Consider the following 57,295-nt stretch of genomic DNA (forward strand, 5'->3'; position numbering starts at 1 on the left):
CTGCAGGTTTATTTTTTTGATGCTCACTCATGAGTTTTATCCAGCTTTGGCCCTTCTACCAGCAGACGGAACGGTGCGGCATCAGTGCGTAACACCAGACGGGTGCTGGAATTAACCACGCCGCTGAGCGCATCAAGCTGGCGTAACAGGCTGTATAGCTGAGGTGAACTGGCGTACGCCTTGCCATAAATTTCGGCGGCTTGCGCCTGAGATTGCGCTTCGATATCGGCAGCCTGGACCTGTGCTTGTGCTTCCACAATGCGGGCATCACGCTCGGCTGCCGAGCGGATTTCCGCTGCTGCGCGTTTGCCTTCAGCGGTGCGTTCGGTCGCAATGGTTTCGCGCTCGGCACGCATCCGGTCGACTGTAGCGTTAAGCGTTACCGCGGGCAGGGTCAGGCGTTCGGTTCCAACCTGCACCAACCGAATGCCATAGCTTTCCAATAAGGGCTGGCTGATTTGCGCCTGCAGATGCGATTCAAACTGGTTTAACTGCACTTGTTTGCTATCGGTATTCACCAGTTGAGAGAGCGTAAAGCCACTTGCGGTGGTTTCGAGTGCCGAGCCGAGATAAGCACGAATTTGCCGTGCCGCTTCATCGGGCTGGTTTTGTACCGCGCGCATAAAGCGCTGCACATGTTCAGGGGTACTATCAACCTGCCAGACCGCATATGACTGCACAATGATGCGCAGCCCGTCGCGCGTGCCTACATCCTGCAAGCCGCTCGAAGTCGTTCGCAGGCGCAGATCTACGGCGGTCGACATTTCAAAAGGTGCGGGCAGGCGCCAAGCAAGACCCGGATTGAGCAGCACGCGTACCGGATTACCGAACCGGGTAATAATCAGCGATTCGCCAGAGCGAACCTGCACAAGGCTTGCGGCGGCGGCAAGAATGAGCACCAGCACACCTGCGCCAACAATGCGCTTCCAGGCTTTAGTGACAGGAGCGTCAGAATGGTGGCTGTGGTGGCAACCGCTGCTGCAACCATGATGATGTGAATGGCTCAACGGGAAGACTCCTGTGTCGGTTTGGAAGGTGCATCGTTACGTGCTGCCTGGCTTAATGAGGGAAACTCGCGCAGGTCGATAGTGGGCTGCGAGGTCGCGCCAATACGGTGGTCGATAATTAACAACGGGCTTTTGCCTAAAGTTTGATGCAACTGGCTAAACCATAATTCATCGACAAACACCTGGCCGGATTGCGCTACCGCTTGTTTCTGCGCGGCAAAACGCACCGCCGTTGACTGCGCTTTGCTGGTCACATCGGTGGCGTTCATTTGTGCCTGGTTCTGGCGCGTGGTAGCGGTAGTTTGCGCGCTGGCGGCCAGCTCTGCCGCATGTCCACGTTCGCGAGAAACGAGCGCCTGAGCCGAAATTTGCGCGGCCTGTACGCCATGGAAGGCATCGGCAGCCCCTGCCGGAGGGTGGATAGCTTCGACGACGGTCGAGAGCAGCTCTACACCACTATGTAAGTTGTCGAGTTTTTGCTGCACCGCCTGTTTAATCTGGCTTGCTAATTCGATGCGCTGTTCCCCCAGAAGCTGCTCAAGTGTCAGTGAGGAAAACTGATGCACCAGTACCTGGTTTGCGGCGCTGCGAATCAGCTCTGGCAAATTGGCGCTGTTATAGGTTGCCGCCAGTGCTGCGTTATCGGTTAACCCAACGCGCCACATAAAACGCACGTCGCTATTAATAATTTGCAGACCCTGTTGGTTTCCGCTTTGGCTGGCAATAATCTGAGCTTTATCAAAGCTATGAATTGCATCCCAGAGACGATCGGCGCTTTGAGGTGCGTTTCCTTCCGCATTCGCCAGCGGTTCTGAAGGAGCATCAGCTTCTTCTCCGGCTGCTAATTCATGAACCTGACCATTTTCCGCCAGTATCACCTGGCCAAATGGCCACGGCAGCCCGTAATGCAGGCCTGATGGCAACACGGCAACCGGTTTGCCAAAGCGTTCATAAATACCGCGTTGGGTTGGGGAAACCTGCTGCATTCCGGTCAATAGCCAACCGCAAAACAGCATGACTGCCAACACAGGTAAAAATGCCCGACGCAAAACCGTGAATGCCCAAAGCTGGCGTAAATCAATGCCAAAATGTTGGTGCAGCTCGCGCTGTAAAAAAAGTAGCGGGCGCGGCGGCCAGACAAGCTGTGCTGCCAGTTGGCTTTGAGCAAGGAACCTGGGTTCGCTGTCTTCTTCGCCCGGTGGAGTGAATAGTGAGAACAGGCCGCGCAGCAAAAACTCAATGGCGACCAACCCCACAAGGATCGCTGGCAGATTGACCAACACTGAGAGGTTTATTGTCGGGAATATCAGTGCTGGCAAAGAGAGAAATTGTACCGCGAGAGTCAGGCGTAATATCGGCGCAATGAATTTGGCTTCCGGCCAGGCTTCATTTGAGGTTGCTACCAGATGGCGCTCAGCAACCAGTGTGATAAACATCGCCAATGCAATAATACCGACCGCCACCCAGCGCAGGCTGCCGTCTTCCAGCGGAACGTAATGGGTTCCCCATCCTGCCTGCACGATGAATAACACGAATCCCGCCATCGAGGCCAGCCAGACACCATCACTCTTAAGTAACGCATTGATGCGTTCAACGTTGATGGGAATGAGTGCGCCAAGTCGTTGATAAATGGTTGGAGGTGGCTCTGCTTCAAGGGGCGTGGTTTCGGGTTTTAGTGCAGGGGAGAATTTTTCTGCCCGCCACTGGCAAATTCGCTGTGCATTAAATACGGTGGTAGCGAGCAAGATGAGCAAGGCGGCCTGGCTGCTTAACAAGGCCGTCCAGCGTGAAGATGGCTCAATAATGCTGACAATCAGCGCCACCACAATCATCAAAAAAATTAGCGCACTTAATCCGAAGACTAATCTTGCAGTAAGCATCGACTGCGATGACGCTAAAGAGTAACGAGCCTGAGAAGTTAACGGTGAAGATTCCGTTGGTTCAGAAAATTGGGAGGGCTGCATGGAGTCATTACATTCGGGCGCACAATATCTGCGTCATTGGGTTTATTTGTTACCATATAACATATCACAGGCGTGATTTAACCGTAAACGCAGCGTGGGTAACCGTTTGTACAAATGGGGCGTGGAACGTGGTTTTGTCGGGTGGATAAGCACAAGTGTCATCCACCCTTTATGCGAGTTTTATCGAATGGCGCTGACGCTTATCCGACCTACTAAGGGATTTAGCCTTGCGGCGGCAGACACACACCAATCCCACCGATGCCACAATATCCATATGGATTTTTGTGCAGATACTGCTGGTGGTCATCCTCGGCATAATAGAATGGGCCGGCGTTGGCGATTTCAGTCGTGATATGACGGTCGTCTCCGGCGAGCGTCATTGCTTCCTGGAAGCGTGCAAAGCTTGCACGCGCGGCGGCATCCTGCTCTGGTGTGAGTGGGTAAATTGCGGAACGATATTGTGTGCCAACATCGCCACCCTGGCGCATTCCCTGGGCCGGGTCGTGATTTTCCCAGAATACTTGCAACAATTGCTCGTAACTCACTACTTGGGGGTCGTAAACCACGCGCACCGCTTCTGTATGCCCGGTCATTCCGCTACACACTTCGCGATAAGTTGGGTTAGGCGTAAAGCCCCCGGCATAACCTGCGGCGGTGCTGTAAACCCCTGGAATTCTCCAGAACATGCGTTCAACGCCCCAGAAACAACCCATCGCAAAATAAGCGATTTCCATCCCTTCTGGTACATTTGTCATGGAGTGCTCGTTTACCGCATGCAAAGTGGCGATCGGCATCGGGGTATTGCGACCAGGCAACGCTTCTGACTGTGTCACGGGATGGGTTTTCTCAAATAATTTCATCAGTCGTGCTCTCCCGATGTTGGCTAAATTTAACAACAACCGCCGTGCGGTTGTAACGAGGCGTGTTATTGCAGACAATAACTCCTCTGTATGAGACTACAGTACATATAAGAATTATTTGGGTTATTGTGCAGTTTTCAACCCCAATTGTTGGGGTTTTGTTAAAGCGTTTCCTTCCAGGGGTGGGAACAAGGATATTCAGGAGAAAACGTGCCACGATTTCGTATTATTTGCTCGGCTTGCCTATGCATGGTAAGCACGTGGGCCAGCGCTGCCAACGTGCGTTTACAGGTGGAAGGGCTAAGCGGTGAACTGCAAAAAAACGTTCGCGCTCAGCTTTCAACTATCCAGAGTGATGAAGTTACGCCCGACAGGCGTTTCCGTGCGCGTGTGGATGACGCTATACGAAATGGTTTGAAAGCGCTCGGCTATTACGAGCCAACCATTGATTTTGACCTGCGGCCACCACCAGCCAAAGGACGCCAGGTTTTGATTGCCAAAGTCGATCCCGGCCCGCCAGTATTGATAGGCGGTACCGACGTGATTCTGCGCGGCGGTGCGCGTGACGATAAAGACTACATCGCGTTGCTCAGTGAGCGCCCGAAGATTGGCACTATCCTCAATCACCACGATTACGACAGCTTCAAAAAAGATCTTTCCAACATTGCGGTGCGAAAGGGCTATTTCGACAGTGAATTCCTCAAAAGCCAGCTAGGCGTTTCGCTTGAGCGCCGCCAGGCGTTCTGGGACATCGATTACAACAGTGGCGAGCGTTATCGTTTTGGCGCCGTGACTTTCGAAGGCTCACAAATTCGCGAAGAGTATCTGCAAAACCTTGTGCCTTTTAAACAGGGTGATTACTACCAGTCGAAAGACCTTGCGGAACTGAACCGCCGTTTATCTGCGACAGGTTGGTTTAATTCGGTGGTAGTTGCGCCGGAATTCGACAAGTCTCGCGAAACTAAAGTATTGCCGTTGCATGGTGTTGTGTCACCACGTACGGAAAACACCATCGAAACCGGTGTGGGTTATTCCACCGATGTGGGGCCGCGCGTAAAAGCGACGTGGAAAAAGCCGTGGATGAACTCTTACGGCCACAGCCTGACCAGTAGCGCCAGTATTTCAGCGCCTGAGCAAATTCTTGATTTCAGCTATAAAATGCCGCTGCTTAAAAACCCGCTGGAACAATATTATTTGGTACAGGGCGGTTTCAAACGCACAGACCTGAACGACACTAAATCTGACTCCAGCACCCTCGCAGTCTCACGATACTGGGATTTATCCAGCGGTTGGCAGCACGCCATTAACCTACGCTGGAGCCTCGATCACTTTACCCAGGCTGACGTAACTAACACCACGATGCTGCTTTACCCAGGACTTAGCCTCAACCGTACTCGCTCGCGTGGCGGCCTGATGCCGACCTGGGGCGATTCACAGCGCTATTCCATTGACTGGTCTGATACCACCTGGGGTTCTGATGTCGACTTCGGGGTATTCCAGGCGCAGCAGGTCTGGATTCGAACGTTGCAGGAAAAGCACCGTTTTGTCGTGCGTGGCAATGTGGGTTGGATTGAAACCAATAACTTCGACAAAGTGCCGCCAGATTTGCGCTTCTTTGCCGGTGGCGACCGCAGTATTCGCGGCTATTCCTACAAATCCATCTCTCCTGAAAACGATAAAGGCGAACTGACCGGTGCGTCAAAAATGCTTACCGGATCGCTGGAGTATCAATACAACGTTACCGGGAAATGGTGGGGGGCGGTTTTCGTCGACTCTGGCGAAGCGGTCAACGATATCAAACAGAGTAACTATAAAACGGGTGCGGGCTTTGGCGTGCGTTGGCAGTCACCGGTTGGGCCAATCAAACTCGATTTAGCGGTCCCGGTGGCTGATAAAGATGAGCACGGTTTACAGTTTTACATCGGTCTGGGGCCTGAACTATGAGTCGTTGGAAGAAAATAAGCCTCGCGGTGTTGGTTTTTGTCGCGCTGCTGATTGGCGCGGTGGGTTTTCTGGTAGGCACCACTACCGGTCTGCACCTCTTATTTAATGCCGCAAACCGCTGGGTGCCGGGGCTGGATATTGCCAGCGTCACCGGCGGCTGGCGTAATCTGACTATCAAAGGCTTGCGCTATCAACAGCCGGGCGTGGACGTAACGGCGGGTGAAGTTAATCTCGCGGTGAAATTAGGTTGCCTGCGTGATAGCAGCTTGTGCGTGAATAATCTCTCGCTTAAAGACGTCGACGTCGTTGTTGATAGCAAGAAAATGCCACCGGCAGCGAAGGTTGAGGAAGAGGACACTGGCCCGCTCAATCTCACCACGCCATACCCGATTACGTTAAGCCGCGTGGCGCTTAATAATGTCAATATCAAAATCGATAACACCACCGTTTCGGTGATGGAATTTACCTCCGGCCTGAACTGGCAAGAGCGCAATCTGACGGTTACCCCAACCAATCTCGAAGGTCTGCTGATTGCGCTGCCAAAAGTTGCCAAAGTCGCGCAGGAAGAGGTGGTTGAGCCAAAGATCCAGAACCCACAGCCAGAAGAGCTGCCGCTGGGCGAAACGCTCAAACAGTTGTTTGAAAAACCTGTTTTGCCAGAAATGACCGATGTGCATTTGCCGCTGAACCTGAATATTCAGGAGTTCCGTGGGGCGAACTTACGCCTGACGGGTGACACTGATTTATTGGTCAGCAGCCTGTTGCTAAAAGTCAGCAGCATTGACGGCTCTCTTAAGCTTGATGCGCTGGATGTTGATTCCTCGCAAGGGCTGGTTAATGCCACCGGCAGCGCGGAATTACGCGACAAGTGGCCGGTGGATTTAACTTTAAACACCACGCTGAATATTGACCCAATCAAAGGCGAAAAGGTGAAGATGAAGATTGGTGGGGAGCTGCGGGATGTGCTGAAAGTGGGCATGAATCTCTCAGGCCCGGTTGATCTTGAACTCACTGCGCAAACTCAGCTTGCTGAGGCAGGCTTGCCGCTCAATCTTGAAGTGGTCAGTAAGCAGCTGTATTGGCCATTTACCGGGAAGAAAGAGTACCAGGCCGACAACCTGAAGCTGAAATTCAGCGGCAAAATGACCGACTATAAATTGTCGTTCCGTAGCGATGTGAAAGGTGAGCAAATTCCGCCAGCCACCATCACGCTGGATGCGACAGGCAACGAGCAACAGCTTAATCTCGATAAGCTACGAGTTGCTGCGTTGCAGGGCAATACTGACTTGAAAGCAGTACTTGACTGGAGCAAAGCCATTAGCTGGCGCGGCGAGCTGAAACTTGACGACATCAATACGGCGAAGCAATTCCCTGACTGGCCTGCGAAACTCGACGGCCTGGTGAAAACCAGCGGCAGTTTGTATGGCGGCAGTTGGCAGATGGATGTCTCCGAGCTAAAACTTGCCGGAAATGTCAAAAATAACAAACTAAACGTTACCGGAAAGCTCAACGGCAACAGTTACATGCAGTGGAAAACCCCTGGCCTGCATATTGAGCTGGGGCGCAACAGTGCTGATGTTAAAGGGGAATTAGGGCCAAAGGATCTCGAGCTTGATGCCACCATCGATGCACCGAATCTCGACAATGCTTTACCAGGACTTGGCGGCACAGCGAAAGGCACGATTAAAGTGCGTGGCGATGTAAAAGCGCCACAGCTGCTGGCAGATCTTACCGCGAATAACCTCCGCTGGCAGGAGCTGTCGATTGCTCGAGTCTTGCTGAAAGGGGATGTGAAATCCACCGATCAAATCGCCGGGAATCTGGATCTGCGCGTTGAGCGTATTTCTCAGCCTGGTGTCGATCTCAGCCTTGTAACGCTTGACGCAAAAGGCTCCGAAAAACAGCACCAGCTAAAACTGCGTATCCAGGGTGAACCTGTGTCCGGGCAGCTTGATTTGAGCGGCAGCTTTGACCGTGCGCAGGAGCGCTGGCGTGGCACTCTTAGCAATACGCGCTTTGAAACGCCGGTTGGCCCATGGTCGCTGAACCGCACGCTGGCGCTCGATTACCGCAACAAAGAGCAGAAAATCAATATCGGTGTGCATTGCTGGACTAACCCGAATGCAGAACTTTGTGTACCGCAGCCGATTGATGCAGGTGCGAAAGGACGGGCGTTGGTCAATCTGAACCGCTTTGATCTGGCGATGCTCAAACCGTTTATGCCGGCTGATACGCAGGCGGTAGGCACGTTCAGTGGCCGGGCGGATGTTAGCTGGGATGCTGAGTCAGGCGGTTTGCCGCAGGGCTCTGTCACGCTGCAAGGCAACGGCGTGAAAGTGACTCAGATGGTTAACGATAGCCCGTTACCGGTGGCATTCGACACGCTCAATCTCAATGCGGAGCTCAAAAACAACCAGGCGAAACTTGGCTGGCTTATTCGTGTTGCCAATAACGGCCAGCTTGATGGACAGGTGCAAATTACCGATCCGCAAGGCCGCCGTAATTTGGGCGGTAACGTGAATATGCGTAATTTTGATCTGGCCATCGCTAACTCCATATTCTCACGTGGAGAAAAAGCCGCAGGGAAGTTGAACGCCAATCTGAGGCTTGCAGGAAATGCAGAACGGCCGCAGTTGTTCGGCCAGTTGCAGCTAAATGGCGTTGATATCGACGGCAACTTTATGCCGTTTGATATGCAGCCAAGTCAGCTGGCGATGAACTTTAACGGCATGAACTCGACGCTTGCGGGAACGGTACGCACCAAACAGGGTGATATTGCTCTGAGTGGCGATGCCGACTGGACGCAAATCGACAACTGGCGAGCACGCGTGGCGGCGAAAGGCAATAAGGTGCGTATTACTGTGCCTCCGATGGTGCGCCTTGATGTTTCGCCTGACGTTGAGTTTGTTGCGACTCCGAGCTTGTTCACGCTTGATGGGAGTGTCGATATCCCGTGGGCTCGCATTGTGGTGCATGAAGTCCCTGAAAGCTCCGTTGGCGTTTCCAGTGATGAAGTTATGCTGGATAAAGATCTGAAGCCGATTAAACCGCAAACGGCAAGCATTCCTATCAACAGCAACCTGGTTATTCACGTTGGCAACAATGTGCGCCTCGATGCGTTTGGTTTGAAGGCTCGTTTGAATGGTGATTTAAAAATGGTGCAGGACCGCCAGGGTCTCGGCCTGAACGGGCAGATCAATATTCCTGAAGGGCGCTTCCATGCGTATGGACAGGATCTGATCGTGCGTAAAGGCGAGCTGTTATTCTCAGGTCCACCGGACCAGCCATTATTAAATATCGAAGCGATTCGTAACCCAGAAGCGACAGAAAACGACGTAATAGCCGGTGTTCGTGTCACGGGAACAGCAGATGAGCCGAAAGCTGAGATATTTTCTGATCCAGCCATGTCACAGCAAGAAGCCTTGTCCTACCTGCTTCGCGGGCAAGGTTTAGATAATTCTGGCGACGATGGTAACGCCATGACATCAATGCTTGTTGGCTTGGGGGTTGCACAAAGTGGTCAGGTTGTGGGTAAAATCGGCGAGACGTTTGGCGTAAGCAATCTGGCGCTTGATACCGCAGGGGTGGGGGATTCCTCACAAGTGGTGGTCAGTGGCTATGTACTGCCAGGTCTCCAGGTTAAATATGGAGTGGGTATTTTTGACTCATTGGCGACACTAACACTGCGTTATCGCCTGATGCCTAAGCTGTATCTGGAAGCGGTGTCTGGTATCGATCAGGCACTTGATCTGCTTTATCAGTTTGAGTTTTAGCTATGCGAATTTTTGTTTACGGCAGTTTACGACGCAAGCAAGGTAACAGTCACTGGATGACCAACGCCCAGTGGCTTGGGGATCATCATGTTGAAAATTACGCTTTATATAACCTTGGCCATTATCCGGGAGTAGTGCCGGGTGAGGGTTCTGTGGTGGGTGAAGTGTATCGCATTGATGCTTCTACACTCTCTGAGCTTGACGCTTTGCGCACTAAAGGTGGCGAGTATAAACGTCAGCTAATTCAGACACCTTACGGCAGTGCATGGATGTACGTGTACCAACGACCGGTGGATGGATTAACCCGCATAGAAAGCGGAGACTGGTTGGATAAAGATCAGTTCTAGTTCATTCCCAAAGCGGCCACTCACTCGAGTGGCCGTTTCTCTTGCGAGCATAAAAAAACACCGCCAGTTGGCGGTGTTTTTACAAGCATTCAGCGAGGCGAGAATTACTTCTTAGCGCGCTCGAAGGAAGCAACGATTTCAGCTTTAGCAGCTGCTGCGTTGTCCCAGCCTTCAACTTTAACCCATTTGCCTTTCTCGAGAGCTTTATACTGCTCGAAGAAGTGGGAGATCTGCGCTTTCAGCAGTTCTGGCAGATCGTTCACATCTTTAATGTGATCGTATTCTTTGCTCAGTTTAGTGTGCGGAACCGCAACCAGCTTGGCATCTTCGCCAGCTTCGTCAGTCATTTTCAACACGCCAACTGGACGGCAACGAATAACAGAACCTGGTTGCAGTGGGTATGGAGTTGGGACCAGAACGTCAACCGGGTCACCGTCTAAAGACAGGGTGTGGTTGATGTAACCGTAGTTGCACGGATAGAACATTGCTGTAGACATGAAACGGTCAACGAACAGTGCGCCGGTGTCTTTATCAACTTCATATTTGATAGGATCAGCGTTTGCTGGGATTTCGATAACAACGTAGATGTCTTCTGGCAGATCTTTGCCCGCAGGGACGTTGAGTAAGCTCATCTCTTTTTCCTTTAAACTGGTGTCATTCAAGTGCCGGGTATTATAGCTAACTGCTCCTAAAAGTCTTTTTCTCTTTTTTTACCCGTCATACTTCGAACTACAGCGGCGTTGGTTGCACTTACTCATCCCAGTCACCTACCTTAGTAAGCTCCAGGGGATTCTTGAGCTTGCCGCCTGGCTGTAACTCGAATTATTCAGATTAAATTTTTTTGTTTCTCCCACATCCCTTTTCAGAACCTTCCGACAACGGAAAAATCCATAAACATAGCCGTATTCTTTATAAAGTTGTGTAAGCGGTTACAAGGTTATGCGCGACTTGTTGGAATTGTGATGTAACTCATTCTGTTACACCACACGTCGTCTATAGTTTTTTCGACGCCCAGATTTTAACCAACAATAACCCTACGAGGATGTCCCTATGTGGAAGCGCTTACTTTTGGTCTCTGCAGTCTCCGCAGCCATGTCGTCTATGGCAATAGCTGCTCCGTTAACGGTCGGATTTTCGCAGGTAGGTTCTGAATCCGGCTGGCGTGCAGCAGAAACATCGGTTGCGAAGAGCGAGGCTCAGAAGCGTGGTATCACGCTGAAAATCGCAGACGGCCAACAAAAACAAGAAAACCAGATTAAAGCGGTACGTTCATTCATCGCCCAGGGCGTAGACGCAATCTTCATTGCGCCAATCGTCGCCACGGGTTGGGAGCCAGTATTACAAGAAGCAAAAGAGGCAAAAATCCCAGTCTTCCTGCTCGACCGTAATATCGATGTGAAAGATAAATCGCTGTACATGACCGTCGTTACCGCCAACAACGTGCTGGAAGGACAGTTGATTGGTGAATGGCTGCTTAAAGAGCTGAACGGTAAGCAATGTAACGTGGTTGAACTGCAAGGCACCGTGGGTGCGAGCGTGGCAATCGATCGTAAGAAAGGTTTCGCCGACGCTATTTCTAAAGCGTCGAACGTGAAAATCATTCGTTCTCAGTCTGGCGACTTTACCCGCAGCAAAGGTAAAGAAGTTATGGAGAGCTTCATCAAAGCTGAGAACAATGGCAAAAACATCTGCATGGTTTATGCACATAACGATGACATGGTGATCGGTGCGATTCAGGCCATCAAAGAAGCGGGCCTGAAACCAGGCAAAGACATTCTGACCGGTTCAATTGATGGCGTGCCGGATATCTACAAAGCGATGATCGACGGCGAAGCGAACGCAAGCGTTGAACTGACGCCAAACATGGCAGGTCCGGCGTTCGATGCACTCGAGAAGTTCAAAAAAGACGGCACCATGCCTGAAAAAGTAACCATCACCAAGTCCACACTGTATCTCCCGGACACGGCGAAAGAAGAGCTCGAGAAGAAGAAGTCGATGGGTTACTGATGAGTTACGCCCCTCCCGAAACGGAGGGGTTGTTTTATGTAGGGCGGATAAGCGTAGCGTCATCCGCCATTAAGGCACGGGCCAGGTTGAGGGCGCTGCTGCTTATCCCACCCTACAGTTGTGCGTTGGCAGGAGTGCGTTCATGAACACAAACAACAATCAGGAAATTCTGCGCACGGAAGGCTTATCAAAACATTTCCCAGGCGTTAAGGCGCTCGATAAAGTGGATTTCAGCCTCAATCGTGGCGAAATCATGGCGCTACTGGGTGAAAACGGAGCAGGGAAATCAACGCTTATCAAAGCACTTACCGGAGTTTACCAGCGCGATAGCGGCAATATTTATCTTGAAGGGGAGCTGATTTCCCCGAAAAATACCGCCCATGCCCAACAGCTTGGCATCGGTACGGTGTATCAGGAAGTGAACCTGCTGCCGAATATGTCGGTGGCGGATAATCTGTTTATCGGCCGCGAGCCGCGCCGCTTTGGATTTATACAACGCAAAGAGATGGAACAGCGCGCTACACGCCTGATGGAATCCTACGGGTTTTCGCTGGACGTCGCCGAGCCGCTCAACCGCTACTCCGTGGCGATGCAGCAAATCGTTGCCATTTGCCGGGCCATCGATCTCTCCGCCAAAGTGCTGATCCTCGACGAACCCACCGCCAGCCTCGACACCAAAGAAGTCGAAATGCTTTTTACCCTGATGCGTCAGCTGCGCGATCAGGGCGTGAGCCTGATCTTCGTCACCCATTTCCTCGATCAAGTTTATGAAGTCACCGATCGTATTACTGTTCTGCGCAATGGATCGTTTGTTGGTACGCGAAATACAAAAGATCTGCCGCAGATCGAACTGGTGAAAATGATGTTGGGGCGCGAGTTGGAAACCAACGCGCTGAACCGCGCGGGCCGCACATTGCTGAGCGACAAACCGGTCGCCGCGTTTAAAGATTTCGGTAAGAAAGGGGTGATCAATCCGTTTGATTTGGAGGTTCGCCCTGGCGAGATCGTTGGCCTGGCGGGCTTATTAGGCTCCGGTCGTACCGAAACCGCTGAAGTCATTTTTGGGATCAAGCCCGCAGATAGCGGCAACGCCTGGATCAAAGGCAAACAGCAATCACTGCGTTCGCCGCATAAGGCATCATCGCTCGGCATTGGTTTCTGCCCGGAAGACAGGAAGACAGACGGCATTATTGCCGCCGCTTCGGTACGTGAAAATATCATTCTGGCCTTGCAGGCTCAGCGCGGCTGGTTAAGGCCGATCCCTAAACGTGAGCAGTATCAGATAGCGGAACGGTTTATCCGCCAGCTGGGCATCCGCACGCCAGGGCCGGATCAGCCGATTGAATTTCTTTCAGGCGGTAATCAGCAAAAAGTTCTGCTGTCGCGCTGGCTGCTGACCAAACCACAGTTCCTGATCCTTGACGAACCCACTCGTGGGATCGATGTGGGCGCGCACGCTGAAATTATCCGTTTGATAGAAACACTGTGTGCCGATGGCTTGGCGCTGCTGGTTATCTCATCTGAACTCGAGGAGCTGGTGGGTTATGCGGATCGCGTGATCATCATGCGTGACAGGCAGCAAGTGGCTGAGATCCCGCTCGCAGATCTTTCCGTATCGGCCATTATGAATGCCATTGCGGCATAAGGAGTAACACGTGATGTCTCGTTCATTGCCGCAAACGGATGCCGAAAAGCCAAAGCGAAATTTCCGCTGGCCGCCGGGTATTCCGCAGTTAGTCGCCCTGGTGCTGGTGCTGTTAGTTGATAGCCTGGTCGCCAACCATTTCTTTGATATCGTTGTGCAAAACGGGCGGCTGTTCGGCAGCCCGATAGACATTCTTAACCGTGCGGCACCGGTCGCATTACTCGCCATTGGTATGACGCTGGTGATCGCCACCGGCGGTATCGATCTTTCCGTTGGTGCAGTAATGGCGATTGCGGGAGCCACGGCTGCGACGCTCACCGTTGATGGGCATAGTCTGACGGTTGTGATTCTCGCATCGCTCGGTGTCGGTGTTCTTGCGGGGCTGTGGAACGGCATTCTGGTCGCGATCCTCAAGATTCAGCCGTTTGTTGCCACGCTGATTTTAATGGTCGCCGGGCGCGGGGTGGCGCAACTTATCACCGCCGGGCAAATCGTCACTTTTAACTCACCAAATCTCTCTTATCTGGGCAGCGGCTCGCTGTTCTTCTTCCCGACGCCGGTGATTATCGTGCTGGCGACGCTGCTGGTCTTCTGGCTTTTTACCCGCAAAACCGCGCTGGGCCTGTTTATCGAATCGGTTGGGATTAACATTCGCGCGGCGAAAAACGCCGGGGTGAATACACGCCTTGTTGTGATGCTCACTTACGTTTTAAGCGGTCTGTGCGCGGCGATTGCCGGGATTATCGTGACTGCCGATATTCGTGGTGCCGATGCCAATAACGCCGGGTTGTGGTTGGAACTGGACGCAATTCTGGCGGTAGTCATCGGTGGAGGTTCGCTGATGGGCGGGCGCTTTAACATCGCGCTTTCGGTGATTGGTGCGCTGATTATTCAGGGGATGAACACCGGCATTCTGCTTTCTGGCTTCCCGCCTGAGCTTAACCAGGTGGTGAAGGCGGTGGTGGTGATGTGCGTGCTGATTGTTCAGTCACCGCGTTTTATTGCTTTGCTCAAAGGACTCCGTCGCCATGATCAAACGTAACTTGCCGTTGATGATTACCCTGGCGGTGTTTGTGCTGGGATATCTGTATTGCCTGACGCAATTCCCCGGTTTTGCCTCTACGCGGGTGATTTGCAACATCCTGACCGATAACGCGTTTCTGGGTATTATTGCCGTTGGCATGACATTTGTGATCCTTTCCGGCGGTATCGATCTTTCCGTCGGTTCGGTGATCGCCTTTACAGGTGTATTCCTCGCCAAAGCGATTGGTTTCTGGGGATTATCACCGCTGGTGGCCTTCCCGCTGGTGCTGCTGATGGGCTGCGCATTCGGCGCGTTTATGGGCTTACTTATCGACGCGCTGAAAATCCCTGCCTTTATTATTACGCTCGCTGGGATGTTCTTCCTGCGTGGGGTAAGTTATCTGGTTTCAGAAGAGTCGATTCCTATTAACCACCCGATTTACGACACCCTTTCAAACCTTGCCTGGCGCATTCCCGGCGGCGGGCGTTTGAGTGCGATGGGCCTGCTGATGCTGGCGGTGGTGGTGATTGGTATTTTCCTTGCGCACCGTACCCGTTTTGGTAACCAGGTTTATGCGATTGGCGGCAATGCGACTTCGGCAAACCTGATGGGGATTTCAACGCGCAGCACTACTATCCGCATTTATATGCTGTCGACCGGGCTTGCTACTTTGGCCGGTATTGTCTTTTCACTCTATACCTCAGCAGGTTATGCGCTGGCGGGAATGGGCGTTGAGCTGGATGCGATTGCCTCCGTGGTTATCGGTGGCACGCTGTTAAGCGGTGGAGTGGGAACGGTGCTCGGTACGCTGTTTGGCGTGGCTATTCAGGGGCTGATTCAGACCTATATTAACTTCGATGGCACGCTCAGTTCGTGGTGGACAAAAATTGCCATCGGCATTTTGCTGTTTATTTTCATTGCCCTACAGCGCGGCCTGACGGTGCTGTGGGAAAACCGCCAAAGCTCGCCAGTGAAGCGCATTAACGTCACGTCCGGTCAAAGCTGAATCGCTTTGTCTAAACTTTCCCCGGTGATGGTCGATAACACTTAATCGTTCTGTCACCGGGAAAAGAGCATGTTGAAAAATTTGTCTATTCGCACGGGGCTGCTGACTTTGCTGGCAGTTATGACCTTCCTGTTGTTATTTGTCAGCGGCATGGGCATTTTTGCTCTGCAACAAAGCTCAACCTCACTCCAGAATATCAATCGCCTACAGGGCGAGCAGATGGTGCGGTTGTCTGATGGCTATGTTTCGTTGCTACGTGCGCGTAATGGTGCAGGGCAGGCGGTTCGCCAGATGGAAATTGGCCTGCTGGAAGATGCCACCAAATCTACCGATTACGTTGCAAGTGATGTGACGGCGGCTCAACAGCAGCTAAAAGAGTTTATCGACAGCGGCGTGAGTGATGAAGAAGGCAATCGACTGATTCAAAACTTATCGCAAAGCTATGCGGAATATCTCGCAAAAGGCATCAATCCGATGCTTGCAGCACTCACCAAACAAAGCCCCGATGATTACTACGACCTGCTGGAAAAGACGTTGATTCCGCTGTCGCAGAAGTTTGATACCGATGTGGAAATTTTCAAACAGTGGGGCGAGGCGCGCGGAAACAGCGAAGTTGAAGCGGTGCAATTGCATAAGAAAATCGTCCTGACGCTTATTATTATCGCCGCATTGCTCACTGCCGGAATTATCGTGCTGGTGTGGCTGGCTCTACGCCATTTACTGCTCAAGCCGTTAAATCAATCGATTGAACAACTGGAGTTTGTCGCCAAAGGTGATTTAACCCAGACGTTGCCGCCTGCTGGCAATAACGAATTTGGCCGTCTGGCGACGGCAATTACCCTCATGCGAGATTCCCTGATGGAATCGGTGAGCCGCGTGCGTGATGCCAGCTCGCAAATTGATACTGGCAGCCGCGAACTAGCCGCAGGCAACCAGAACCTTGCCCAGCGCACCGAATCGACCGCCTCTTCTCTTGAGCAAACTGCCGCCAGCATGGAGCAGATTACCGCAACTGTGAAACAGAACGCCGACAACGCCGAGCAGGCGCATAAATTAGCGAAAGACGTTTCTGATACTGCCGATCGTGGTAGTGAAATGGTGTGCTATGTGATTGAGAAAATGCGTGATATCTCCAGTAGTTCTGACCGTATTGCAGACATCCTGAGCGTTATCGACGGCATCGCTTTCCAGACCAATATCCTGGCGCTCAACGCCTCGGTAGAAGCGGCGCGTGCTGGTGAGCAAGGGCGCGGGTTTGCGGTCGTTGCGGGCGAAGTTCGTACCCTGGCAAGCCGTAGTGCTGATGCTGCAAAAGAGATCCGCACGCTGATTTCTGACTCGCAAAATCATGTTGGTGAAGGCCGTGAACTGGCGCAGCAAGCCGGGGAAACCATGGATGAAATCGCCGAAGAAGTGATGCGTATGACTCGTCTGGTGAGTGAAATTGCCAGCGCTTCTAACGAACAAAGCAGCGGAATTGAACAGGTCAATATTGCGGTCAGCCAGATGGATGAAGCGGCGCAGCAGAATGCGGCATTGGTTCAGGAATCTACCGCAGCTACGCGTTCCCTTGAAGAGCAGTCGCAGCATTTGGTGGCGGCTATGGCGACATTCAGGTGCTAATGCCGTATTAACATTGATTATCGCCCATAAAAAAACCCGCATTTGCGGGTTTTTGGCTTTTGTAGAGTGGATAAGCGTCATCCACAACCCATCACAACTTATGCGTCCGGGTATTCACGGATAAAGCGTTCTACATCATCGACCATATGTTCGTTACCCACGAAGAATGGGCGGCGCTGGTGCAGGGTTTCCGGGATGATATCCAGAATACGTTCTTTGCCGTCACTCGCTTTACCGCCAGCCTGTTCTGCAAGGAACGCCATTGGGTTACCTTCATACAGTAAACGCAGCTTCCCTTGCGGGTGGCTTGCGGTACTTGGATAAAGATAAATCCCGCCTTTGAGCAAGTTGCGGTGGAAGTCGGCAACCAGAGAACCGATATAACGTGAGGTATATGGGCGTTGGGTGTTTGAATCTTCTTCCTGGCAGAACTTAATGTACTTTTTCACACCCTGCGGGAAACGGATGTAGTTCCCTTCGTTGATGGAGTAGGTATTGCCGGTTTCCGGGAAACGCATACGTTCCTGGCACAGGCAGAATACGCCAAGAGAAGGATCGTAGGTGAAGGCATGAACGCCACAACCGGTGGTATAAACCAGCATGGTTGAAGAGCCATAAACCACATAACCCGCCGCGACCTGGCGGTTGCCTGGTTGGAGGAAATCGGCTTCGGTAACAGGTGTGCCTACCGGCGTAATACGGCGATAGATAGAGAAAATGGTACCGACTGATACGTTTACGTCGATGTTTGATGAACCATCAAGCGGGTCCATCAGCACTACATATTTGGCATGTTCCGCGCCTTCGAAAACAACAATGTCATCTTCTTCTTCGGAAGCAACACCGGCCACAATCCCTCGGGCTTTCAGTGCTGCTTTCAGTTTTTCGTTTGCGAACAGGTCAAGTTTTTGCTGCACTTCGCCCTGAACGTTTTCAGCTCCGCTGGCACCCAAAATATCAACCAGACCTGCTTTGTTGATATCACGGTGGATGATTTTTGCGCCGAGCTTTATTGCCGACAACAAGGCAGTCAGTTCACCGGTTGCGTGCGAGAACTCGTGCTGCTTTTCGACAATAAATTCACCTAACGTTTTCATAACACTTTCCCTGCTTCTGTTAATTAAATGAAACGACTGCAACAATCCTAACAAAGATTCAAATAGTAGCGTACAGGTGAATCGCGCCAGCAAAATACGGAATTAACTTAAATGCGATTTGCCAGCACCCAACATACGGTTAGAATGTGCGCCAAATAATAAAAGGATAGTTTTATGCGTATTCATATTTTGGGTATTTGCGGCACGTTCATGGGCGGCCTTGCTATGCTGGCTCGTTCACTCGGCCATCAGGTTACGGGCTCGGATGCTAATGTGTACCCTCCAATGAGCACTCTGCTTGAAGAGCAGGGTATTGAATTAATTCAAGGTTACGACCCAAGCCAGCTCGATCCGCAACCGGATCTGGTGATCATCGGCAACGCAATGACGCGTGGAAATCCGTGTGTTGAAGCGGTACTTGAGAAAAGTATCCCTTACATGTCTGGCCCACAATGGCTGCACGATTTTGTGTTGCGCGACCGTTGGGTGTTGGCTGTGGCGGGTACGCACGGTAAAACCACCACCGCAGGTATGGCAACGTGGATTCTGGAAGCCTGTGGCTACAAGCCTGGCTTTGTAATCGGCGGCGTACCGGGTAATTTCGACGTCTCTGCTCGCCTGGGCGACAGTCCATTCTTCGTGATTGAAGCTGACGAATACGACTGCGCGTTCTTCGATAAGCGTTCCAAATTTGTACATTACTGCCCGCGTACGTTGATCCTCAATAACCTTGAGTTTGATCATGCGGACATCTTTGACGATCTGAAAGCGATTCAGAAACAGTTCCACCACCTGGTGCGTATCGTTCCGGGGCAGGGGAAAATCATCTGGCCTGAGAACGACACCAACATCAAGCAGACGCTGGCAATGGGTTGCTGGAGCGAGCAAGAACTGGTGGGCGAACAAGGCCACTGGCAGGCGAAGAAACTTAATCCTGATGCATCTAACTGGGAAGTGTATCTGGATGGCGAGCGTGTCGGTGAAGTTAACTGGCAGCTTGTTGGCGAACACAACATGCATAACGGGCTGATGGCGATCGCCGCAGCACGCCATGTGGGTGTGACACCGGCAGATGCCGCGAAAGCCCTGGATAGCTTTATCAACGCACGTCGTCGCCTTGAATTACGTGGCGAAGCGCATGGCGTGACGGTATATGACGATTTTGCTCACCATCCAACGGCGATTCTGGCAACGCTTTCGGCATTGCGCAGCAAAGTTGGCGGCACCGCACGTATTCTCGCGGTGCTTGAGCCACGTTCTAACACCATGAAAATGGGCCTGAGCAAAGATGATCTGGCACCTTCTTTAGGTCGTGCAGACGAAGTCTTCTTGCTTCAGCCTCCGCACATTCCATGGCAAGTGGTGGAAGTGGCAGAAGCCTGTATTCAGCCTGCTCACTGGAGTGCGGATGTCGACACTTTGGCAGATATGGTGGTGAAAACGGCTCAACCTGGCGACCATATTCTGGTGATGAGCAACGGTGGTTTTGGTGGTATTCACCAGAAATTGCTGGATGGCCTGGCTAAGAAAGCTCAGCTACAAGAGTAATGCGACCCACCAATAAAAATGCCCGCAAATTTGCGGGCATTTTTTTAGGCCTGGGTTTCAGCCAGTTCGCGCAGATAAGAGAAAATCTGGCGGTAAGATTTTGGCGGCTTATTTGCTGCCTTCTCTTTTTGTGCGTTACGAATCAGCACACGTAATTGCTGGCGGTCTGCTTCTGGGTAAAGTCTTAACACTTCACTCATTGCATCATCGCCTTCCTCAACCAAACGATCGCGCAGGGCTTCCAGTTTATGGAACAGTGCGACTTGTTGGTTGTGACGGTTTTTCAGTTTATCGAGTGCAACGCGGATTGGGTCCATGTCGCGCGAACGCATCATTTTGCCAATTAACTGAACCTGACGGCGGCGGCCTTCTTTTTTGATTTTCTGAGCCAAATCAATAGCGGCACGCAAATCTTCATCAAGAGGGATTTTGTCGAGCGCATTTTTGCCCAACTCCATCAGTTCCATACCCAGGCGTTTTAACTCCTCGGCATCACGCTTAATTTCGCTTTTACTGACCCAGATAATCTCATCATCTTCGTCTTCATTTTCGTCATCTGGGACGTCGTCGAGCCAGTCATCGGGCTGCTTAGTCATATTAGGCTCCTTAAAAAAAGTGGCTAATTCTACCAGTAAAGCCTGTTCACTGCGAAATTGTTCTGTTCTGGGTTAGACTTAATTCACTCACCTTACATTATGGCAGTAGCGATGAAAGTAAACACGCAAGTAGCACAACAACGTCAGGTTCTGGAACAAGCGGTATCTCAGGCGCTGGAACTGGCTTCCGCTCAGTCCGATGGCGCAGAAGTTGCCGTCAGTAAAACCACCGGTATCAGCGTAAGCACCCGATACGGTGAGGTGGAAAACGTCGAATTTAACAGCGATGGTGCGTTAGGCATCACCGTTTATCATCAAAACCGTAAAGGTAGCGCCTCCACAACCGACCTTAGCCCGGACGCCGTAGCGCGCACCGTGCAGGCGGCGTTGGATATCGCTCGTTACACATCCCCAGACCCGTTTGCCGGTGTGGCGGATAAAGAATTACTGGCTTTTGAAGCGCCAGATTTAGACCTTTTCCATCCAACGGAAATGGATGCTGACCGCGCGATTGAGCTGGCGGCACGCGCGGAAAATGCATCATTGAACGTTGATAAGCGCATCAACAATACCGAAGGCGGCAGTTTTAACAGCCACTACGGCATTAAGGTATTCGGTAACAGCAACGGTATGCTGCAAAGCTACTGTTCAACGCGCCATTCGCTTTCCAGCTGTGTTATCGCAGAAGTTAACGGCGAGATGGAGCGTGATTACGCCTACACCATTGGTCGCGCGATGGAAGACCTCGACAGCCCTGAATCGGTAGGTATCGAGTGCGCCCGCCGCACTTTAGCGCGCCTCTCCCCGCGCAAACTGTCTACTATGAAAGCACCGGTTATCTTTGCGGCTGAAGCGGCAACTGGCTTGTTTGGCCATTTAGTGGGTGCGATTGCGGGCGGTTCGGTTTACCGCAAATCCACTTTCCTGCTGGATTCCCTCGGCAAACAAATCTTGCCGGAATGGCTGACGATTGAAGAGCACCCGCATCTGCTCAAAGGCCTGGCATCTACACCGTTTGATAGCGAAGGGGTTCGTACAGAACGCCGTGACATTATTAAAGATGGTGTTCTGCAACAATGGCTGTTGACCAACTACTCTGCGCGCAAACTGGGTCTGAAAAGCACCGGCCATGCGGGTGGTATCCACAACTGGCGTATCGAAGGGCGCGGTCTGGATTTCGCAGGTATGCTCAAAGAGATGGGCACAGGCTTAGTGGTGACTGAACTGATGGGACAGGGCGTAAGCGGCATCACTGGCGATTACTCTCGTGGCGCATCGGGTTTCTGGGTCGAAAACGGTGAAATTCAATATCCGGTGAGCGAAATTACTATCGCTGGAAACTTGAAAGATATGTGGCGTGAAATGGTCACAATTGGTAGTGATATTGAGAAGCGCAGTAATATTCAATGTGGTTCAGTGCTGTTACCGGAGATGAAGATCGCCGGTCAGTAGAACGGTAATGGGTGCGTCCTGCCGCGTCCTTCTTCGACATAATAAAAAGGTGAGCAAATGCAAATGCGTAAGCAACTGATTGCAATGTTGGCAGTATCGTCGGTGTTATTTACTGGCGCTGTAATGGCAAAAGATGTTGGCGATGACATGGATACCATCGCTGAAAATTACAAAACCGTGTTGAAGACCGATAACGCGGCAGAGTTAAAAACCTCGCTGAATAATATGCGAACCGCGGCGCTGGATGCGCAAAAGGGCACCCCTCCAAAACTTGAGAACAAAGCGGCAGACAGTGCCGAGATGAAAGATTATCGTCACGGTTTGGATTTACTGGTTGGACAGATTGACGGTGCGCTGAAGCTTGCCAACGAAGGCAAAGTGAAAGAAGCGCAGGCGGCGGCAGAAGAATTCAAAACCACTCGCAATGCCTACCATAAAAAATACCGCTAAGCTCATACTGGCCCCTAACCCCTAAGGGGCCGGAACATCTCTGTTTATCTTATAAGGACATCCGATTTATGAAACCGATTCAAACGTTTATTAAAGGTGCCGCTACAGTTTCGCTGCTGGCATTTAGCGTTTTCTCTGCAAATGCCGCGATTTTGCCTGTCGCCGGTGATTTCCAGGCCGATCATTTCTCCGCAAAAGTTGTTTCCGTTGATCAAAAAAATCACGTTGTAGTCCTGGAAGGTGAAGAAGGGAATAAAGTTTCTCTCAACGTTCCAGAACAAGCCGGTACGCTGGCGAATATAAAAGCGGGCGATACTGTAGACACTACCGTTACGCGTTCTGTCGCTATTGCGTTTGATACCGATATTGATAAGTCGGCACCGACTGCGTCCACAACTAAAGGTGAGGAGAAGGCGACCAAAGAAGATCCGCAACATGAAGCCTTCCGCCAGGTTAACGTTCAGCTGAAAATTAAACACATCGATCTGAAAAAGAATGAAATTACCTTCGTAGGGCCAAAAGGTCAGGAAAAAACGGTAACCGTGGAAGACCCTAAAGTTCAGGCGAAATTGAAAGATCTGAAAGTGAACCAAAGCGTGCGCGTGACTTACACTGATTCAATCAAAATCACTGCCCATCCGGCTAAATCATAATAGCTTAAGCTTTACATCCCTCTTTCCGTTTGTGGGAAGAGGGGCCAATAATGAAATAAAGTTTTTATATTGCCAGTAGTGCAGAATTCCTGTTCCCGCCTTCCGCCCCGATCACAAAACCGAATATCCATTATTACTCTAAGGCTAATGATTCATTCCTCACCTTAATTGATACCCCAAATGGGTAGGCGCACAATTTAACCAGACTAAAGCAAATCAAAATGATTGGCTGAATCAGGAGGTTAAATATGTTGTCTGGGCAAACCCCAGCACGGGCCTGGAACACACGTCGCACCGAGAAACAGCGTCGTATGGCTTCCACCAACGTGCAGGGCAAGGTGCTTCCAACCGAAGGCCTTGTCGATATGCTGGAAAAACTGATCGCTCCTGGCGATCGCGTGGTGCTTGAAGGCAATAACCAAAAACAGGCGGATTTCCTTTCCCGCATGTTGGCTGAAGTTAGCCCATCCAAAGTTCACGACCTGCATATGATTATGCCGAGCGTCGGGCGTAGCGAACACCTTGATATTTTTGAAAAAGGTATCGCCCGCAAGCTCGATTTCTCCTTCTCTGGCACCCAAAGCCTACGCATTTCGCAGCTGCTTGAAGACGGTCAGTTAGAGATTGGTGCCATTCATACCTACATCGAACTCTATTCCCGTTTGTATGTGGACCTCGCGCCGAACGTTGCGTTGATTGCCGGTTTTAAAGCTGACCGCAAAGGTAACTTGTATACCGGCGCCAGCACCGAAGATACACCAGCTCTGGTTGAAGCGGCTGCTTTCCACGATGGCATTGTTATCGCTCAGGTTAACGAACTGGTGGATGACGAGTGTGAATTGCCGCGTGTGGATATCCCCGGCTCGTGGATTGACTATGTAGTTGTTGCCGACAAACCATTCTTTATCGAACCGCTGTTTACCCGCGACCCGCGTTTGATCAAGCAAGAACACATTCTGATGGCGATGATGGCGATTAAAGGCATCTACGCTGAACATCAGGTGCAATCGCTCAATCACGGCATCGGCTTTAACACCGCCGCCATCGAACTGCTGCTGCCGACCTACGGCGAACAGCTCGGCCTGAAAGGCAAAATCTGTAAACACTGGACGCTGAACCCGCACCCAACATTAATCCCTGCCATTGAAAGCGGCTGGGTAGAAACCGTGCACTGCTTCGGCGGCGAACTGGGTATGGAAGAGTACGTACGCGCTCGTCCGGATGTGTTCTTTACCGGTGCCGACGGTTCGATGCGTTCTAACCGCGCGTTCTGCCAGTTAGCAGGCCAGTACGCGGTGGATATGTTTATCGGTTCTACCTTGCAGGTGGATGGCTACGCCAACTCCTCTACGGTGACTCGCGGTCGTCTGTCCGGTTTCGGCGGTGCGCCAAACATGGGCCATGACCCACACGGCCGTCGTCATGCAACGCCTGCCTGGCTTGCGATGCAGGCTCAACCGGATCTGATGCAGCGTGGCCGTAAGCTCGTTGTTCAGATGGTCGAAACCTTCCAGGCTGGCGTTAAGCCAACGTTCGTGGAAAAACTCGACGCGGTTGAAGTCGCAAAATCCTCCGGTATGCCGCTGGCTCCGGTCATGATTTACGGCGATGACGTGACCCACGTGCTGACCGAAGAAGGCATCGCGTATCTGTATCGTGCTGAAAGCATGGAAGAGCGCCGTGCGATGGTGGCATCCGTTGCAGGTATCACTGATATCGGTCTGGGTGTTGACGCTAAACGCGTTGCCGCATTGCGCCAAAGCGGCAAAGTGGTGTTCCCGGAAGACATGGGTATTCGCCGCACTGACGCAACCCGTTCTCTGCTGGCTGCCAGCAGCGTGGCGGACTTAGTGGAATGGTCTGGCGGTCTTTATAACCCACCTGCGAAATTCCGGAGCTGGTAATGAAACTACAGCCACAGATTGGGAGTGAAGGCAGCGCTGCATGGCTTGCAAGGGTTGCCACCCAAAGCTTGATCACAGAAGCACGCTTAAGCCCGAAACCTGGTCTCGTGGACAGTCGGGGAAGCGGTGCACATCACGACCTGACACTGGAATTGATGGAGCGCTCGGCGCACAGCCTTTCCCCGACGTTTCATGCGCTTGCATTGCAAAGCTGGCAACGCCCGGCCGATATCGCTCTACGCCAACTTGTAGGTCGGTTAGGCCGAGAAGGTGAAGCACAAATGATGGCGGCTACAGGTGGAGTGAATACTCACCGGGGCGCCATTTGGGCACTCGGATTGCTGGTCGCCGCGGCGGCAATGCACGGCTGTGAAGGCAGTAGTTCAGAGATTGCGGCAAGTGCCGCAAAACTTGCCAGCCTGCCAGACAGCTGCGCACCAAAGGTTTTCAGTAAGGGGTTACTCGCAACACGCCGTTATCGCGTTCCTGGCGCCCGGGAAGAAGCCCAGCTTGGCTTCCCGCACATCATGCGACTGGCACTGCCGCAACTGCGTCGCAGCCGCCAGTCAGGCGCAACGGAAGAGCAAGCCCGGCTTGATGCTCTGATGGCCATTATGACTTCGCTTAGCGATACCTGTGTGCTTTCACGTGCAGGCCTTGAAGGGCTGGAAACTATGCAAAACGGCGCGCGTAGCGTGTTGGTCGCAGGTGGCACAGCAACAGCTCAAGGTCGCGCAGCATTAGCCTGGCTCGATAAGCAAATGCTGGCACTCAATGCCTCTCCGGGTGGGGCCGCAGATTTGCTGGCCGCCACGCTGCTGGTTGACCGCATCGCCTGCGATAACGCGACGCTTACCCCATTACCGCAACATTCACACTTTTAAGAGGGTGTTATGGAACACATTACGTTGTCTTTTCCGGCAACTCGCACCGTTAGCGGCAAAGCGCTGGCGGGTGTAGTTGGCTCCGGTGATATGGAAGTTCTGTTTACCGCGACTCAGGGTGAAACCCTGGCTATCGCCATCACCACATCTGTCGATAACAGCGAGCAACGTTGGCAGGCACTGTTTGAACGCCTTGGCGCATTGTCCAGCCTGCCAGCCGGACAGATGCAGATCCACGACTTTGGCGCGACGCCGGGTGTGGCTCGTATCCGCATCGAACAAGTTTTTGAAGAGGTGACTCATGCGTAACGACAGCAGCTTTATCGAACTTAAAGCGCGTGAACGTGCTCGCCTGCTGCTCGATGACGGCAGCTTCCGCGAACTGCTTGACCCATTCGAAGGCATTGTTTCCCCGTGGTTAGAAGCTCAGGGCATCGTTGTGCAATCTGACGACGGCATGGTCGTTGCCAAAGGCACCATTAATGGCGGCCCGGCGGTAGTGATTGCGATTGAAGGTGCTTTCCAGGGCGGCAGCATGGGTGAAGTGTCCGGTGCGAAAATGGCCGCAGCCCTTGAACTGGCAGCGGAAGATAACCGTAACGGCATCCCGACTCAGGCGGTTTTGTGCCTCGAAACGGGCGGCGTGCGCTTACAAGAAGCAAACCTTGGCCTTGCGGCAATCGCAGATATTCACGCCGCTATCGTGGATCTGCGCCGTTATACGCCGGTCATTGGCGTGGTGGCAGGCACCGTGGGCTGCTTCGGCGGGATGTCTATTGCAGCAGCATTATGCAGCCACTTGATTGTGACTCGCGAAGCGCGCCTTGGCCTGAACGGTCCGCAGGTTATCGAACAGGAAGCGGGAATCGACGAATACGATTCACGTAACCGTCCGTTTATCTGGAGCATGACTGGCGGCGAAGTTCGCTATGAGAGCGGCCTGGTGGAAACGCTGGTGGGTGATGGCGTCAACGCTGTTAAACAAGCGGTGAACGCAGCTATCGCCAAAGGTGTTCCGGCTCAACATCGTACCGATAACTATGACTGGTATCTCGAGCGCCTGAACAATTTCGACACCACTAAACAGGCTGATTCCGAACAGATTAAACAGCTTTTTGGGGAGAAACGCGCATGAGCCAGAAACTGAATCGCGCCGCCATTTGGTTGGACAAACTCACCGCAAACGCACCGCATATGGCTGGCCTGTGTGCTTCAGTACAAGTTGCTGACGGCACCGTTGATGGTAAAGCCGCACGCTTTATCGCGGTCGTGCCGGACGAAAATAACCACTACCCGCGTGCAAAAGGCGGGGAAGTGGGTCTGCTTGAAGGCTGGACACTGGCAAAAGTGGTTAGCGAAACCATCGCAGAAGATGCTGAAAAGTCGGAGAAACGCGCCATTGTGGCGGTGATTGATGTTCCGAGCCAGGCTTATGGCCGTCGCGAAGAAGCATTTGGTATTCACCAGGCACTGGCAGGTGCAGCAGCGGCTTACGCCAATGCGCGTCTGGCGGGGCACCCGGTTGTTGGGCTGATTGTTGGTAAAGCGATGTCCGGTGCGTTCCTTGCACACGGCTACCAGGCAAACCGCCTGATCGCGTTCAACGATTCTGGCGTGATGATCCACGCAATGGGTAAAGAGTCTGCAGCACGAATCACGCTGCGTACTGTAGAAGCGCTGGAAAAACTGGCGGCGACCATCCCACCGATGGCTTACGACATCAGCAACTACGAAACCCTGGGCCTGTTATCCGCTCTGCTGGATATCGCCAGTCCTGAAGCGCCACTTGGTGCTGATATGGACAAAGTGAACGCAGCGCTGGCGACCGCAGTACGCGAAGCCCGCACGGATAACACGCTGAAAAACCGCCTGAATGCGAAAAATCGCAGTAGCTCAGCGCTGGTTCGCGAACGTATGCGAGCAAGCTGGTAACGATTGTAATTAGAGCCAAAAGACAGACCTGCCAGACGATAATAATGGGCGCCGTTAGAGCGCCCAATAAACAACACTCGTCTGAAAATAATAACTATCGCGCTCGTGCCAGATTTCTTTTTTAACTACAGGTGAAGTTATGACTTACGTAATTGTTCATGCTCTTGCGCCCATTTTTGTCATCATGCTGCTCGGCTTTTTCGCCGGTAAAGCAAAGATGGTCGATAACAAAAATGTTTCCTTGCTCAATATCTTTGTAATGGATTTCGCTCTGCCTGCCGCACTGTTTAGTGCAACGGTTCAAACCCCATGGGAAGGTATCGTTAAACAGTCACCAATGAGTGTGGTGCTGGTTCTGGCAATGTGGATTACCTACGCTGCGATTTATTTCCTGGCGACCAAAGTATTCAAAAAATCTCCGCAGGATGCGGCTGTACTGACATTGACCGTTGCGTTACCAAACTATGCTGCACTTGGCCTGCCAATTTTGGGTAGCGTGCTGGGTGAAGGTCCATCAACGTCGCTGTCTGTTGCGGTTTCTATCGCTTGCGGTTCCGTACTGATGACGCCGTTCTGCCTGATGATTCTGGAACGTGAAAAAGCGCGTGCCGCGGGCGAAGCTGCCGGTTCTACACTTGCGATGCTGCCAGTGTTGATGTGGCGTTCACTGAAAAAACCTATCGTTTGGGGCCCGCTACTGGGTGTGATTCTGTCAGCGATTGGCATTCGTATGCCGGACCTGCTGCTGTCGTCTATCAAACCACTGGGGATGTCGGCAACCGCTGCTGCGCTGTTCCTGACCGGTGTGATTCTTTCTGCCCGTAAGCTGAAAATCAACACCGTGGTTTGCACCGCGACCATCACCAAACTGCTGATTCAGCCATTCATCGCCTGGGGTATCGTGCTGGCGTTGGGTCTGAGCGGCCCGATTGCTATCACTGCCATTCTGATGATTGCGCTGTCTGCTGGTTTCTTCGGTGTGGTGTTTGGAAACCGCTTCGGCGTGCAGTCTCCGGATGCAGAGGCCGTCTTGCTGCTGAGCTCCGTGCTCTCTATCCTGTCGTTACCGCTGTTTATCTCTTTGACTTCAGGAATGTAAAACATGAACACACCACGCCCACACGACTTACTCTGGCTTAGCGAAAGCAACGCGCTTGAAGGCGTGAGTGAAGAGTGGGTAGCAAGCCAGTGGCGGCCTCAGCTTCCAGTGGTAGTGCGGCGTGATGTGAATACTGACGCGCGCATTCCGGTAGGTGTTCGTGGAATGCGCCGCGACCAGCGTGCAGCCGGTTGGGTGAATGCCGCAAAGATTAAACGCGTCGTTTCCCCGGAATCACTGGCTTCACGCGAACTCTTAATGAAATCCCCGTTTGTTTCAATGCCGCCTGTTCAGGGGGCTATTCAACTGGCACTGCGTGAATGGCCCTGGGTTTGGGGTATCACTGGTAGTGTAGGTTATGCGCTGGCGACCGAAGTACCGGTACTGCATGCGGATAGCGATCTTGATTTAATCATTCGTTGCCCTGAGCGTGTAGAACGCGAGGCGCTATTGGAATGGCAGCAGGTCATCGGCCAGTTGTTATGCCGTGCCGATACGCAAATCGAAACACCGTTAGGGGCATTTGCGCTGGCAGAATGGTTGCGTGATGGACGCGTGCTGCTGAAAACCAGCAGTGGGCCGCATCTGGTCACCGATCCGTGGATGTCAGGAGAAAAGTAAGGCCTTTCTTTTGTAGAGTGGATAAGCGAGAGCAACATCCACTGTTTACGCCAGCTCTGGCGGGTGACGCGTTGCTTACCCGCCCTACAAAACCTATTCGACGGACGTTGTTGGCAATCATATGAAAATTCTCTTTACCTTTCCCGGGCAGGGAACGCAACGTGCAGGCATGTTGCAGACGTTGCCGCAAAATAGCGACATTATGGTGCGTGTTCGCGCTGTTTTAGGTGATGAAGCCGATTCGCTTGATACGCCTGAAGCACTGAAACATACCCGCGCCGTTCAGCTTTGCCTTCTTATCGCTGGTGTTGCTAATGCGCAGGCGCTGGAACGTAACGGCGTGCTGCCCGATATGGTGTGCGGCCTGTCCATCGGTGCTTTTCCGGCAGCAGTCGTTGCAGGTGCTTTGGACTTTGAAGATGCGCTACGCCTTGTCGCATTGCGCGGTGATTTAATGGAGCAGGCGTATCCGCAAGGGTATGGATTAACGGCGATCACTGGTTTGCAGTTAAGCCAGGTGGAAAAGCTGATAGAAGGTAGCGGGACTTACATCGCCAATATCAACGCCGAACAGCAAATTGTGATTGCGGGCCGTGATAAGGATATGGCGCAAGTCGCGCAACGCGCACTGGCATCAGGGGCGCAGAAGGCGAAGCAACTGGCGGTAAGCGTGCCATCACACTGCGAATTACTGCGTGAACCGGCGCTGAAGCTGCAACAGGCTTTTGCCGATGTGACACTGACTCGCCCGCGTTGTACTTATCTCAGTGGCAGTACTGCGCGAGTGGCCTGGCAACCAGAGAAAATTGCTGAAGATTTGGCGCTGAATATGTCGCGTACCGTACGCTGGCGCGATGCGATGATCGCCGCTAACGAACGCGATGTGCGCCTGGCAATCGAAATGCCACCGGGAAGTGTGCTAACAGGTCTGACGCGACAGGCATTTCGTGAAGGTGAAATGTTGTGTGCAGAACAAAACAGCGTGGAGCTGATTAAACGCCTGGCTGAGCGCGTTAAAGAACTGCGTTAGGCGTATCAATAATCGAGCGGGCGTACATGCGCCCTTCGGCGGCCAGCGCCAATAAATTCGGGTCAAGCTCGCGGTTACGGGCAAAAACAATCGCAATAGATTGCTGCATTTGATAAGGCTCGGCGAGCTTGAGCAGTTGCACCGAATTTTCATACACTTTCTTCATTCTCCCCGGCATTAACGCCAGTCCCACACCTGCCTGTACCAGGCTTATCATCGAGAAAATATCGTTCACGCGCGTCACAATCTCGGGCTCAAAACCTGCAATGTGAAACGCTTCCTGGAAACCGTTATAGGTCGCAAATCCTTCGGCTAATGAAACAAATTTTTCGCTGTGGTAATCACGAAGATCTGCAAATTTGCTGGTATCGAGTGGGAAAGTACTGGATGCGGCGAGGAAAATATCATCCTGAAATAATGGCAGTACCTCCAGGCGGTTACGGTCGATTTCGCTTTCCGAAATAGAAATCAGAATCGCGTCAAGTACGCCATCTTCAAGCATGTTGAGTAGCATTTGATTGGAACCCATGGTGAGATCCATCTCAAGTTCAGGGCGGCGCAATTTCATTCCCATAATCAGACGCGGCACAGTTTCTAGCGTCAACGAATAGAGCGTGCCGATGCGCAGTCTTCCTTGCCCAACACCCGCCGCCTGGCGCGTTTCTTCAATACCACGCGCCATCAGCGCTACGGCTTCCTGGCTGTGTTCGAGCAGAGTGTAAGCCGATGGCAGAGGCACCAGGTTGCGGCCTTTATGGATGAACAGCGGGCAGCGCACGCCTTCTTCAAGCGTATGCAACGCGCGATGGACACTTACACCACTAATACCAAGCGTTTCAGCGGTACGGGCGATGTTCCCCTTTTCCATAAACGCAATAAAAATCTCGAGTTTACGGAAGGTGATTTCTGCATCTATTTTCATTAGTTTTCCGAATGTTTCACCCAGTAAGATTGCCATAAAGTACCCTAAAACCGTTGCTGCTTCACTGACTCAGTTCTTGTCTGCGCACTCCCTATTTCTGACGATTGCCGTTTGTCTTTCCAAAAGTAGTTCATTAATTGTGCGATTCATAAGCGTAAAACGCTGCGTTTTTGAGATCTCATCAGCAAAATGAATCAAAAGTTCTTTTTAAATAAAATAACGTTTCATTTTATGGGGTTTTGATGTGTAAATGATTCCGAAACGTAATAGTACCGAACTGAAATCATGGATAAGGGAGTCTGAAGGATGCAGCATTTCAAACATGTTTTGCCAAAAATTTCGCTGGTTGCTACCGCTGTTGCGGCGACAATTTTACTGAGCGGATGTGGAGATGACGCAGCGCCAACAGGCCCTGTAGTCCTGAAAACAGCGTTTAACCAGTCTGAAAACAACCCACAATACAAAGCATTAGTCTCTTTCAGCGATAAGCTGGAATCTGCGACTAATGGTCGCTACAAACTTGAAATTCACCCTAACGAACTGTTAGGTGACCAGCGCGCTTCACTGGAACTGGTTCAGTCTGGCGCGATTCAGATGGCGGTCGTTGCCAACCCACTGGTGGAAAACTTTAATAAAAACTTCTCTGTTCTGGCGATGCCGTACGTTTACGACAACCCGGAACATCAACGCAAAGTGTTTACTTCGGGCGTGCTGGATAACCTGTTTGCTTCCACCAAAGGCACTGGTTTTGAAGTTATTACCGCCTATACAGCAGGCGCTCGCAGTGTTTACACCAAAGGTGCCGCAGTCACCAGTCCGGCCGATATGCAGGGCAAAAAGATCCGCGTAATGCAGTCCGACACCATGATCAAAATGCTGTCTTGCATGGGTGGAACCGGCGTACCGATGGGCCAGGGTGAAGTGTATTCAGCGATTCAGCAGGGCGTTCTGGATGGTGCTGAAAACAATGAGATCACTTATGCCGATCTGAAGCAGTACGAAGTGGCTCCTTACTTCTCTGCAACGCGTCATGTCATGGTGGCTGATTTGCTCGTCGCGAATGAAAGCTTCATTGCCAAAATGGATGAAAGTGACCGCGAACTGTTCCGTAAGCTTGCTAAAGAGAGCACCCAGACTCAGTTTGAGCTTTGGGACAAAGCCCTTGATGGTGCGCGTAAAACCGCAAAAGACAACGGTGCAGTCTTCACCGAAGTGGATATCAAACCATTCCAGGAACGTTGCAAACCGCTGCAAGCAGCCATGTTGACCACCCCGGAACAAAAAGCGCTGTACGAAAAAATTCGTGAGTTGGCCGAGTAATTCGGCCTGAAGTCAGGGGGACGAGGATGTCCCCCGTGGAGATAAAAATGAAAGTTACCCAGTCCATTCCCTCCGCCACAGCATCCAAATCTGATTTTTATTCGCATGTCACACGAGTAAAACAGGCCATTGATAAAGCGGCGTCTTATCTATGTATTTTGATTGTTAGCTTAATGACGCTGCTGGTGACCTGGCAGGTTGCGTCGCGTTATTTATTTAATAGCCCGAGCGCGGTCAGTGAAGTGCTGGCGCGATATTTATTTATCTGGCTGGTGCTTATTGGTGGGGCCTATGTTTTTGGCCTGCGTGAGCATATGGCGATCACTTTTATGCGCGACAAAATGCCGCGTAAATTGCGTCTTTCACTGGAAATTATCGGTGAGTTGGCGACTTCAGTATTTGCATTACTGGTGCTGACTATCGGTGGTTATATCGGTATGAGCCGCCAGATGGCGCAGCTCGACTCTGCATTACAAATTCCTATCGGCATTATCTACATTGCGATTCCACTGAGTGGCGCAATGACGCTGTTCTATTGTCTGTATAACCAATATGGGTTGTTCAGAAAGTTCTCTTCGAAACAAGATTGATTGGGTGTCGATATGGATATTGCAATTATTGTTGCTCTGGTGATGTTTAGCGGCGTATTTATTCTGCTGCTAGCGGGAACGCCAATTAGTATTAGTATTGGGATTTCATCTTTCGCCGCGATGTGTCTTATTTTACCGTTAGATGGCGCGATATTAACCTCTGCCCAACGCGTTTTTGTTGGTCTCGACTCTTTTGCCCTATTAGCCATTCCCTTCTTTATTCTGGCCGGGAATTTAATGAACAATGGCGGGATAGCCATTCGTTTAATTAACTGTGCAAAAATGGTTAGTAACTTCCTGCCGGGTCCTTTGGCGCAAACCAACGTCGTGGCTAATATGCTGTTCGGCTCGATCAGCGGTTCTGGTGTGGCATCTGCGGCGGCAGTGGGTGGCATCATGTCACCAATCCAGAAAAAAGAGCAGTACGACCCGGCGTTTAGTGCCGCGGTGAATATCGCTTCTGCACCAACGGGTATGCTGATTCCACCAAGCAACTCTTTGATTGTTTACGCAACGGTTGCGGGCAGTGTGTCTATTTCTGCGCTGTTTATGGCGGGTTACGTGCCTGGCATTTTGTGGGGCTTAGGCGTAATGCTGGTTGCTGGTTTTATTGCTAAACGCCGGGGTTATGTCGCTGATCGTTCTGCCAATAAAGGCCAGACGCTGCGCATTCTGTTTGATGCGATTCCTAGTCTGATGATGATCGTTGTGGTTATCGGCGGCATTCTGGGCGGCGTATTTACCGCAACAGAAGCATCCGCGATTGCGGTGGTTTATTCACTGGTTCTTGGCATTATTTATCGCAACATTAAAGTTGAAGATTTGCCGAAAATTTTCCTCGCTACTGCGAAAATGACAGCGATTGTTATTTTCATGCTGGCAGCGTCATCGATTATGTCGTGGGTAATGGCATTTACCAAAATTCCGGCATTGATTGCATCCGGCTTACTTTCAGCAACTGATAGCTTTATCGTTATTCTGCTGATTATGAACCTGGTATTACTGCTGGTGGGCACCTTTATGGACCCAACGCCTGCGGTATTAATCTTCACCCCAATCTTCCTGCCAATTTGTATGCAGTTTGGAATGGATCCGGTGCATTTCGGAATCATGATGGTGTTCAACTTATCGCTCGGCACAATCACGCCACCGGTAGGGCCAATATTATTTACCGGCTGTAAGGTCGGGGATATTAAGATTGAGCGCGTGATTAAACCGTTGCTGCCTTTCTTTGCGGTGATTGCGATTGTTCTGATGATGGTAACGTATTTACCGGCTATCTCTATGGCGCTGCCACAGAGCATGGGTCTGGTGAAGTAAGGGAAGTTGAGCGGGGATTTGTCCCCGCTCAGATTGCTTACAAAGGGTGATGAACGGGTTTTGTAGGGGGGATAAGCGTTAGCGTCATCCACCATTTTCACCAGTATTGTCGGATGACGCTGCGCTTATCCGACCTGGTAAAAGGTTTGTCATTAGCCTTAGCGCGCCCATCACTAATGCGCCGCTAATTCCTGAAAGAATGCGGGGTTAGCTTGGATAGTTGCCATCCTGATTTTTCGCAACCCACCACTTCACGAAGAGCCTTTCTTATTCCGCGCGGCAATTATGCCAGTCGGAAGATCTCTAAAAGTAAAGGATTCGAATTACAAGGGCACTTCGATTTCAAGTGCAGCAACAATTGCGGCCTCCATTTTCTCCGGGGTGGAGATCGGTGCAAAACGCTTGAGCGGTTTGCCGTCGCGTCCAATCAGGAACTTCGTAAAGTTCCACTTGATTCGCCCGCCCAACAAACCTGGCAATTCGTCTTTCAGGTAACGAAATACCGGGTGCGTTGCTGGGCCGTTAACCTCCACTTTCTCGAACATCGGGAAGCTCACACCGTAGTTGATGTGACAGGTCTGCGCGATTTCATCGGCACCGCCGGGTTCCTGCTTACCGAACTGGTTGCAGGGGAAACCAAGCACCACCAGCCCCTGGTCTGCGTACTTCTTGTAGAGCGCTTCAAGGCCTGCGTATTGCGGTGTGAAGCCACAATGGCTGGCGGTATTGACCACCAGAACCAGCTTGCCAGCGTAGTCGGCCATAGAGATGAGCTGGCCACGCAGACTGATGGCAGTAAGTTGATGAAAGGTGGTCATGTCGAAATCCTCAGAGCAGAATCAGTTTGACGTTAGTATTGCCACATAGCAGCGTTGCTGCTCGGGCGCGTAGTCAATACGGGATCTTTTTTTCATAGTAACGCCAATGAATTAGAGGAAGCACCGGGATTGGGTACCCGGAGGGACGCCAACCAACTCCCAATACCCATTCATAAGCCTTTCCAATACTTCCCCTAAAATGCCCATCACATCACAATTTCGCTCAAAAATTAACACTGTCATCAATACATTCACCATCACTAATTCGTGAGACTAATCACATTAACCCAGCGAATTATCATGAATCGGCCACTTTTTGTGGTGCATATCACTCTTGCCTGCGGGATTTCCACTTCAAAGTGGAAAACAACTCGCTACAAACCTTTAACGCCCGCCGATACCTTAAAAGCCTGACAGTGAAGAGGTACGTAGTGTGAATGACGGAGCGGTAATGGTTAATGAAGCCGGGAGTACCGAGAAAACGCTACTCACAGAGCGAGTGCTGGCGTTTATCACCAGGCTGCTAAAGAACAGAAACATCACGCCGAACGCGGTGCAGGAACAGATGTTGGCATCCCACGTTCGTGCCATGGCGCATAGGTCACTGACCGGCGAGCCATTGCCAGAAGTTGAAGAGAGCCTGTTTGACGAAATCTCTGATGACTCTCTGGAAATGGCAAAAGAAGTGGTGGAGCAATTTGGCAATTTACCGATTGAAGAAGCGTGGTTGTTGTCAGTGCATTTCGAAGTCGCGAAAGACAATCTTTGAATAATCAGGAGATTCAGATGGAACAGATTACCGTAGTTATTGGCGACCGTTTGGGTAAAGGCCAGAAAGTGGCCGCAGGGATTGAAAAAGCGGGTGGCCGCGCCGTGGTGATTGCAGGCGTTGCTGCTGATATGAAACTGGGTGATGTGATGAAAGCAGAAAATGCCACCTTTGGTATCTCTTTCTGCGGCAGCGGTGGTGCCGGGGCTATCACCGCGCAGACTAAACACGGCTACAAAGCCAAGTACGGCATGCGCTCTGTGGAAGAAGGTGTTACTGCGATCAACGAAGGCAACAATGTTCTGGGCTTCGGCTTTATGGACAAAGAAGAACTGGGCGAGCGTCTGGTGCAGGCCTGGGCCAAGAAGTACGGAAAGTGAGTATGAAAGAACACTTCTCAGAAACGGTGAGAGTGAAGGGGCGTGGTGATACCAAAGCCAAAGCCTTTGCCGATGCTCTGAACCATGTTCAGGGCTCGGTTCTGAAATCTTCTCCCCACATTTTACTGCGTATTGAGCCACAGGATGTGCAGGTTGTTCAGGCGCGGGTACAGGTTAAGAAAGAGGCATTTTTGTTCTTCTTTCTGAAGCGCGAAAAACGCATGTTCAGCGTGGAGCTGGATGTTTCGGTCAACGTAACAGCGATAAATCTCGATAAGGTAGATTTCGCCACGACCTAAAATCACACAGAAAGGACAGACAGATGTTCTTAATAATACTAATAAAATCGCTAATAATCGGGGGGCTCGTCGGCGTAGGTGTTGGCGCTGGAGCTGCACGTATGTTTCACGCGCCAACCACTCAAGGGATGGGCGCTTTTCGTACTCTTGGTGAACTTAACTCCTGTGAAGGAGACCCGGCTTCACACTTCTCATTTGGCTTAGGTTTCTTCTTCAACGCCTGGGCGTCGTCCGTTGCGGCCGGTGCTTTTACCCAGGATGTTGACCACCGCATTATCCCAAACTGGGGCGCTGCCGCGTTGATGGTGAAAAACCGTAACGTCGCGCAAACCCTGCATGACCCGAAAAAGATGGCTATCGCTTGCGGTGTCATCGGCATGATTGTCGTTACCTTCCTTAACACCACCGCTTCCGCCGTTCCGGCAGCATTACAGGTTACCGCAGTAAAAGTTCTGGTTCCTGCGGCGAACCTGCTGGTTAACACCGTGATGCCAGTGATCTTCTGGCTGGCGGCGATTGATGCCGGTAAGAAATCAGGCTTCTGGGCGACGATTTTCGGCGGCTGCGCACAACTGATTATGGGCAACGCTGTGCCTGGTTTGGTACTCGGCATCCTGATTGGTAAAGGTGTGGAAGAGAGCGGCTGGAACCATGTCACTAAAGTGATGATGGTGGCGATTGTCGCGCTATTTGTCTTGAGTGGTTTCTTCCGCGGCTTCGACATGAAAATGATCGAATCCTTCCATCTGACTGTGCCGAACTGGCTGGATCTGATTCATAACTCGCTGAGCGGAAAATAAGGGAGCCTGTGATGGAAGAGAATAAAGGTTTTTGGTACGCCGACTGGTCGTTCCCGATTTTTGTTGGCCTGCTTTCCTCCGGCGTGTTTGCCGGAACACACATGTACTACCTGTATGGCATCGGCGCATTTAACGAAGTGGCGTTTGTTTCCATGCTGCGTGCCGGGATAGATACCGGTGTATATGGCGCAGTCGCCGCATTTGGTGCCAGCTTCCTGTTTGCCCGCATCATTGAAGGCTCATTAGTCGGGATTCTGGATATCGGCGGGGCGATTCAAACCGGTGTTGGGCTGGGCGTGCCAGCGCTGTTACTCGGCGCGGGTATCATCTTCCCGGTTGCGAACTTTGCGGCTTCACTGGTAACCGGCCTGGTGATTGGCCTGGCGATTGGTTATGTGATTATTCTGGCGCGTAAATTCACCATCAACCAGAGCAATTCAACCTACGGCGCGGACGTAATGATGGGCGCAGGCAACGCTTCCGGTCGCTTCCTTGGGCCGTTGATTATCCTGAGCGCAATGGCCGCTTCCATTCCGATTGGTATCGGCTCCTTGATTGGTTCTCTGCTGTTTTATCTGTGGAATAAACCGATTACCGGTGGCGCGATTCTTGGCGCAATGCTGTTTGGGGCATTCTTCCCGATTGCTTTGTAGTCCTTTTTGGGCGGGAAGCGTATGCCTCCCGCCAGTCAGGAGAAAACCATGTTTGACTTAATCCTGCGTAACGCCTGTCTGGTGGATGATACCGTCATCGACATTGCGCTGACGGATGGAAAAATTGCCGCGCTTGGCGAGATCACAGGCGAGGCAAAAGAAGAGCGCCAGCTTAATGGCGAATACTACGTCAGCGCGGGCTGGATTGATTCTCACGTCCACTGCTACCAAAAATCCCCCATTTATCATGACGATCCTGACAGCATCGGCATTAATACTGGCGTGACGACCGTTATTGATGCCGGGAGCACAGGCGCTGACGATATCGACGAGTTTTACGAGCTAACTCGCAAAGCGACGACGGATGTTTACGCATTACTGAACGTCTCGCGTGTCGGGTTGATTGCACAGAACGAACTGTCGAATATGGCGAATATCGACAACATCGCCGTGCGTGATGCGGTAAAGCGCCATCCTGGATTTATCGTTGGCATCAAAGCGCGCATGAGCAGCAGCGTAGTAGGGGAAAACGGCATCAAACCGCTGGAACGTGCGAAAGAAATCCAGCGCGAAAATGGTGATTTACCACTGATGGTACACATCGGTAATAACCCGCCGGATCTTGATGAAATTGCCAATTTACTGACAAGCGGCGACATCATTACTCACTGCTACAACGGCAAACCGAACCGGATTCTCACGCCTGCTGGTGAATTACGAGCGTCGATTTCCAGTGCGATTGCGCGTGGCGTGCGTCTCGATGTGGGCCACGGCTCCGCCAGTTTCAGCTTCGAAGTGGCGAAAATCGCTATCAGTAAAGGGATTCTGCCCCACACCATCAGCTCCGATATTTACTGCCGCAATCGTATTAACGGCCCGGTACATAGCCTCGCAGTGGTGATGTCTAAATTCCTCTCCATTGGCATGTCTCTGCCACAAGTGATTGATTGCGTTACCGCACATGCAGCGCAAGGGTTACGCCTGACGAATAAAGGGCGCTTATCCGTGGGGCTTGATGGCGACCTGACTATTTTTGCCAAACGCCGTCAACCGACGATCTTTATCGATTCAGAAAGTCAGACGCTCCAGGGCGAACAACTGCTGGTGGCACTTGCCGCCGTTCGCGCCGGGAAGTGGTTTGTTACCGAACAAGGGAAGGAAGAACATGTCTTCGATTTATGAGAAATACAATTTAAAACAAGTCATTAATGCATCTGGCCGCATGACGGCACTTGGTGTTTCTACCCCGCGCCCGGAAGTGGTCGAAGCCGTAGCTAACGGTATGAATCATTATTTTGAGATGAAAGACCTGGTGAACAAAACCGGGGAGTACATCGCCAAACTACTGGACGTTGAAGCCGCAACGGTGGTGTCTTGCGCATCTGCGGGTATCGCGCAATCCGTGGCGGCTGTGTTAGTGAAGGATAACGCCTGGCTGATAGAAAACCTGCATGGCACGCCACTTGAGAATAACGAAATTGTGTTGCCGAAAGGCCACAACGTGAACTTCGGCGCACCGGTTGGCACCATGGTTTATCTCGGTGGTGGCAAAGTGGTGGAAGCGGGTTATGCCAACGAATGCTCTGCCGAACAACTAGCTGCTGCCATCTCCCCGCGTACCGCCGCCATTTTGTATATCAAATCGCATCACTCGGTACAGAAAAGCATGCTCAGTGTTGAGCAGGCGGCGGTCGTGGCGCGCAAACATAACCTGCCGCTGATTGTTGATGCTGCCGCAGAAGAAGATTTGCAGTGCTACTACCGCGCAGGTGCTGATCTGGTGATTTACAGCGGTGCAAAAGCAATTGAAGGGCCAACCAGCGGCCTGGTAATTGGCAAAGCGCAGTACGTTGAGTGGGTGAAGCTGCAAACCGGCGGTATTGGCCGCGCCATGAAAGTGGGCAAAGAGGGCATTCTTGGACTGACCTGTGCCATCGAACACTACTTAACAGCAGCCAAAGAGAGTGGGGTGCAAATGGTCGAAAAAATGACGCCGTTTATCAGTAGCCTCAACACCCTTAATGGCGTGAGCGCCCGTGTAGTGTGGGATTCTGCAGGGCGTGATATCGCGCGTACTGAGATTAAGTTCGATGAAGCGGTTATCGGCATCAGCACCAGCGAACTGGTGAGCGCGTTGAAACAGGGTGAGTACGCGATTTTCTTCCGCGGCTACAAAGCCAATGAAGGGATTATCGAAGCCGATGTGCGTAGCGTCAGCCCGCAACAGTTAGAGATTATTTATCACTGTATTAGCGCATTGGTAAGCAAGGAGAAGCAGGCATGAAACTGACCCCGAACTTTTACCGTGACCGTGTATGCCTGAACGTGCTGGCGGGTTCGAAAGAGAACGCGAAAGAGATTTATGACGCCGCGCAAGGTCATGTGTTGGTCGGCGTGCTTTCTAAAAATTACCCTGATGTAGCAACTGCCGTGGCTGATATGCGTGAATACGCGACGCTTATCGACAATGCATTGTCGGTTGGCCTTGGCGCGGGTGATCCGAACCAGTCGGCGATGGTCAGTGAAATCTCCCGCCTGGTGCAACCGCAGCATGTAAACCAGGTATTTACCGGCGTGGGCGCAAGCCGTGCGCTGCTTGGGCAAAACGAAAGCGTGGTCAATGGCCTGGTTTCCCCAACGGGGATGGTTGGCATGGTGAAAATTTCCACCGGTCCGCTAAGCTCACTCTCCTCTAATGGCATTGTGCCGGTAGATACTGCTATTGCATTGCTTAAAGATATGGGCGGCAGCTCAATCAAATATTTCCCGATGGATGGGCTGAAATACTGCGATGAGTTCCACGCTGTGGCACTGGCCTGTGCAAAACATGATTTCTGGCTGGAGCCGACTGGTGGTATCGATCTCGAAAACTACGAAGAAATCCTGAAGATCGCTCTGGATGCGGGAGTGAGCAAGATCATTCCACATATTTACAGCTCAATTATTGATAAAGCGAGCGGTAATACGCGTCCGGAAGATGTGCGCACTTTGCTGGATATGACGAAGAAGTTGGTTGGCTGATTGGCGGCGGATGGCGCTGCGCCTATCCGCCCTATAAATGCGACAAACAATGAGGAACTCCAATGCCTGCAACACGTAATCTCCTTATCGCTTCACTTGCTCTGCTCGCTGGAACTGCAACAGCACAGAATCAATATGCCTGGGTTGGTACGTACAATCCCAATGGCGAAGGGTTGTACCGTTTTCAGGTGGACGCGAAAACGGGTGCACTGAGCAATAAAACGTTAGTCAGTAAGATCCCAAATGCGGCACAGCTAACGGCATCGAATGATGGCAAAACGTTGTATGTGGCGAGTGAAATGGAGAAGGGCGTAATAGCAGCCTTACGTGTTGGAGATGACGGAAGCCTGAAAGAGCTAAACCAGGTTCCATCAGGTGGAGCAGGGCCGGTTTATCTGTCGCTTACTCCAAACGGGCGCCATCTGCTGGTGGCAAATTACATCAGCGGCTCCGTTGCCGTGTTGCCGGTAAAAGAGGACGGCAGCCTTGGTGAAGCTACCGATACTCAACAAGATTCCGGGCCTCCAGGAGCCGCCAAACCTGAAGCCGCAGTAGAAGGTAGTTTTGCGATAAGCGATCATAACGGCCCACATGCTCATATGATCAGTGCCGATCCCAGTGGGAAGTTTGTGTTTACCACCGATCTTGGGCTGGATCGGATCTATCAATATCGTTTCGATGACTCCACCGGAAAGCTCACCCCCAACGATCCTCCTTACATTGATGCCTCATCAAAAGGTGCGGGGCCACGCCATTTTGTCTTCACGCCAAAGGGCGATGGCTTATGGTTGATCAACGAAGAATCTTCTACGCTTACCCACTACCAACTTGATGTAGCTAAAGGAACCCTAACCGAGGGCGAGAGCATTTCCTCGCTACCAGAGGGGTTCAAAGGAACCAACTTTGCTGCGGGTCTGGTGTTGAGTAAGGACGGGAAACAGCTGTATGTGGCGAACCGTTTGCACAACAGTATTGGGCATTTTAGCGTGACCGCGAATGGCAAGTTATCGCATCAGGATGATATCTGGACACGTGGCGATTACCCACGCACCTTAACCCTCGACCAGAATGGAAAGTACCTTTACGTCATGAATCAGCGTAGCGATAACATTACTCGCTTTAGTGTGTCGCCTGAGGGTGGAAAACTGACGTTTATTGAGGATTACAGTGCGGTTGGAAGTCCGTCACAGTTGATTCTGACGCCTGCTAAGTAGTTGCAGTATCGGGCGCCTTGCGCGCCCGCTTAATGAAAGGAAACGGCTTTGAGATTCCCAAACCTTCGACTGGCTCAGTTGTTTGAGATGCTGCAAAACGAGACGCTGCCCCAGGATGAGCTTGCGCGACGTTTATCTGTTTCTACTCGCACGGTACGCACAGATATCACGGCTTTAAATGCGTTAATGGCCGGGCACGGTGCCCAGTTTGTGCTTAGCCGTGGTGAAGGCTATCAACTCAATATTGCCGATCGGGATCTCTATCAGTCGCTTGTGCAGCAGCCTTCGCGCCAACTGCGTATTCCGCGTAATTCTCCGGATCGTGTGCATTATCTGGTGGTGCGTTTTCTGACGTCCGCCTTCTCTTTAAAACTCGAAGATCTGGCCGAAGAGTGGTTTGTTAGTCGTGCGACATTGCAAAGCGATATGGCTGAGGTTCGTGAGTGGCTGGCTCGCTACAACTTGACGATTGAAACCCGCCCGCGCCACGGCATGAAGCTGTTTGGCAGTGAAATGTCGGTGCGTGCCTGTCTGACCGAGCTGCTCTGGAAACTCACACAGGAAGATTGCGAAAATCCACTGCTCACTGAAGAAGTGCTCAATGCCGGTGTACCAGAACAACTGGCGGCAGAGCTGCACAATTGTTTTACGCGTTGCCGTATCCGTCTGACTGACGAAGGTGAGCAGTTTATCCGTTTATACTGCGCCGTTGCGGTTCGCCGTATCAGCGAAGGTTACCCATTACCGGAATTTAGCGCCGAAAATGTAGACGAAGCGGTGCGCGAAGCCGCAAAACAAATCACCGTACTGCTACAGGGTCTTGCCGGTAAAGCGCTTTCCGAGGCGGAAGAACAATGGCTGCAAGTTCATATTGCCTCGCGCCAGGTGCAAGAGGTAGCCGCGAGCGTTATCAGTGCTGACGATGATGAAGCGCTGGTGAATTACATTCTGAGCTTTATCAACAATAACTATAACTACAACCTACTGACCGATAAGCAGCTACATGCTGATTTGCTCACGCATATCAAAACGATGATTACCCGTGTGCGCTATCAGATAAATATTCCTAATCCCCTGCTAGGCAATATCAAACAACACTACCCGATGGCTTATGACATGACGCTTGCGGCGGTGTCGAGCTGGGGGAAATACACGCCTTATGTCATCAGTGAAAACGAAATTGGTTTCCTGGTGCTGCATATTGGGGTGGGGCTTGAGCGGCACTACAACATTGGTTATCAGCGCCATCCGCGCGTGCTGTTGGTTTGCGATACCGGCAATTCAACGGTCCGCATGATTCAGGCGATGTTGCTGCGTAAATACCCCCAAATTGAGGTCACGCGGATCATTTCCCTGCGAGATTATGATCAGCTCGACGGCGTTGAAGAGGATTTTGTTATTTCCACGGCGCGCATTAGCGATAAACAAAAGCCCACCGTGGTAGTGGCCCCGTTCCCGACAGAGTACCAACTTGAGCAACTGGGCAAACTGGTGCTGGTGGACCGCACGCGCCCGTACATGCTGGAAAAATTCTTTGATGCCAGCCATTTCAGGGTCGTTGATGAGCCGATGACGCAGCAGGAATTATTCAGCACGCTTTGCCAGCAGCTTGAGGACGAAGGCTATGTCGCTGGTGATTTTTATCCGTCGGTGGTCGAGCGCGAGGCTATCGTCAGCACCGTATTGGGTGAGGGGATTGCACTGCCTCACTCATTGGGGCTGATGGCGAACAAAACCGTGGTGTATACCGTGCTTGCACCACAAGGTATTCGCTGGGGAGATGAAACGGCGCATGTCATCTTCTTGCTGGCTATCAGTAAAAGCGAGTACGAAGAAGCGATGGCGATTTACGATCTGTTTGTCACGTTTCTACGTGAAAGGGCGATGCCACGTTTGCGCGATAGCAAGAGTTTTGAGGAGTTTAAAGCAGTAGCAATGGATTGTTTGAGCAGGTTTTAGGAGAACGTAATGGTGGATGACGCTTCGCTTATCTTTCCTACAAACAAGAACGTAGAGTGGATAAGCGAAGCGTCATCCGCGCGGTTACTTCAGAATCGTAAACGCCGTCGTCACATGTTTCACACCGCTGACTCGGCTGGCAATATCTGCCGCAGCCCTGGCTTCTCTGTCAGTCAGTAGACCTAACAGGAACACTTCGCCATTCTCGGTGGTGACTTTCACATTTGTCGATTTTACCTGGTCACTTGCCAGCAGTTGCGAGCGCACTTTGGTGGTTATCCAGGTATCGTTAGATGCCGTTCCCAGGCCAATAGGTGCCATGGTGCGGATCTCGTTGTACACCTCGGTCGTACCATCAACACCCAGCGCAATTTGCTTGGCTCGTGAGGCGAGTTCAGGGTTAGGGGATTGCCCAACCAACAGCACTTTGCCCTGATATGCACTGACGTTAACACGCGCATCTTTCTTAATTTGTTCGTCTTTGGACAGTGCGCTGTTCACGCGCAATTCCAGCGTACCGTCATCAACCTGAGTACCGACGGAGCGTGGATCAGTCGCCGTTTTGGTGGCGACAGCTGCGCTGCCAACAACTGCGGCCGCGACACAACCTTGTAGCACTAGCGCAGAAATAAGGACTGCAAGTGGCTTATATGCCTTCATCTGTACTCCTTAATCGTCCTGGTGAGGGAATAACGTATTATCAATCAGATCGCATAAGCAGTTTACCGTCAGCATATGCATTTCCTGAATGCGCGCGCTGCGGTGAGAAGGGATGCGAATTTCCACATCCTGTGGCCCTAATAGCCCGGCCAGTTCCCCGCCATCGTAACCAGTTAGCGCAACAATAGTCATATCGCGCGTGACGGCGGCTTCTACCGCTTTGACGATATCACGACTGTTTCCGCGGGTCGAAATGGCGAGTAAAACATCACCGGTTTGACCGAGCGCACGTACTTGTTTGGCATACACTTCTTCGTGTAAACGATCATTTGCGATCGCGGTTAAGACCACATTATCCGCATTAAGTGCAATGGCAGGTAAACTCGGGCGCTCAGTTTCAAAGCGGTTGATCATACTGGCGGCAAAATGTTGGGCGTTGGCTGCAGACGTGCCATTGCCACAGCAAAGGATTTTATTGCCGTTAAGCAGAGACTGAACCAGTGTCATTGCTGCACGGGAGATAGCATCTGGCAGAGCTTCCGCTGCGGCAATCTGGGTTTGAATACTTTCCGTGAAGCAGACTTTGATTCTTTCGAGCACGTTAGTTTACCTGGTTACTTTAAACATCTGCGGTGAACGCGTTGGTTAACCACTCTATTTCATTGCCGGTGAAGGCTAACACATCGAAACGGCAATCCACAGTATCAAAACTTCCTGATGTTTGGGCTAACCAATACGAAGCAGTGTGTAATAATTTTTGTTGCTTACGGCGAGTGATGCTTGCGGCTGCATCACCGAAGTGGTTTGAGCGGCGGTATCGCACTTCTACGAAGACGATAACGCTGCCGTGTTTCATGATGAGATCGATTTCACCGCCGCGAGAATGGACGTTTGCGTCGATGAAACGCAGTCCTTTGCGTTCAAGAAAGCGGCGCGCCTCTAACTCATAGCGCGCGCCAGCTTGTTGACGGGTCAGGATGCCGGAACGATTTGACCTTGACTGAATTGCAGCCAATTTAACTTCCTGTTAATGACGCAATCCTGGTTTGCAGAAAGCGTGCCGGTATTGCCATTCACCTGATAGCCAGGGACCTGGCGGATTTGAGAGAAGTGATTTGCCAGTGACCACGCATCCACGCCCATGGCGTAAAGACGTGCCAGTGAGTAATCGTTATTCACGCTACCCAGCGCTTGCTGCATCAACGATGGGTTGTTGCCGGCAAGCATCGGGATTTCACTGAACTGCAAACCTTCCATTTCCAGACGGAAATCCGGGCCACTTACACCCTGAGAGCTGCGCGAACTGGCATACAGTTGCGCTGGGCTGCGGCTGCCGGTACGCATGGCGATCATTGGTTTGATCAATGCGACTTCGTCTGACGTTGCAACAATATAGGCTGCATCTACGCCACCGGAAGCACCACCCGTAATTTGTGCCTCGGTTGGTGGCGCCGGAATTGTCAGCCCACCAATGGTCACGGCTTCCGGTTGAGCGGCTGCGGCGTTAACCGGAGTGCCGCTCAGCGCGATACCTGAACCGCTGTTAATCCCTTGTTTTAGCTCAGCCGTTGAACCGAACCTCTGCTGGAGTACCGTGCCACCACCAAGCTTCAGCCATTCATCAGCAAAAGCTTTAGTGACGCGATCGCCAAGGGCGCTACGCGGAACCAGTAACAGCGGAGCACGGTGGCCTTGCTGCCAGATATGATCGGCTGCATCACGCGCTTCGTCTTCTGGCGACAGGGCGAAATAGCAGATATTTGCACGGTTCTGCACGTTTTCTGGTTGGTTAAGCGCCAGGATATTCAACGGAGAAGTTGTTGTTGCTAACTGATCGACGTTGTTTTTAAGCAGAGGGCCGACAACTATCGTTGCACCATCTTGCTGGGCCTGAGCGAGTATCTGAGCCAGCGGTTGTGTGGTGGTGTCGTAGACTTTAACTTCCGCAGACGGATTGGCTGGAGCAGCGGCCGCTGCTGCTGGCTGTGTTTGTGGCGCCGCTTGTGGAGCTGGAGTTGCGGCAGGTTGTTGCGTTAAATCATCAACCGATGCTGCCGCCGGACTTGCTACCATATTGGGATCGACGGGTTTCGGCAATGCGGCCTGAGTGGTGTCAACTGGCTGCCCGTTGGCATCAGCAACTTGTGCCGGAGCCGTAGTCTGTGCGACAGGGGCGGAACCCATATTTTTCGCCGCTTCAAAACCTTGCTGGATAGTGCGGCCAAATACAGCGGCCTGGCCACTTAATGGCAGCAACAGGGCGATTTTCTCAGTAGAGGCAGGTTTGTAATTCTGCATATTACTGAGCTGAGTTGGCAGCGTTTTCGCACCTGGGTTTTGCGGGTAACGCGTTTGCCAGTCTTTAATACCGGCTTTCAGCATTTCGGGGTCGTTACGGTTATCGTTCCAGACGCGTTGCAGATCCAGCCAGCCTTGCAGCGTGTTTTCGTCGGCATTAATGACCAGTGAATTCATCTGCTCCGGGGTCATCTGTGACAATGTCTGCCATGTACCATCGATATTTTTCTGGTGCGCAGGGCCAGTCAGCATAGGTTCTTGTGCAATATACGCGCGCAGAAGTTCAAGAGATGGGCGGTTCTGGCTTGCGTCAATAACGGCCTGGTAATAGCGAGTTTGCTGGTTTTTATTTAACTCAGCAGAGTTGATTTTCGCCAGTGCGGTGCTTGCTGCTGCGTAATCTTTCTGGGCATTTTTGATTTCAGGCACCAGCAGCGACTGTTCACGGCGCTGTTCTTCATTCATCTCTTTTGGCAGTTGATTGTAGAGATCAACAGCTTGCTTAATTTTGCCTTCTTTTAACAGCGCATGAATGGCGAGTAATTGCCAGGTGGTCTTGCTATCATCGCTACTTTGCTGCATTTGTTGCAGGTAATACGCTGAATCAGCAGTTGCCTCGCCCTGAATATGGGCAGCAGACTGGTCTGGTGCTTTAGTTGTACAGCCGGCGAATATTAGCGCGGCCAACATAACAGGCAGACAACGCCCGGCTTTAGAACGAATAAATTTAGACGGTACCATTCTGTATCCAGTGTAATTTTTATCTCAGTGTTCAATATTAAATCGGCAATACGGATGAAACAATGAAACAACTCGAAACGGCGGCTATTTCTGCCAGCACGCTCTACATCGTTCCGACACCCATCGGTAACCTCGGCGATATCACACAGCGGGCATTAGCCGTGTTGCAAAGCGTTGACCTGATTGCCGCCGAAGATACTCGCCATACCGGTTTACTGCTGCAACATTTTGCGATTAATGCGCGGATGTTCGCATTGCATGATCATAACGAGCAACAAAAAGCAGAAACCCTGCTGGCAAAGCTACAAGAAGGGCAAAGCATTGCGCTTGTGTCTGATGCAGGAACGCCATTAATTAACGATCCTGGTTACCATCTGGTGCGTGCGTGCCGCGAAGCAGGTATTCGCGTGGTGCCGCTGCCTGGCCCGTGTGCCGCGATTGCTGCATTAAGTGCTGCTGGTTTGCCTTCTGACCGCTTCTGCTACGAAGGTTTTCTTCCTGCAAAATCCAAAGGCCGTCGCGATGCACTCAAAGCCATTGAGCAAGAACCTCGCACGCTCATCTTCTATGAATCTACGCACCGCCTGCTCGATAGTTTAGACGATATATGCGCTGTGCTCGGTGAATCACGTTACGTGGTGCTGGCGCGTGAACTGACGAAAACCTGGGAATCAATTCACGGCGCACCGATTGGTGAGCTGACTGCCTGGGTTAAAGAAGACGAAAACCGCCGCAAAGGTGAGATGGTGTTGATTGTCGAAGGCTTCAAAGCCCCTGTCGATGACGCGCTGCCAGCCGATGCCTTGCGTACTCTTGCTCTGCTCCAAACTGAACTGCCGCTGAAAAAAGCCGCAGCACTTGCGGCTGAAATTCACGGCGTGAAGAAAAATGCGCTGTATAAATATGCTTTAGAAAACAGCGAAAAGTAGCGTTCTCCGAGCATGTTCGCACTCTTTCATTACAGGTATCACTATTGTTAGTGTGGTTTAAATAAGCGATGGTAGTTTGCTCATACTTTAGTCTGTTCAGGATGAGCAAATTATGCCGGTGTTGATTCGTGGGGATTCAAACATGATAGTGATGCCTCTTTCTTATAGTGCCTCAGCGATTGCGCGTTCGTTTGAAGTGATTGAAGAAATAACCATCGCTGAAAAGCGTTACCTTATTATCTTTGATAAAAAAACACCTCGCGCCTCTATTGTGAAAGCTGAATTAGAGGATGTGGGTGGCGAGCTCCGGCATGTTGCCGTTGCTATGTTGGAATTGAATAATCAAAAAGCTATTGGCGATAATGTCATTTCAGTAGAGCGGTTCTGGGAAGATTCAAGCGTACTTCAAGTGGAAGGCGTTTGTGTTGATAGGCGCTATCAGGAATTAGGCTTCGCTACGCAATTATATGAAGCTTTGGTTATCAAATGCGGTGTCATTTTAATGAGTGATAATACGCAGTACGAAGGCGGGAAAGCTTTGTGGCAGAAGATTGCGAAAAGTTCGAATGCCCTGTCCGTATTCATTCTAGACTCCGATGCAGGTCTGTTTTTCCCTTATGACGGGACGAAAGCTATTTATGATGGGATTAGCATCCCAGAAGAAAAAATCTGGAGTGTTCATCCAGATGTTGAGCATTTTGGTATCGTGCTGATTGCTGAAGATAAACGCAGAATCGAGACACTAACATTCTCAAATGAATAAACCCGCTTTCGCGGGTTTATTGTTTAACGCATTCCTGGGTAAATCTTATTTCGCCCTGGCAACCGGTGTTGCTTCGATAACCAGTGTTTCCAGCGGTTTCAACGTCACAATGACAGGCTTGCTGTAATCACCCGGAACTGTGGCATTCGCGCCATAGACCGGTTTGAGTGTGAAACTTGTCGCTTCGCCATCCGGGATTTCAAAGCTCTTCGTCAAATCCAGATAATAGCTTTGCTCTTTATCGGACGGGTTACGTAAACCAAAGATAGCTTTCTCTTTGCTCCACGATGCCCAGCCATAAGCTTCGAGCGCTGTTGGGTCGCCGCCAATCCAGTGAGTGTCTACCAACACCGAGCTATTTGCGCGTGACCATTTAGCCGCATTCGCGAGAGTGTCCCATTTAGCGCTATTGAGCATCGATGGCGAAATGTACATCTCTTGTAACTGGGTTCCGGTAGCAAAGTAACTCCAGACCTGGTCGGCAAAATCACTGTCTGTTTGCACTTTTTCGAGCCCGAAATAGGCATTTTCAGCACTGACAATGCCGTGGTACATCAGGGAGTTTATCGGGAATAGTGGGCCTTTGCGCACAATGGAACGATAGGTTTCGGCATCGCGATAGGTCATCCATTGTTGAACCGGTGAACCTTTGCCGTACACGTTAATATCATCGCCCTGGCGCCAGATTGAATCGGCGTAGAACAGCCAGGATGGGCTGGCATCGGTGCCGGTGGTCAGGTTAATAAACAGGTCTTTATTTGCCGCACGCATATTTTTGATGAGTTCAATTGATGCATCAAAATCGGAGGCAAATTGGCTGCCTTTAATCCAGTTATTGGCATTGCCCATGCCATCAAGTTTGAACGAGGTAATATGTTCATTCTTGATTAACTTAATTATCTGCTCGTTGAAATTACGGAAATAATTAGGCCCGGAGAGCGCGAATTTTCCGTCGACGGTTTCAAAGCCATTTTCTTTTGCGTGCGAAACGCGAATATCACGCGGTTTGTTATAGCCACCCCACGGAGATAACCAAAGACCTACGGAAGTATGCAGACTATCGGCCTTATCTTTTACGACACCAAATCCATTGCTGAATGCCGGCCCAAATAGCCATTTGCCGGTGCGGTCATCCCAGCCATCATCCAGCAGAAAACCGTCTAGTTTTACGCCGCGCTTTTTAATCAGTTCATTGGCGTAGCTGTCCATCCGATTCAGTACATCTTTTTCGGTATAAGTGGTGAAGAAACCAATATCCATCCAGCTGTTGTAGTGCAGATACGGCTGATATGGGCGCGGGCGCATGGTATTGATAAATTCGTTGAAGCTACGGCGTAGTTGATTGGTGGCCTCAAAAGTACCGAAGTAGGTGGTAAAGGTGACTGGCGCATCGGTTTTAATCGGGGTTTTCAGGCCAACGTTCAGATTGGTTGTCGTCTCATATGCATAGGTATTTACGATAGGTTTTTCCGGCAGAATAAAGAAGCTGTCAGCAATAATCGGTGAGCTATTAATTGCGCCATCAACGTAAGGTGCTTGCGATTGCCCTTTTGTCGGGAAGAAGGTTATTTTCGCAACATCCTGCGCCTTTCCCTTCGCTTTAATGGTGTAGTCAATACTGGCGTATTTTCCTTTAAGGACATTCAACACCACATTTACAGTGAAATCTTTATGGTCGTAATCGATATGAATCGAGTCATCTTTTTGGCTGACATTTTTAATTTTAAAGTCGGCAGCATGAATAACATCTTCATTGGGCAGTGTTAGAAAAAACAACTCTTTGGGGGCGAGTTTACTCTGGGAAAGTTTGTCTTTGACTACTACAGCAGAATTCGTGTCGTCAAATGAGATGGAGATATTGTTGTTATTTAGCAGATATTCAGAAGCAAAAGCGCCATTGCTAACCAGAAGTAATAATATCGAGCTCTTTATGATTTTCTTCATCGTTTGTCCTTGGGGGCGAAGTTTTCGAGGCAAGTTTCAAACCGACTGATAGCGTTACCCGGTTTTTCAGGTAACGCTTTAAAGCACGAGATTTATAACGAGGTTTCAGTTTCAGGAATTAATTTGTTGGCAGAACCGCAAACGGTGACTTTACTGCGCACCACTTCTTTCATCGCATCCATGCCGACGCGCATGTAATAACGCGGGTCGTTGCCTTCTGGGTTTTCGCCGAACCATTTTTTTACCGCGTCGGCAAAGGCGATTTTTAATTCGGTTGCAACATTCACTTTGCACACACCCAGTTCGATGGCGCGTCTGACGTATTCGTCCGGCACATCGCTTGCGCCGTGCAGAACCAGCGGAATATCCACAACTTCACGGATTTCAGCCAGGCGCTGGAAATCGATTTTTGGGCGCTTGGTATAAAGTCCGTGTGCCGTGCCGATGGCAACCGCAAGGCTATCGATACCAGTGAGTTCGACAAAGCGGCGTGCTTCTTGTGGGTCGGTCAGGAAGGCGCTTTCTTCATCGACATCCATATCGTCTTCCACACCGCCGAGGCGGCCTAGCTCTGCTTCTACGCTGCAATCATGGCGGTGGCAAAAATCGACTACAGATTTTACCAGGCGCACGTTCTCGGTAAGCGGGAAGTGGCTGCCGTCGATCATGGCGCTACGAACCCCTGCGTTCACTTTACGGCTAATATCCGCCAGCGATTCATGGTGATCAAGATGCAGTGCCAGTGGCATGTCATAGCTTTCTGAATAGGCTTCACACAAAGCGAAGATCTCTTCAAAAGCGATATGTTTAAAGGTGCCTGGCGTGCCTGCAAGAATCACCGGCGACTGCATCTCTTTGCAGACTTCCAGAATCGCCTGGATAGTTTCTGCGTTGTGAATATTAAATGCAGGGACGGCGTAACCTCGGGCTTGCGCATCTTGCAGAAGATATTTGGTGGAAATAATACTCATGTTGTAATCCTCTCAGCCTTTCCACGGGTGAATAACGACACCTTTCACAACACGGTTGACTGTGCCGCTGGCGGAAGGGGTATCAGGGGTAATTCCCGCTTTGACGGACTCCGTCAGTGCGAAAATTTGCGCATACATCAGGAAGCAGAAAGCCTGCTCAATGTCGATGAACTCTCGAGAAGGTGGCAGCCAGATGTGTGGCCCTGATTCCACTTCCGGGCAAGGTGATGAGCAGATAGCGACTACGCGCAGGGCCTGTTGGTCACGGCGCAACTCAGCCAGCAAATCAAGGTCGTACTGGCGGGTGTATGGGTGGCTTGAAACCATGACCACAACTAATGTTTCGTTGTTAACCAGTGATTTAGGGCCATGACGGAACCCGGTAGGGGAGTCATAAAATGCCGCCAGTTTTCCGGCTGTGAGTTCCAGAACTTTCAGGGCGGATTCACGCGCTACACCTTGCAAGCCGCCGCTGCCGAGGTAGACGACGCGTCTGAAAGGCAAATCACCGAACACGCTTTCGCTGAGATCACCTTGTGAAGCAATGATCTCTTCACAGCGGTCAGCCACATCCTGGAAAGTGGTGCTGTTGATAACATTCGGTGCAAACACGGCCAGGCAGCTTGCCATCATGGTGGTGATGCTGCTGGTCATGGCGAAGCCACGATCGTGAGTTTCCGGAGGCATTAGCAGTGCCAGTGAATTGCCACTTGTTGCGGCATTTTGATACAGGCTACCGGCTTCATTGCAGGTAATGACCAGGTGATAGCAATCCTTCACCAGTTGGTTGACTAAATCGACCGCCGCCACACTTTCCGGGCTGTTGCCGGATCGGGCAAAAGAGACCAGTAAAGTCGGTTCTTCCTCGGACAGGTAATCAGTCGGGTTGGTAACAAGGTCGGTGGTGGGTACGGCAACAAAGTTTTTCCCGGTGTGGCGTGATAACCACGGCGTAATAATATCGCCAATAAATGCGGAGGTTCCTGCACCCGTCAGGATAATTTTTAGCGAGGTGTTTTGCAGCAAAGGATCAAGGAATGCGTTGATGCTGCTACGTTGATTACCGATATTTTTTAACGATCGGATCCAGCTTTCCGGCTGTTGGCGGATCTCTTTTTCAGTCCAGGTTGATGTGCCGGAAAGACAGGCAGATTGGGTTTCGCTCATAACTCAGTCCTTAGCAGTGCAAGATCATCGGAAGTAGCACAAAGCAGTACAGGACAATCTTTCGTTTTGTTTCATTTACTCAACTTCATGCTTAAATAAAATCTATAGAAAAGAAAACGAAAGGTCAATGTAAGAAAAGCAATAAAACGAAAAATGTGATCCAGAAAAGGATCTGTTTTAATTATTTCATTGATTTAAATGATTATTCTTAAATATTAGATAGTCGAAGTGATTTTAAACGAAAGGAAAAGAAAGGTCTGTCGCGGGGAAAGCGACAGACAAAAGTGAGGAGCAACGAAAGTACTACAGGAGGAATCTCTGGCCACTAATCCAGATGTTCTGAAGCCTTAATTGTGGGTTTAGCGCAATTAAACTGGCGCGTTTCCCCACGGCTATCGAACCTAAATCTTTATCTAATCCGAGCATTTTTGCCGGATGCAGTGACGCCATATGAATGGCATCTTCGGCACAAACGCCCACGTTATTCACCAGGTTTCGTACTGCGGCATCAAGCGCCAGAGTGCTTCCTGCCAGTCCTCCGCTTTCAGTGCGTACGATCCCGTCGCGCATTGTCACCGGGTATCCGCAAATCGAGTAGTCGCCATCAGGCATACCTGCTGCACTCATGGCATCGGTTATCAGCAAAACGCGAGGTTTCGCGCAGCTACAACAAATATTCATGACGGCAGGATGAACGTGATGCCCATCAGCAATTAACTCAAGCCATGCCCGTTTATCGGTTAAACCGGCTCCGGCCATGCCCGGGTTGCGGTGGTGCAGGCCGGTCATACCATTAAAACAATGCACCAGCCCGTCTGCTCCGGCATCAAATGCCTGAATGGTTTCTTCATAACTTGCGGCACTATGGCCAAGCATGACGCGTACATCACGGCTTTTAAGGTGCCTGATTGCCTCGAGTGCTTCCGGTTTTTCAGGCGCCAGTGCCACCACTCGTAAGGTGTTTTGTGACACGGTGATTAACCTGTCCAACTCGGCAATATTCAGTTCGCGGAATAATTCAGGCGGATGAGCACCTTTATTGAGCGGCGTAAAATATGGCCCTTCGAGATAGCTTCCCAGCACGGCGGCACCAGGCCCACCGTGATAGTAGCGCTGCGCGATTCGCTGTAATGCCCGTTCAATGTTGGCAAGCGGAGCTGTGACTGTTGTGGGCAACCAGCTACCCACACCTTCACAAGCTTTATGTTTCGCCAGCCTGTCGAGAACAGCGGGGTCGTCATCCATAACATCAACCCCGTCACCTCCGTGGACATGAATATCAATGTAGGCCGGGCATAACAGTTCAGCATCACGCGCCATCGTTCCCGCAGGAATGGGTTCGATGGCGACAATCGTTTCGTTATCAATAAGTAACTGATGATCGTCTAGCCAGCCTTGCTCGGTGAGAACGCGCCTGGCTCGCAGTAGCGTGGTCATATTCCTTCCTCGACCGCCTCTGCTTCGCGATAACGTCCCATTTCATCGACCAGACTGGTTAAGCCACGATGGCCGCATTCCAGTGCCTGTAGGCGAAATTCTTTACTGCTTAGCCCGTCGCGTTCCAGCACCATTTCCAGCAGTAGTTGCAGGTTGATACCGGTAATCACTTCGCGTCCCGGTTGCTCTAACGCCATGGTTGAAGCAACGCGGAAGGGGGTGCCGCCAAGTAAATCAGTTAAAAACACCAGCCCTTCACTTTCGTCTAATTCGCCAATGGCTGCTTCAAACTGTGAAGTGAGCAATGCCGTTGAAGACGTTTCGGGGAAATCAATGGCGATAAACTGCTCTTGCTCACCAAGAATCTGCTTCATCGCTTTTTCAAGACCGGTGGCAAAGCCACCGTGACCGCTAAGAATAATGCTTAACATATTGTTTTATCTCGCTTACAGGGATTCACTTACAGGAAGTGGGCAAACTTCCCGACAACACCCAACACAACCGTGATACCAATAAGGCGCAAAGGGCTCCAGCCACGGCGCACCAGCGCGTACATGCACAAGGTATAAACCAGTGGTAAAAAGGCCGGCATCAGCTTATCGATAACGTCAGTTTGCAGTTTTACGACGGCATCGCCCGCTGTGATTTCCAGCGTAGTCGCCAGGCGAACATAAGTTGCAACCAGCGCACCAATCACCGTCATCCCAACAATAGACGCGGCATGACCTACTTTGCGAGTGTTGGCTTTGATAAGCGGGATAGCTGCCACACCCATGCGGTAAGCGTAATGAGCAAGACCGAAACGCAAGCCGAGGTGAACGACGTTAAACAGTACGATAAAGATCACTGCGCCGAGTATTGAACCCTGTAACGCAAGACTCGCCCCGATACCGCCACAAATAGGCAACAAGGTCAGCCAGAACATGGCATCGCCAATCCCGCCCAGCGGCGCACCCACGGCAATTTTAGTGCTCTGAATGCTGTTCACATCCTGCTTAGAGCGTTCCATCGCCAGAATAATGCCGATAACAAAGGTCACGAGGAACGGATGGGTGTTGAAGAACCCCATGTGGCCTTTCATGGCGCGAGCCAAATCGTTTTTATTGGTGTGGATCTTTTTCAGCGCCGGCAGCAAACCGTAGAGCCAGCCTGATGCCTGCATACGTTCATAGTTGAATGAGGCCTGTAACAGCATGGAACGCCATGCCACCCGGTTAATATCCTGTTTTGTCAGTTCCGCGCCGATGCTTTGATCTTCATAGACGTTGTCATTCTTTTCGACAGCCGTGGTGTCCGCTACGTTGACGCCCGGCAGAGTCTGTTCGTTAGATACCATCTTCAAATTCCTCTTGCTTCACGTGAGTGGGTTGCTGTGGTGCCGGGTCTTTGCGTAAGAAATCAATCAGCGCCATTGCTAACGCGGCGGCGGCAATGGCCAACACCGGTAGTTTTAGCCAGGCGGCAGCCACAAAGCCGAGAATGAAATAAGGGATGTAGACATTTTTCATCATAATTTTCAGCAGTACGGCAAAGCCGATGGCTGGCATGATGCCACCCGCGACACCGAGGCCGTCAATCAGACGAGCAGGGAGCATGTCGATGGCTGTTTTTGCATGCTCTGCGCCAAAATAGATTGGCAAGAATGCACACAGGAAATAGAAGATGCCGAGAGCCAGTAACGCCAGATAGTTAACACGCTCGATACCATCGGTATCGGCATTTTCTGCCATTCGGTCACAGCGGGCCATTACGCCGGACATAATGGAGAACAGGAAGGTAATCCCCATTTGCACCGCAACGGCGAATGGTACTGCGACGCCGACCGCAACTTCAGGTTTCACGCCAGTGGTAATA

55 protein-coding genes (2 of these 55 only partly in view) are annotated in these 57,295 nt (G+C 51.3%); 35 read left to right on the plus strand and 20 right to left on the minus strand.

Annotated features, from left to right (window positions below):
* From M979_RS19925 to msrA, 4 genes are all read right to left on the minus strand, one after another.
* On the minus strand, positions 1–31 hold the 5' portion of the coding sequence (locus M979_RS19925; protein WP_064556144.1) for an SPFH domain-containing protein. The gene continues 1,022 nt to the left of window position 1, outside the view; 31 of the gene's 1,053 nt are visible here — the first part of the coding sequence; it begins with the start codon at positions 29–31; its stop codon lies off the left edge, out of view.
* Complete coding sequence (gene hflC / locus M979_RS19930; RefSeq protein ID WP_034461223.1) at positions 24–1,007, minus strand: protease modulator HflC; 984 nt, start codon at positions 1,005–1,007, stop codon at positions 24–26. Before hflC ends, M979_RS19925 begins: the two co-directional genes overlap by 8 nt.
* Entirely contained in the window at positions 1,004–2,971 is a 1,968-nt protein-coding gene (gene hflK, locus M979_RS19935) for a protease modulator HflK (protein ID WP_064556145.1), read from the minus strand. Before hflK ends, hflC begins: the two co-directional genes overlap by 4 nt.
* 221 nt (positions 2,972–3,192) lie before the next feature.
* Positions 3,193–3,831: a peptide-methionine (S)-S-oxide reductase MsrA gene (gene msrA, locus M979_RS19940; protein WP_064556146.1), complete on the minus strand. Its 639-nt coding sequence runs from the start codon at positions 3,829–3,831 to the stop codon at positions 3,193–3,195.
* A 249-nt stretch (positions 3,832–4,080) separates the two neighbouring features.
* Between msrA and tamA the strand changes: the two genes are divergently transcribed.
* From tamA to M979_RS19955, 3 genes are read left to right on the plus strand one after another with little or no spacing between them, the layout of a single operon-like run.
* Entirely contained in the window at positions 4,081–5,775 is a 1,695-nt protein-coding gene (gene tamA, locus M979_RS19945; protein ID WP_122974066.1) for an autotransporter assembly complex protein TamA, read from the plus strand.
* Positions 5,772–9,548, plus strand: a complete 3,777-nt coding sequence (gene tamB / locus M979_RS19950; protein ID WP_064556147.1) for an autotransporter assembly complex protein TamB — start codon at positions 5,772–5,774, stop codon at positions 9,546–9,548. The genes tamA and tamB overlap by 4 nt, the downstream gene beginning before the upstream one ends.
* A 2-nt stretch (positions 9,549–9,550) precedes the next feature.
* Positions 9,551–9,895, plus strand: a complete 345-nt coding sequence (locus M979_RS19955; RefSeq protein WP_034461235.1) for a gamma-glutamylcyclotransferase family protein — start codon at positions 9,551–9,553, stop codon at positions 9,893–9,895.
* A 104-nt stretch (positions 9,896–9,999) separates the two neighbouring features.
* Here the strand turns inward: M979_RS19955 and ppa are convergent, their stop codons facing one another.
* Positions 10,000–10,527 carry an inorganic diphosphatase gene (ppa, locus tag M979_RS19960; protein ID WP_034461237.1) on the minus strand — a complete coding sequence of 176 codons (528 nt, stop codon included), beginning with the start codon at positions 10,525–10,527 and terminating at the stop codon, positions 10,000–10,002.
* Positions 10,528–10,945: 418 nt separating this feature from the next.
* On the opposite strand from ppa, the gene ytfQ reads away from it, so the two are divergent.
* From ytfQ to M979_RS19985, 5 genes are all read left to right on the plus strand, one after another.
* Entirely contained in the window at positions 10,946–11,902 is a 957-nt protein-coding gene (gene ytfQ / locus M979_RS19965) for a galactofuranose ABC transporter, galactofuranose-binding protein YtfQ (RefSeq protein ID WP_034461239.1), read from the plus strand.
* Between the two features lie 142 nt (positions 11,903–12,044).
* Positions 12,045–13,547: a galactofuranose ABC transporter, ATP-binding protein YtfR gene (gene ytfR / locus M979_RS19970; RefSeq protein WP_064556148.1), complete on the plus strand. Its 1,503-nt coding sequence runs from the start codon at positions 12,045–12,047 to the stop codon at positions 13,545–13,547.
* Positions 13,548–13,557: 10 nt separating this feature from the next.
* The gene (gene ytfT, locus M979_RS19975) at positions 13,558–14,589 is read left to right on the plus strand and encodes a galactofuranose ABC transporter, ATP-binding protein YtfT (protein ID WP_198528583.1); all 1,032 of its coding nucleotides are present in this window, start codon (positions 13,558–13,560) and stop codon (positions 14,587–14,589) included.
* Positions 14,576–15,577, plus strand: a complete 1,002-nt coding sequence (gene yjfF / locus M979_RS19980; RefSeq protein WP_034461244.1) for a galactofuranose ABC transporter, permease protein YjfF — start codon at positions 14,576–14,578, stop codon at positions 15,575–15,577. The genes ytfT and yjfF overlap by 14 nt, the downstream gene beginning before the upstream one ends.
* Before the next feature lie 69 nt (positions 15,578–15,646).
* Positions 15,647–17,200: a methyl-accepting chemotaxis protein gene (locus M979_RS19985; RefSeq protein WP_064556149.1), complete on the plus strand. Its 1,554-nt coding sequence runs from the start codon at positions 15,647–15,649 to the stop codon at positions 17,198–17,200.
* A 98-nt stretch (positions 17,201–17,298) separates the two neighbouring features.
* On the opposite strand, the gene fbp is transcribed toward M979_RS19985, so the two are convergent.
* A complete protein-coding gene (gene fbp / locus M979_RS19990) occupies positions 17,299–18,297 on the minus strand; it encodes a class 1 fructose-bisphosphatase (protein WP_034461247.1) in 999 nt (332 codons plus the stop codon).
* Positions 18,298–18,471: 174 nt separating this feature from the next.
* Between fbp and mpl the strand changes: the two genes are divergently transcribed.
* The gene (gene mpl, locus M979_RS19995) at positions 18,472–19,845 is read left to right on the plus strand and encodes a UDP-N-acetylmuramate:L-alanyl-gamma-D-glutamyl-meso-diaminopimelate ligase (protein ID WP_064556150.1); all 1,374 of its coding nucleotides are present in this window, start codon (positions 18,472–18,474) and stop codon (positions 19,843–19,845) included.
* Between the two features lie 44 nt (positions 19,846–19,889).
* Here the strand turns inward: mpl and yjgA are convergent, their stop codons facing one another.
* Entirely contained in the window at positions 19,890–20,441 is a 552-nt protein-coding gene (yjgA, locus tag M979_RS20000) for a ribosome biogenesis factor YjgA (RefSeq protein WP_034461249.1), read from the minus strand.
* Positions 20,442–20,540: 99 nt separating this feature from the next.
* Here yjgA and pmbA point away from each other — a divergent pair, with 99 nt between their 5' ends.
* The 11 genes from pmbA to mdcH all read left to right on the plus strand — a co-directional run bounded on the left by pmbA (position 20,541) and on the right by mdcH (position 30,466).
* On the plus strand, positions 20,541–21,893 hold the full coding sequence (gene pmbA, locus M979_RS20005; RefSeq protein ID WP_034461250.1) for a metalloprotease PmbA: 1,353 nt from the start codon (positions 20,541–20,543) through the stop codon (positions 21,891–21,893).
* A gap of 63 nt (positions 21,894–21,956) precedes the next feature.
* Positions 21,957–22,343, plus strand: coding sequence for a cytochrome b562 (cybC, locus tag M979_RS20010; RefSeq protein WP_034461367.1), 387 nt, complete (start codon positions 21,957–21,959; stop codon positions 22,341–22,343).
* Between the two features lie 68 nt (positions 22,344–22,411).
* Positions 22,412–22,996 (plus strand): hypothetical protein, encoded by a 585-nt coding sequence (locus tag M979_RS20015; protein WP_034461251.1) that lies wholly within the window; start codon positions 22,412–22,414, stop codon positions 22,994–22,996.
* A gap of 248 nt (positions 22,997–23,244) precedes the next feature.
* A complete protein-coding gene (gene mdcA, locus M979_RS20020; protein ID WP_064556151.1) occupies positions 23,245–24,900 on the plus strand; it encodes a malonate decarboxylase subunit alpha in 1,656 nt (551 codons plus the stop codon).
* Positions 24,900–25,784 carry a triphosphoribosyl-dephospho-CoA synthase gene (locus tag M979_RS20025; protein ID WP_034461254.1) on the plus strand — a complete coding sequence of 295 codons (885 nt, stop codon included), beginning with the start codon at positions 24,900–24,902 and terminating at the stop codon, positions 25,782–25,784. The genes mdcA and M979_RS20025 overlap by 1 nt, the downstream gene beginning before the upstream one ends.
* Positions 25,785–25,793: 9 nt before the next feature.
* Positions 25,794–26,093: a malonate decarboxylase acyl carrier protein gene (gene mdcC, locus M979_RS20030; RefSeq protein WP_064556152.1), complete on the plus strand. Its 300-nt coding sequence runs from the start codon at positions 25,794–25,796 to the stop codon at positions 26,091–26,093.
* A complete protein-coding gene (locus M979_RS20035; protein WP_034461257.1) occupies positions 26,086–26,919 on the plus strand; it encodes a biotin-independent malonate decarboxylase subunit beta in 834 nt (277 codons plus the stop codon). The genes mdcC and M979_RS20035 overlap by 8 nt, the downstream gene beginning before the upstream one ends.
* Complete coding sequence (gene mdcE / locus M979_RS20040; RefSeq protein WP_064556153.1) at positions 26,916–27,716, plus strand: biotin-independent malonate decarboxylase subunit gamma; 801 nt, start codon at positions 26,916–26,918, stop codon at positions 27,714–27,716. The genes M979_RS20035 and mdcE overlap by 4 nt, the downstream gene beginning before the upstream one ends.
* A gap of 139 nt (positions 27,717–27,855) precedes the next feature.
* Positions 27,856–28,815 (plus strand): AEC family transporter, encoded by a 960-nt coding sequence (locus M979_RS20045; protein WP_034461260.1) that lies wholly within the window; start codon positions 27,856–27,858, stop codon positions 28,813–28,815.
* Positions 28,816–28,818: 3 nt separating this feature from the next.
* On the plus strand, positions 28,819–29,436 hold the full coding sequence (locus M979_RS20050; protein ID WP_064556154.1) for a malonate decarboxylase holo-ACP synthase: 618 nt from the start codon (positions 28,819–28,821) through the stop codon (positions 29,434–29,436).
* Positions 29,437–29,557: 121 nt separating this feature from the next.
* A complete protein-coding gene (mdcH, locus tag M979_RS20055) occupies positions 29,558–30,466 on the plus strand; it encodes a malonate decarboxylase subunit epsilon (protein WP_064556155.1) in 909 nt (302 codons plus the stop codon).
* Here mdcH and M979_RS20060 read toward each other — a convergent pair.
* Complete coding sequence (locus M979_RS20060; protein WP_064556191.1) at positions 30,450–31,388, minus strand: LysR family transcriptional regulator; 939 nt, start codon at positions 31,386–31,388, stop codon at positions 30,450–30,452. The genes mdcH and M979_RS20060 overlap by 17 nt on opposite strands.
* Positions 31,389–31,694: 306 nt before the next feature.
* On the opposite strand from M979_RS20060, the gene M979_RS20065 reads away from it, so the two are divergent.
* Genes M979_RS20065 through M979_RS20075 form a run of 3 tightly spaced genes read left to right on the plus strand, consistent with a single transcriptional unit; the run spans position 31,695 to position 34,618 of the window.
* Positions 31,695–32,708: a TRAP transporter substrate-binding protein gene (locus M979_RS20065; RefSeq protein WP_051880778.1), complete on the plus strand. Its 1,014-nt coding sequence runs from the start codon at positions 31,695–31,697 to the stop codon at positions 32,706–32,708.
* Positions 32,709–32,755: 47 nt separating this feature from the next.
* On the plus strand, positions 32,756–33,298 hold the full coding sequence (locus tag M979_RS20070) for a TRAP transporter small permease (protein WP_051880779.1): 543 nt from the start codon (positions 32,756–32,758) through the stop codon (positions 33,296–33,298).
* A gap of 12 nt (positions 33,299–33,310) precedes the next feature.
* Complete coding sequence (locus M979_RS20075; RefSeq protein ID WP_064556156.1) at positions 33,311–34,618, plus strand: TRAP transporter large permease; 1,308 nt, start codon at positions 33,311–33,313, stop codon at positions 34,616–34,618.
* A 323-nt stretch (positions 34,619–34,941) separates the two neighbouring features.
* Here the strand turns inward: M979_RS20075 and M979_RS20080 are convergent, their stop codons facing one another.
* Positions 34,942–35,436 carry a glutathione peroxidase gene (locus M979_RS20080; protein WP_064556157.1) on the minus strand — a complete coding sequence of 165 codons (495 nt, stop codon included), beginning with the start codon at positions 35,434–35,436 and terminating at the stop codon, positions 34,942–34,944.
* A 451-nt stretch (positions 35,437–35,887) separates the two neighbouring features.
* Between M979_RS20080 and M979_RS20085 the strand changes: the two genes are divergently transcribed.
* The 10 genes from M979_RS20085 (at position 35,888) to M979_RS20130 (ending at position 44,531) form a co-directional block, all read left to right on the plus strand.
* Positions 35,888–36,205 carry a glycine dehydrogenase gene (locus tag M979_RS20085; RefSeq protein ID WP_064556158.1) on the plus strand — a complete coding sequence of 106 codons (318 nt, stop codon included), beginning with the start codon at positions 35,888–35,890 and terminating at the stop codon, positions 36,203–36,205.
* Positions 36,206–36,222: 17 nt separating this feature from the next.
* Entirely contained in the window at positions 36,223–36,585 is a 363-nt protein-coding gene (locus tag M979_RS20090) for an SFCGS family glycine-rich protein (RefSeq protein WP_064540533.1), read from the plus strand.
* Positions 36,586–36,587: 2 nt separating this feature from the next.
* Positions 36,588–36,884, plus strand: a complete 297-nt coding sequence (locus M979_RS20095; RefSeq protein WP_034461270.1) for a DUF4312 family protein — start codon at positions 36,588–36,590, stop codon at positions 36,882–36,884.
* Between the two features lie 23 nt (positions 36,885–36,907).
* Positions 36,908–37,684, plus strand: coding sequence for a DUF4311 domain-containing protein (locus M979_RS20100; RefSeq protein ID WP_034461272.1), 777 nt, complete (start codon positions 36,908–36,910; stop codon positions 37,682–37,684).
* Between the two features lie 11 nt (positions 37,685–37,695).
* Positions 37,696–38,337, plus strand: a complete 642-nt coding sequence (locus M979_RS20105) for a DUF4310 family protein (RefSeq protein ID WP_034461273.1) — start codon at positions 37,696–37,698, stop codon at positions 38,335–38,337.
* Positions 38,338–38,385: 48 nt separating this feature from the next.
* Positions 38,386–39,519, plus strand: a complete 1,134-nt coding sequence (locus tag M979_RS20110; RefSeq protein ID WP_064556159.1) for an amidohydrolase/deacetylase family metallohydrolase — start codon at positions 38,386–38,388, stop codon at positions 39,517–39,519.
* Positions 39,503–40,621 carry a DgaE family pyridoxal phosphate-dependent ammonia lyase gene (locus M979_RS20115; RefSeq protein ID WP_064556160.1) on the plus strand — a complete coding sequence of 373 codons (1,119 nt, stop codon included), beginning with the start codon at positions 39,503–39,505 and terminating at the stop codon, positions 40,619–40,621. The genes M979_RS20110 and M979_RS20115 overlap by 17 nt, the downstream gene beginning before the upstream one ends.
* Positions 40,618–41,358: a 2-dehydro-3-deoxy-phosphogluconate aldolase gene (gene dagF, locus M979_RS20120; RefSeq protein ID WP_064556161.1), complete on the plus strand. Its 741-nt coding sequence runs from the start codon at positions 40,618–40,620 to the stop codon at positions 41,356–41,358. Before M979_RS20115 ends, dagF begins: the two co-directional genes overlap by 4 nt.
* 62 nt (positions 41,359–41,420) lie before the next feature.
* Positions 41,421–42,572, plus strand: a complete 1,152-nt coding sequence (locus M979_RS20125; RefSeq protein WP_064556162.1) for a lactonase family protein — start codon at positions 41,421–41,423, stop codon at positions 42,570–42,572.
* A gap of 48 nt (positions 42,573–42,620) precedes the next feature.
* The gene (locus tag M979_RS20130) at positions 42,621–44,531 is read left to right on the plus strand and encodes a BglG family transcription antiterminator (protein ID WP_064556163.1); all 1,911 of its coding nucleotides are present in this window, start codon (positions 42,621–42,623) and stop codon (positions 44,529–44,531) included.
* 84 nt (positions 44,532–44,615) lie between these two features.
* On the opposite strand, the gene dolP is transcribed toward M979_RS20130, so the two are convergent.
* From dolP to M979_RS20150, 4 genes are read right to left on the minus strand one after another with little or no spacing between them, the layout of a single operon-like run.
* Positions 44,616–45,191 (minus strand): division/outer membrane stress-associated lipid-binding lipoprotein, encoded by a 576-nt coding sequence (gene dolP / locus M979_RS20135; protein WP_034461280.1) that lies wholly within the window; start codon positions 45,189–45,191, stop codon positions 44,616–44,618.
* A 9-nt stretch (positions 45,192–45,200) separates the two neighbouring features.
* Complete coding sequence (diaA, locus tag M979_RS20140) at positions 45,201–45,791, minus strand: DnaA initiator-associating protein DiaA (protein ID WP_034461282.1); 591 nt, start codon at positions 45,789–45,791, stop codon at positions 45,201–45,203.
* Positions 45,792–45,810: 19 nt separating this feature from the next.
* Positions 45,811–46,206 carry a YraN family protein gene (locus M979_RS20145; protein WP_034461284.1) on the minus strand — a complete coding sequence of 132 codons (396 nt, stop codon included), beginning with the start codon at positions 46,204–46,206 and terminating at the stop codon, positions 45,811–45,813.
* Positions 46,164–48,230 carry a penicillin-binding protein activator gene (locus M979_RS20150; RefSeq protein ID WP_064556164.1) on the minus strand — a complete coding sequence of 689 codons (2,067 nt, stop codon included), beginning with the start codon at positions 48,228–48,230 and terminating at the stop codon, positions 46,164–46,166. Before M979_RS20150 ends, M979_RS20145 begins: the two co-directional genes overlap by 43 nt.
* A gap of 62 nt (positions 48,231–48,292) precedes the next feature.
* On the opposite strand from M979_RS20150, the gene rsmI reads away from it, so the two are divergent.
* Positions 48,293–49,159: a 16S rRNA (cytidine(1402)-2'-O)-methyltransferase gene (gene rsmI, locus M979_RS20155; RefSeq protein ID WP_034461288.1), complete on the plus strand. Its 867-nt coding sequence runs from the start codon at positions 48,293–48,295 to the stop codon at positions 49,157–49,159.
* A gap of 112 nt (positions 49,160–49,271) precedes the next feature.
* Positions 49,272–49,922: a hypothetical protein gene (locus tag M979_RS20160; RefSeq protein WP_064556165.1), complete on the plus strand. Its 651-nt coding sequence runs from the start codon at positions 49,272–49,274 to the stop codon at positions 49,920–49,922.
* A gap of 45 nt (positions 49,923–49,967) precedes the next feature.
* Here M979_RS20160 and M979_RS20165 read toward each other — a convergent pair whose 3' ends face one another.
* From M979_RS20165 to agaW, 7 genes are all read right to left on the minus strand, one after another.
* Positions 49,968–51,866: an alpha-amylase family protein gene (locus tag M979_RS20165; protein ID WP_064556166.1), complete on the minus strand. Its 1,899-nt coding sequence runs from the start codon at positions 51,864–51,866 to the stop codon at positions 49,968–49,970.
* 92 nt (positions 51,867–51,958) lie between these two features.
* Complete coding sequence (gene kbaY, locus M979_RS20170) at positions 51,959–52,837, minus strand: tagatose-bisphosphate aldolase subunit KbaY (protein ID WP_034461291.1); 879 nt, start codon at positions 52,835–52,837, stop codon at positions 51,959–51,961.
* 12 nt (positions 52,838–52,849) lie between these two features.
* The gene (locus M979_RS20175) at positions 52,850–54,004 is read right to left on the minus strand and encodes an SIS domain-containing protein (RefSeq protein WP_064556167.1); all 1,155 of its coding nucleotides are present in this window, start codon (positions 54,002–54,004) and stop codon (positions 52,850–52,852) included.
* A gap of 303 nt (positions 54,005–54,307) precedes the next feature.
* Positions 54,308–55,441: an N-acetylglucosamine-6-phosphate deacetylase gene (gene nagA / locus M979_RS20180; protein WP_064556168.1), complete on the minus strand. Its 1,134-nt coding sequence runs from the start codon at positions 55,439–55,441 to the stop codon at positions 54,308–54,310.
* Complete coding sequence (agaF, locus tag M979_RS20185) at positions 55,438–55,872, minus strand: PTS galactosamine/N-acetylgalactosamine transporter subunit IIA (RefSeq protein ID WP_034461294.1); 435 nt, start codon at positions 55,870–55,872, stop codon at positions 55,438–55,440. The genes nagA and agaF overlap by 4 nt, the downstream gene beginning before the upstream one ends.
* Before the next feature lie 29 nt (positions 55,873–55,901).
* Positions 55,902–56,777, minus strand: a complete 876-nt coding sequence (agaE, locus tag M979_RS20190) for a PTS N-acetylgalactosamine transporter subunit IID (RefSeq protein WP_034461296.1) — start codon at positions 56,775–56,777, stop codon at positions 55,902–55,904.
* Positions 56,767–57,295, minus strand: the 3' portion of a protein-coding gene (gene agaW, locus M979_RS20195; RefSeq protein ID WP_034461297.1) for a PTS N-acetylgalactosamine transporter subunit IIC. 254 nt of this gene lie beyond the right edge of the window; only the last 529 of its 783 coding nucleotides appear in the window; the start codon falls outside the window, past its right edge — the gene reads right to left on this strand; it ends in the stop codon at positions 56,767–56,769. Before agaW ends, agaE begins: the two co-directional genes overlap by 11 nt.

The organism is Buttiauxella noackiae ATCC 51607, assembly GCF_001654865.1.
GTDB classification, from domain to species: Bacteria; Pseudomonadota; Gammaproteobacteria; order Enterobacterales; family Enterobacteriaceae; genus Buttiauxella; species Buttiauxella noackiae.

What these genes read in the sequence shown, in the direction of transcription:
- mdcA (WP_064556151.1), top strand. Translation starts at nt 23,245, where the DNA reads ATGTTGTCTGGGCAAACCCCAGCACGGGCCTGGAACACACGTCGCACC.
- mdcC (WP_064556152.1), top strand. Translation starts at nt 25,794, where the DNA reads ATGGAACACATTACGTTGTCTTTTCCGGCAACTCGCACCGTTAGCGGC.
- ytfR (WP_064556148.1), top strand. Translation starts at nt 12,045, where the DNA reads ATGAACACAAACAACAATCAGGAAATTCTGCGCACGGAAGGCTTATCA.
- M979_RS20125 (WP_064556162.1), top strand. Translation starts at nt 41,421, where the DNA reads ATGCCTGCAACACGTAATCTCCTTATCGCTTCACTTGCTCTGCTCGCT.
- M979_RS20045 (WP_034461260.1), top strand. Translation starts at nt 27,856, where the DNA reads ATGACTTACGTAATTGTTCATGCTCTTGCGCCCATTTTTGTCATCATG.
- M979_RS20075 (WP_064556156.1), top strand. Translation starts at nt 33,311, where the DNA reads ATGGATATTGCAATTATTGTTGCTCTGGTGATGTTTAGCGGCGTATTT.
- rsmI (WP_034461288.1), top strand. Translation starts at nt 48,293, where the DNA reads ATGAAACAACTCGAAACGGCGGCTATTTCTGCCAGCACGCTCTACATC.
- M979_RS20165 (WP_064556166.1), bottom strand. Translation starts at nt 51,866, where the DNA reads ATGAAGAAAATCATAAAGAGCTCGATATTATTACTTCTGGTTAGCAAT.
- kbaY (WP_034461291.1), bottom strand. Translation starts at nt 52,837, where the DNA reads ATGAGTATTATTTCCACCAAATATCTTCTGCAAGATGCGCAAGCCCGA.
- M979_RS20110 (WP_064556159.1), top strand. Translation starts at nt 38,386, where the DNA reads ATGTTTGACTTAATCCTGCGTAACGCCTGTCTGGTGGATGATACCGTC.
- dolP (WP_034461280.1), bottom strand. Translation starts at nt 45,191, where the DNA reads ATGAAGGCATATAAGCCACTTGCAGTCCTTATTTCTGCGCTAGTGCTA.
- mdcH (WP_064556155.1), top strand. Translation starts at nt 29,558, where the DNA reads ATGAAAATTCTCTTTACCTTTCCCGGGCAGGGAACGCAACGTGCAGGC.
- M979_RS20090 (WP_064540533.1), top strand. Translation starts at nt 36,223, where the DNA reads ATGGAACAGATTACCGTAGTTATTGGCGACCGTTTGGGTAAAGGCCAG.
- M979_RS20105 (WP_034461273.1), top strand. Translation starts at nt 37,696, where the DNA reads ATGGAAGAGAATAAAGGTTTTTGGTACGCCGACTGGTCGTTCCCGATT.
- M979_RS19985 (WP_064556149.1), top strand. Translation starts at nt 15,647, where the DNA reads ATGTTGAAAAATTTGTCTATTCGCACGGGGCTGCTGACTTTGCTGGCA.
- tamB (WP_064556147.1), top strand. Translation starts at nt 5,772, where the DNA reads ATGAGTCGTTGGAAGAAAATAAGCCTCGCGGTGTTGGTTTTTGTCGCG.
- yjgA (WP_034461249.1), bottom strand. Translation starts at nt 20,441, where the DNA reads ATGACTAAGCAGCCCGATGACTGGCTCGACGACGTCCCAGATGACGAA.
- ppa (WP_034461237.1), bottom strand. Translation starts at nt 10,527, where the DNA reads ATGAGCTTACTCAACGTCCCTGCGGGCAAAGATCTGCCAGAAGACATC.
- M979_RS20085 (WP_064556158.1), top strand. Translation starts at nt 35,888, where the DNA reads ATGGTTAATGAAGCCGGGAGTACCGAGAAAACGCTACTCACAGAGCGA.
- ytfQ (WP_034461239.1), top strand. Translation starts at nt 10,946, where the DNA reads ATGTGGAAGCGCTTACTTTTGGTCTCTGCAGTCTCCGCAGCCATGTCG.
- M979_RS20050 (WP_064556154.1), top strand. Translation starts at nt 28,819, where the DNA reads ATGAACACACCACGCCCACACGACTTACTCTGGCTTAGCGAAAGCAAC.
- M979_RS20080 (WP_064556157.1), bottom strand. Translation starts at nt 35,436, where the DNA reads ATGACCACCTTTCATCAACTTACTGCCATCAGTCTGCGTGGCCAGCTC.
- M979_RS20175 (WP_064556167.1), bottom strand. Translation starts at nt 54,004, where the DNA reads ATGAGCGAAACCCAATCTGCCTGTCTTTCCGGCACATCAACCTGGACT.
- M979_RS20065 (WP_051880778.1), top strand. Translation starts at nt 31,695, where the DNA reads ATGCAGCATTTCAAACATGTTTTGCCAAAAATTTCGCTGGTTGCTACC.
- cybC (WP_034461367.1), top strand. Translation starts at nt 21,957, where the DNA reads ATGCGTAAGCAACTGATTGCAATGTTGGCAGTATCGTCGGTGTTATTT.
- fbp (WP_034461247.1), bottom strand. Translation starts at nt 18,297, where the DNA reads ATGAAAACGTTAGGTGAATTTATTGTCGAAAAGCAGCACGAGTTCTCG.
- M979_RS20015 (WP_034461251.1), top strand. Translation starts at nt 22,412, where the DNA reads ATGAAACCGATTCAAACGTTTATTAAAGGTGCCGCTACAGTTTCGCTG.
- nagA (WP_064556168.1), bottom strand. Translation starts at nt 55,441, where the DNA reads ATGACCACGCTACTGCGAGCCAGGCGCGTTCTCACCGAGCAAGGCTGG.
- M979_RS20060 (WP_064556191.1), bottom strand. Translation starts at nt 31,388, where the DNA reads ATGAAAATAGATGCAGAAATCACCTTCCGTAAACTCGAGATTTTTATT.
- agaE (WP_034461296.1), bottom strand. Translation starts at nt 56,777, where the DNA reads ATGGTATCTAACGAACAGACTCTGCCGGGCGTCAACGTAGCGGACACC.
- mdcE (WP_064556153.1), top strand. Translation starts at nt 26,916, where the DNA reads ATGAGCCAGAAACTGAATCGCGCCGCCATTTGGTTGGACAAACTCACC.
- pmbA (WP_034461250.1), top strand. Translation starts at nt 20,541, where the DNA reads ATGGCAGTAGCGATGAAAGTAAACACGCAAGTAGCACAACAACGTCAG.
- dagF (WP_064556161.1), top strand. Translation starts at nt 40,618, where the DNA reads ATGAAACTGACCCCGAACTTTTACCGTGACCGTGTATGCCTGAACGTG.
- M979_RS20115 (WP_064556160.1), top strand. Translation starts at nt 39,503, where the DNA reads ATGTCTTCGATTTATGAGAAATACAATTTAAAACAAGTCATTAATGCA.
- tamA (WP_122974066.1), top strand. Translation starts at nt 4,081, where the DNA reads ATGGTAAGCACGTGGGCCAGCGCTGCCAACGTGCGTTTACAGGTGGAA.
- M979_RS19955 (WP_034461235.1), top strand. Translation starts at nt 9,551, where the DNA reads ATGCGAATTTTTGTTTACGGCAGTTTACGACGCAAGCAAGGTAACAGT.
- agaF (WP_034461294.1), bottom strand. Translation starts at nt 55,872, where the DNA reads ATGTTAAGCATTATTCTTAGCGGTCACGGTGGCTTTGCCACCGGTCTT.
- M979_RS20035 (WP_034461257.1), top strand. Translation starts at nt 26,086, where the DNA reads ATGCGTAACGACAGCAGCTTTATCGAACTTAAAGCGCGTGAACGTGCT.
- M979_RS20160 (WP_064556165.1), top strand. Translation starts at nt 49,272, where the DNA reads ATGCCGGTGTTGATTCGTGGGGATTCAAACATGATAGTGATGCCTCTT.
- M979_RS20025 (WP_034461254.1), top strand. Translation starts at nt 24,900, where the DNA reads ATGAAACTACAGCCACAGATTGGGAGTGAAGGCAGCGCTGCATGGCTT.
- yjfF (WP_034461244.1), top strand. Translation starts at nt 14,576, where the DNA reads ATGATCAAACGTAACTTGCCGTTGATGATTACCCTGGCGGTGTTTGTG.
- M979_RS20150 (WP_064556164.1), bottom strand. Translation starts at nt 48,230, where the DNA reads ATGGTACCGTCTAAATTTATTCGTTCTAAAGCCGGGCGTTGTCTGCCT.
- M979_RS20070 (WP_051880779.1), top strand. Translation starts at nt 32,756, where the DNA reads ATGAAAGTTACCCAGTCCATTCCCTCCGCCACAGCATCCAAATCTGAT.
- hflK (WP_064556145.1), bottom strand. Translation starts at nt 2,971, where the DNA reads ATGCAGCCCTCCCAATTTTCTGAACCAACGGAATCTTCACCGTTAACT.
- mpl (WP_064556150.1), top strand. Translation starts at nt 18,472, where the DNA reads ATGCGTATTCATATTTTGGGTATTTGCGGCACGTTCATGGGCGGCCTT.
- M979_RS20100 (WP_034461272.1), top strand. Translation starts at nt 36,908, where the DNA reads ATGTTCTTAATAATACTAATAAAATCGCTAATAATCGGGGGGCTCGTC.
- msrA (WP_064556146.1), bottom strand. Translation starts at nt 3,831, where the DNA reads ATGAAATTATTTGAGAAAACCCATCCCGTGACACAGTCAGAAGCGTTG.
- M979_RS20095 (WP_034461270.1), top strand. Translation starts at nt 36,588, where the DNA reads ATGAAAGAACACTTCTCAGAAACGGTGAGAGTGAAGGGGCGTGGTGAT.